This is a genomic window from Rhodovulum tesquicola, assembly GCF_024128855.1.
In the GTDB taxonomy this organism is placed as follows: domain Bacteria; phylum Pseudomonadota; class Alphaproteobacteria; order Rhodobacterales; family Rhodobacteraceae; genus Rhodovulum; species Rhodovulum tesquicola.
The window spans coordinates 1-56,300 of the sequence record NZ_JAMYDV010000003.1 but is presented as its reverse complement, the minus strand read 5'-3'; the positions used below and the strand labels follow the sequence as shown (position 1 = coordinate 56,300).

Genomic DNA, 56,300 nt, shown 5'->3' with positions numbered 1-56,300 from the left:
CGCCTCGAACCGGTTCTACGGCCCGACGCCCTTGCGCACCGGCATCGAACGCTCGCGCAACCTGATGACCGTGCGTCTGGCCAGGGAGATCGGCATGGACACGGTCGCGACCTATGCCGAACGCTTCGGCGTCTATGACCGGCTGGAACCCTTCCTCGCCAATTCGCTGGGCAGCCAGGAAACCACGCTTTACCGGATGGTGGCGGCCTATGCGATGTTCGCCAATGGCGGCGAGCGGGTCGAACCCACGCTGGTCGACCGGGTGCAGGATCGCTGGGGCAAGACCATCTACCGCCACGACACCCGCAGTTGCACCGATTGCGACGACCCGGCCCTTGCGCCGGGCAAGGCGCCGACCATCGTCAGCAACCGCGAGCGGGTGATGAACGCGATCACCGCCTATCAGCTCACCTCGATGATGCAGGGTGTCGTGGAACGCGGCACGGCCGCGGGCCGGATCAATCTGGGCGTGCCGACTGCGGGCAAGACCGGCACGACCAACGACGCGCGCGACGTCTGGTTCGTGGGCTTCACCTCGAACATCGTGGCGGGCTGCTACATGGGCTATGACCGCCCGCGCAGCCTTGGCGCGCGGGCGGCAGGCGGCACGCTTTGCGCGCCGGTCTTCAACGAGTTCATGAAAAAGGCGACGGCGAAATATGGCGGCGGGCCGTTCAAGGTGCCGCCGGGCGGCCGCTTCATCAAGATCGACCGCTATTCCGGCGGCCGCCTGCCCGATGATGCCAGCGGCGAGCATGTGGTGGCCGAGTATTTCCGCATGGGCGAGGAGCCGATCTTCGGCATCGGCGCGATGGTGGATGGCGGCTTCGCGATGGGATCGGACCTGCCGCTTTTCGGCCGCGGCGAGGGCGACGTTGACCCCGCAGGCCCCCCGCGCGAGGTCACGACCTCGACGGGCCGCAAGGCGGTGGTCGGGCCCAAGGCGAATTTCGGCACGATTTCCTCGGGCGGGCTTTACTGAGGGCGGCCCGCTTGCCCGGACGTGCTGGCCGGGCTATGACCCCCATCTGAAACCGTCGGACAAGACCTTGAAGGGGCACGGATGCCATGCGTGCAGAGGCGCAGAATACCGTCGCGGAGATCCGCAAGTCGCTGAAGCTGCTGGCCCAGCGGCTTGACTGGGACACGGCCGAGCACCGGTTGGAAGAATTCGATGCGATGTCCGAGGACCCGGACCTGTGGAACGATCCCGAGCGCGCGCAGAAACTGATGCGCGAGCGTCAGGCGCTTGCAGATGCCATCGAGACCTACAAGGGAATTTCCCGCGAGCTTGACGACAATATCGAGCTGATCGAACTGGGCGAGGCCGAGGACGACAAGGACGTGGTGACCGAGGCCGAGGCGGCGCTGAAGGCGCTGCGCGAGAAGGCCGCCCAGAAAGAGCTGGAGGCGCTGCTCGATGGCGAGGCGGATGCCAACGACACCTTCCTTGAAATCAACGCGGGCGCAGGCGGCACCGAGAGCTGCGACTGGGCGAACATGCTGGCGCGGATGTATGTCCGTTGGGCCGAGGCGCATGGCTACAAGGTCGAGTTGCAGGCCGAGAACCCGGGCGAAGAGGCGGGTATCAAGTCCGCGACCTACAAGATTTCGGGTCACAACGCCTATGGCTGGCTGAAATCGGAATCGGGCGTTCACCGGCTGGTGCGCATCTCGCCCTATGACAGCGCGGCGCGGCGGCACACCTCGTTCAGCTCGGTCTGGGTCTATCCGGTGGTCGACGACAATATCGAGATCGAGGTGAACCCGGCCGATATCCGGGTCGATACCTACCGATCGTCGGGGGCGGGCGGTCAGCACGTCAACACCACCGACTCGGCGGTGCGGATGACTCATATCCCCACCGGCATCGTTGTGACGAGTTCCGAGAAATCCCAGCACCAGAACCGCGACATCGCCATGAAGGCGTTGAAATCGCGGCTGTACCAAATGGAACTGGACCGCCGGAACGCCGAGATCACCGCCCAGCACGAGGCCAAGGGCGAGGCCGGCTGGGGCAACCAGATCCGGTCCTATGTCCTGCAGCCCTACCAGATGGTCAAGGACCTGCGCACCGGGGTCGAGACCTCGGACACCGCGGGCGTGCTGGACGGCGATCTGGACCAGTTCATGGCGGCGACGCTGGCCCTCAAGGTCGCGGGCAAGAGCCGCGCCGAGGCCCAGGCCGAAGGCTGAGCCCGAGCGGCCTCAGCGCAGATCCTCGGGCGCGCGTCCGGGGTGCGAGCGATAGGCGGGAAGGGTCCAGCCGAAGGCAAGCGCGCCGCCGCGAACGCAAAGCGCCAGCAGGAAGGCGCCACCCGCCGCCATCGGCAACCCGATGTCCAGCGCACGCAGCGCCACATAGGCCAGCGCGCCGGTCAGCGCGGCCGCGACATAGATTTCCTGTCGCATCAGCACCGAAGGTTCGCGGGCCAGTACATCCCGCAGGATGCCGCCGAAGGTTCCGGTCAGCATTCCCATGGCGATGGCAACCGTCGCCGATCCGGTGACAAGAAGCCCCTTGTAGGCGCCGAAGACGCCATAGGCGGCAAGCGCGACCGCGTCGAGCCACAGCAGCAGGCGATAACGCGATTCCAGCAGATGCGCGGTGAAGTTGACCAGAACGGCGGTCGCGGCGCAGACGACAAGGTAGAGATGCTGTTGCACCCAGAAGACCGGCACGCCCAGAACCAGATCGCGCAAGGTGCCCCCGCCGATGCCGGTGACCGCGCCCAGAAACAGGAAGCCGATGATATCAAGCTGCTTGCGCGAGGCCGCCAGCGCACCGGTTGCGGCGAAAAGTGCAACGCCTGCGTAATCCAGGATGTCGACCGGATTCATGGATGGGTCTCCCTGTTCTTGGGGCTGTCCGATGGTCGGGAGCCTGCGGGACCGAGGCAACGGCCGGCCTTGTCCGCTTCGCGAAAACCGGGCCGGGGCGCGCGGGGCCTCTGACGCGGGCAATCCCACCGGTCACGCAAAAGGGCCCCCTGCCGTTGCCGGCGCGGGGCCCTTCCTCCTCCTCCCTGAGGATCGTCGGGCTCAGCCCTTGGGCTGGCCGGTCTCGCTGGGTGCGCGCGCAACCGCCGCGCCGTCGCCCAGAACATGCGTGGCCTTCGCCCCGCCGCCGCGCTGGCCGACATTGAGCGGGTCGTCCTGACGCTGGACCGAGCCCTCGAAATGCGCGCCGCTCTCGATCGCGATGGTCTTGTGGATGATGTCGCCCTCGACCCGCGCGGTCGAGGTCAGCCGCACCTTCAGACCGCGCACCCGGCCGATCACCCGGCCGTTGATGACCACGTCATCGGCCATCACCTCGCCCCGGATCGTGGCATTTTCGCCCACGGTCAGCAGATGCGCATGGATGTCGCCGTCGATCGTTCCTTCGACCTGAATGTCGCCCGACGTCTTGAGATTGCCCGTCACCACGAGGTCCGAGGACAGCATCGAAGCGGGCGGCTTGGCCTTGGGCGCGGCCGGAACGGGGCTGTCGGAACCGGGGCGCGGGAACCCGGGCTCGGGCAGCTTCGATTTTTCCGGTTCGCCGGCCTTCGGGCCGGGCTCGTTGATCCTGCTTTTAGAAAACATCTCTGGCTGCCTTGATGTAGGTCATGGGGTTGACGGGCTTCCCGTCGACGCGCACCTCATAGTGCAGATGCGTCCCTGTCGACTGTCCGGTACTTCCCATATCACCTATCAGGTCCCCGCGCGAGACCCTTTGACCCTCGTTGACCCGTATCTTGGACATGTGGGCGTAGCGGGTTTCCAGCCCGAAATCGTGCCGGATCGTCACCAGGCGGCCATAACCCGACTGCCATCCCGCCTTGACGACGACGCCATCGGCGGTGGCGTGGATCGGCGTGCCGTGCGAGGACGCGAAATCCACGCCCTCATGCATGCTGCGTGCGCCCGTGATCGGGTGGCGCCGCTCGCCGAACGGGCTGGTGAAGCGGTAGGCGGATTTCACAGGCTGGGCAAAGGGCAGCTTCTCGGCGGCGATGCGGTAGAGGTTCAGTTCGTCCATCTTGTGGAGCAGGGACTGGGCGCGCAGCTCGTCGGCGGAGGGCGTATAATCGCCCTTGGTCGAGGCAGAGATCTGCACCAGCGGACCGCCCACCCCGCCATAGCCCTGGCGCACCCGGTCGATCAGCCGATCGGGCGAGAGGCCCGCGGATTTGAACATCTTTTCAAGCGGAACGACCGAAACGGTCAGCGCTTCTTCCAGCGAGGAGAAGATCTGGTCGTTCCGTTCCGCGACCAGGTCATGCTCGTAGGCCAGCGCCTCGGCCAGTTCCAGCGCGGCAGAGGCGTTGGCGGCGGCGGTGTCGCGCGCGCCTGCGGTTTCTTCCAGCGCGCCGGTCAGGAAGGCAAGGATCTCCTGCACATCTGCTGCGCGCGGACCCTCGGCCATCTCTCCGCCGGGCTCGCCGGCAAGCGTGGCGGCCAGTTCCCGGGTGCGGGCGCGGGCGGCGTCGCGCTCGGCCGCGGTCTTGCGCAGGCCCTTTTGCAGCACGTCCATGCCGGTTTCCAGCTCGCGGTTGCGTTCTTCCGAGGACAGCAACTCGGATTGCATCCGCGACACCTCGCCCATGGCCATCTCGAAGCGTTCGCGCGCGGCGGCGGCTTCGCTGGCGGCCTGGTCGCGCTCGGCCGCCAGCGCGTTGATCCGCTCGTCATAAAGGGCCTGCTCGCGCTTGGCCTGGTCGCGCAGGTTGCCCGCGCCGACCTGGTCCATCAGCACGATCGCCGTGGACAGCATCGCCCAGGCCATCACGGTGGCCCCGCCCGCCAGACCCAGAAGCTGGGTCCTCGGTGAGAGACGCAGGAAACGCGTGCTGTGGTCGGTGCGCAGAAAGAGTCTCTGTTCGGGAAGATAGCGCCCAAGCGCCATGTCGATGCGGTGGAGGAAACGCCCCGTCAATGCCTGCACCTCAGCTGCTTATCTTGCTTAGTCGGGAGCAGCGGAACGGCTCCGGACGCCCCGTCACTAACCACAGCATCGCTCTGCCGCAAATTTTTTCTGCTTTTTCTCAAGGGGTCGGCGGCATTCTGGCGGGAATCCGCCGATTTCCGCATCCGATCCGCGGAACACCGCCGGTCGTGTTCCACCGCTGGCATGGCGTCGGCTGCGGATACCGTCGGGTTGGCCAGCGCGCGCGCTCAGAGGGCGCGCACCGCCTCCAGAACCTCTTCGGCATGGCCCGGCACCTTCACCTTGTGCCAGGCCCGCGCGACCGTGCCCGACCCGTCGATCAGGAAGGTGGATCGTTCGATGCCGAAGTATTTCTTGCCATACATCGACTTCTCGACCCAGACGCCGTAGCGCTCGCAGACATCGCTGCCTTCGTCGGAAAGAAGCGGCACGCTGAGTTCGTGCTTGCAGCGGAACTTGCCGTGTTTTTCGACGCTGTCCTTGGAAATGCCGAAGACCCTTGCACCCGCCGCCTCGAACTCGGCCAGCAGTCCCGAGAAGGCGATGGCTTCCTTCGTGCATCCCGACGTGTCATCCTTGGGATAGAAATAGAGAACCACGGGGGCAGGGCGCAGCGCCGAAAGCGTGACATCCGCGCCCCCGTCCTGAGGCAGGGTGAAATCGGGCGCGGTCTGGCCGGAGTCGATCATGGGTCTGTCGGTCCTTCGGGTTCGCGGCCCTTCGGTCGAGGGCCTTCGGGTTGGCGGGCAGGCGCCTTGGGTATAGCGCAACGCGTCAGACAATAGGCGCTGCGCGCAGGCAGGCAAGCGGGAGATCCTTCGCCGCGCAGATGCGGGGCGGGCTGTCGGGATGAGCGGTAAAGAGCCGGAGACCAGCACCGAAGCGCGTGTGATCGAGCCGCACCAGCGGTTCGGCATCTGGTTGCTGTTGAGTCTCGGGATGCTGATGGGTCTGGGCGGGCTGGCCGGACTGGCGCTGACCGGGCGCATGGTCGATCTGCCCGGCTGGGCCACGGCACGGATCGAGGCGCGGCTGAACAGCCAGTTCGCGCCCGCCGAGATGCGGATCGGCGGGGTGGGGGTGATGTTCTCGCGCAAGGCGGTCCCTTCGGTGCGGTTCCGCGATGTCGTGGTGCTCGACGGGGCGGGGCGGGATGTCGCCGCGCTGCCGGTGATCAGGGCGACGATCTCTGCGGCGGGGCTGGCCTCGGGACGGCTCGAACTGACGCATGTGGCGCTTGACGGGGCGGAGCTGACGCTGCGGCGTGCGCCCAATGGTCGGCTCGACCTGGCGCTGGGGCGCACGGGCGCACCGGTCAGCGCCGCGGCGAGCCTGGGAGAACTGCTCGACGAGATCGACCGCGGACTCTCGGCGCCGGGGCTTGTTGCAATCGAGGCGGTCAGTGTCGAGGGGCTGGGCCTGACCTTCGAGGACGCCCGCGCAGGTCGGACATGGATTGTCGAGAACGGGCTGATGACGCTTGACCAGGATGCGGACGAGGTCGCGATCCGGGCCTTCTTCTCGCTCCGGGGGCAGGCCGAGTTACCCGCCGAACTGGCCTTCGATTTCGTCTCTCGCAAGGGAAGCCCCGCCACGAGCTTCGCAGCGACCTTCTCGGACGTGCCCTCAGCCGATATCGCGACGCAATCGCCCGCCCTGGCCGCGCTGGCGGTGATCGACGCGCCGATTTCCGGCGCAATCCGCACCGAGGTCTTTGCCGATGGCAGTCTCGGCCCCCTGGCCGCGGCGCTTGAGATCGGCGCGGGCGCGCTGCGGCCCGCGGGGGGCGCGCCGCCCATCGGCTTTGCCTCGGGGCGGTCGGCCTTTACCTACGACCCCGAGGCGGGACGTCTGAATTTCGACCGCATCGCGGTCGATACCGCGATCCTGCGGCTGAGTGCCGAGGGCCATGCCTATCTGCGCGACATGGAGGGTGGCTGGCCCGAGACGCTGGTTGCCCAGCTCGCCTTTCGCGAGGTCGCGCTTGACCCTGATGGGGTGTTCGAGACGCCCGCGATCCTGACCGGTGGCGCGCTGGACCTCCAGCTTCGGCTTTTCCCGTTCGCTGCGACGCTGGGTCAGGTCGTGCTGCTGGACGAGGGGCGCAGCTATCGCGGCCGGGGCCGCGTGCGCGCGCTGCCCGAGGGCTGGGATGTCGCGGTGGATGTCACCATCCCCGAGATCGACCGTCAGCGGCTCCTGTCGCTCTGGCCGCTGAATCTGGCGCCGAACACGAGGGGCTGGATCGAGGCCAATGTTCTGGCTGGCATTGTCCATGACGGTCGCGCCGCGCTGCGCCGCCCGCCCGCTGGGCCTTTGCGTGTGTCGCTGACCCATGCCATCCGCGATGCAGAGGTGCAGGTTCTGGACGGGTTTCCCCCGATCCGGCAGGGTATCGGCCATGTCGTGATCGACAGCGACCGATTTGCCTTGTCGGTCGAGCGTGGCAGCGTTGCGACGCCCGAGGGCGAGGTGGACGTCGCGGGTTCGACCTTTCAGGTGCCCGACATGACCGCCGATGTGCCGCGGGCCGAGATCGTTCTGCGCACCCGCTCGACCATTCCCGCCGCGCTGTCGCTGATCGACCAGCCGCCGCTAGGCATCGCCAGCGCAGCCGGGATCGCGCCCGATCTTGCCACGGGCGAGGCGCTGATCGAGACCCGTCTAGACATGCCGGTGGCCGAGGGGCTGGCGGTCGAGGATATCGGCTGGCGTCTAGCGGGCGATCTGCGTGCGGTCGCCGCTGACGATCTGGTGCCCGGACGACGGTTCGAGGCCGACGCGCTGCGGCTGGAGGCCAGCCCGGCGATGATGGCGATCTCGGGCGCGGGGGCCCTGGACGGGGTGCCGCTGCGCGCGGCCTGGACGATGCCGGGCGGGCCGGGGAATGGCGGGGCATCGCGGGTCGAGGGCACGCTGGATCTGTCGGCCATCACAAACGCGACTTTCGGGATCGGCTTGCCCGAGGGAAGCCTTTCGGGGGTTGGGCGGGCAAGCTTCTCGCTCGATCTCGATCCCGATGCGGCGCCGCGGTTCACGCTGGACTCCGACCTTGTGGGGCTGCGGCTTGCCGTCCCGGAACTGGGTTGGTCCAAACCGGCGGGCAGCGCGGGGCGGCTGGACCTGGCCGGGCGGCTGGGCGAGGCGCCCGCAATCGATAGGCTGCTGCTCGAGGCGCCGGGGCTGTCGGTAACGGGGTCCATCGCGCTGAATGGCGAAGGCGGGCTGGAGGCCGCGCGGCTGTCGCGGGTGCGGCTGGGCGGCTGGTTCGATGCGCCTGTCGTGCTAAGCGGCCGGGGCGCGGGCCGTCCGCCTGCCATCGCGATCACGGGCGGCAGGGTCGATTTGCGCGCGCTGCCCTCGGGTGGAGGCCCGGCAGGGCGGCGGGGCAGCGGTGCGGTCGAGGTGGCGCTGGACCGCCTGATCGTCAGCGACGGCATTGTGCTGACCGGGCTGCGCGGGCGGCTGTCGGGGCAGGGCGGGCTGAACGGCCAGCTGTCCGGAACGGTCGAGGGCGGCGGCCCGGTCGTCGCGACGCTGGTGCCCGCCGAGGGCGGCACCGCGGTCCGGGTGCGGTCGGACGATGCGGGCGCGGCGCTGCGGGGTGCGGGCATCTACAGGCGCGCGCATGGCGGCAGGCTCGATCTGGTCTTGCAGCCGCGGGGAGATGAGGGGCATTACTCTGGACAGCTTAGGATCGACGGCCTGCGCGTGCGCGGCACGCCGGTTCTGGCGGAATTGCTGTCGGCGATCTCGGTCGTGGGGCTGGTCGAGTTGCTGAATGGCGATGGGTTGATGTTCTCGACTGTCGAGGCGCAGTTCCGGCTGATGCCGGGTGCGGTGGAAATCCGCCGGGCCAGCGCGGTCGGTCCGTCACTGGGCATCTCGATGGCCGGGGTCTATGGCACGCGCGAGGGGCGCATCGACATGCAGGGCGTGATCTCGCCGGTCTACATGCTGAATTCCATCGGCTCGGTGCTGACCCGCCGCGGCGAGGGGTTGTTCGGCTTCAACTATCGCCTTTCGGGGGCGGCCGAGGCCCCGACGGTGCGCGTCAACCCGCTGTCGATCCTGACCCCGGGGATGTTCCGCGAGATATTCCGCAGTCCGCCGCCGCGCGCCCGGCAGGAGGCGGGGCAATGAAGCTGTCGGATTTCGATTTCGACCTGCCCGAGGCGCTGATCGCGACCCGGCCCGCGCGGCCGCGATCCTCTGCGTGTCTGCTGGTGGCCGAGGGCGACAGGCTGCGCGATCTGCATGTGCGCGACCTGCCCGACCTGTTGCAGCCCGGCGATCGGCTGGTGCTGAACGATACCCGCGTGATCCCCGCCCGGTTGACCGGGTTGCGCCGGCGCGAGACGGCGCAGGGGCCGGTCGAGGCGCGCATCGAGGTGACGCTGATGGAGCCCGCGCCCGGCGGGTACTGGCGGGCGATGGCGCGACCGTTGAAGAAGCTGAAACCGGGCGACAGGGTGATCTTTTCGGACCGCCTGAGCGCGCTGGTGGTCGCGAAGGGCGACGAGGACGCGGTGCTGGACTTCGACCTTGCGGGCGAGGCCTTCGACGCGGCACTGGCCGAGGCGGGCGCCATGCCCCTGCCGCCCTACATCGCCGCGAAGCGCCCCGCCGACGCGCAGGACCGCGAGGATTACCAGACCGTCTGGGCCGCCCGTCCCGGCGCCGTGGCTGCCCCCACCGCATCGCTGCATTTCGACCAGCCGCTGCTGGCCGCGCTGGCCGCGAGGGGCGTGGCGTTTACCCATGTGACGCTGCATGTCGGCGCGGGCACCTTCCTGCCGGTCAAGACCGATGATGTCTCGGCGCACCGGATGCATGCCGAATGGGGCGAGGTGACCGAAGCGGCGGCCGCCGAGATCAACGCCACCCGCGCGGCGGGCGGACGGATCATTCCCGTGGGCACCACCGCGCTGCGGCTGATCGAAAGCGCCGCGGACGAGGCGGGCCGTCTGCACCCCTGGGTGGGCGAGACCGATATCTTCATCCGGCCGGGCTACCGGTTTCGGATCGCGGATGCGCTGATGACCAACTTTCACCTGCCGCGCTCGACGCTGATGATGCTGGTCTCGGCGCTGATGGGAACGGACCGGATCCGGCAGATCTACACCCATGCGGTGAATTCGGGTTACCGCTTCTTCTCCTACGGCGATGCCTCGCTCTTGATCCCGGGGCCGCAAGCGGTCAGGCAGGGGTCGCAGACGGGCATCTGAGTCGCGTCGAACTCCCCTAGTCACGGGCCAGTCACGCGAAAGGACGGTGCGCATGTTTCAGGTCTTGGCCAGTTCCTGGGCGCTGCTTCTGGGCATGCTGCTGCTGATGGTCGGCAACGGCATCCAGGGCACGCTTCTGGGCATCCGCGGCGGGATCGAGGGGTTTTCCACCTTCGAGATGTCGATCGTGATGTCGGCCTATTTCGTGGGTTTCCTGGGCGGCTCGCGACTGGCGCCGGGGCTGATCCGGCGGGTCGGCCATATCCGGGTCTTCGCGGCGCTCGCCTCGCTGATCTCGGCCATCCTGATCCTTTACCCGGCGCTGGCCGATCCCATCGCCTGGACCATCGGCCGGGTGCTGATCGGGTTCTGCTTCTCGGCGGTCTATGTCACTGCGGAAAGCTGGCTGAACAACGCCGCCACGAACGAGACCCGCGGCAAGTCGCTGTCGCTTTACATGATCACCCAGATGGCGGGCATCGTCAGTGCGCAGGGGCTGATCCTGACCGCGGATCCGGCGGGGTTCATCCTGTTCATCATCCCCTCGGTGCTGGTGTCGATCTCGTTCGCGCCGATCCTGCTGTCGGTCAGTCCCACCCCAGCCTTCGAGACCGCCAAGCCGATGTCGCTGCGCAGGCTGGTGCAGATCTCGCCCACCGGGGCGGTCGGCATCTTCCTGATGGGGGGCGTCTATTCGGCGCTGTTCGGGATGGCCTCGGTCTATGGCACCAGCGCGGGGTTGAGCGTGGCCGAGATCTCGGGATTCATCGCCACGATCTATATCGGGGGGCTTCTGCTGCAATACCCGATCGGCTGGCTGTCGGACCGGATGGACCGGCGCACGCTGATCCTGGGCTCGGCGGCGATCGGCGGCGTGGCGGCGGGTGTCGCGATGGCGCTGGGGGGCAGCTTCGCCGCGCTCCTGGTGGCGGCCTTCGTGATCGGAGGGATGTCGAACCCGCTTTATGCGCTGCTGATCGCCTATACCAACGACTATCTGGAACGCGACGACATGGCCGCGGCCTCGGGGGGGTTGCTGTTCATCAACGGGGTAGGCGCGATCATCGGGCCGTTGCTGACCGGCTGGATGATGGGGCTGATCGGGCCGCAGGGCTTTTTCCTGTTCATCACGGTGCTGATGCTGTCGCTGGCGGTCTTCACCGGCTTCCGGATGACCCAGCGCGCGCCCGTTCCCGTGGACGAGACGGGGTCTTATGCGCCGGTTCTGCCAACCGCATCGCCGGTCGCCGTCGAGGTCGCGGGCGAGGTTGCCATGGAGGCCCAGCAGGACGAGTCTCAGGCGCGCGGCGATGAGCCCGCGGGACGGCCCTGACGGCTTGCGTGCAGGGTCTTAATCTGAAACGATCCCTTGACCGCAAGGGCAGGCACGAAGGGCAGCAGGAGTAGTGGAATGGCGCGCCGCGAGGAGATCATCGAGTTCTGGCTGAACGAGGTCGGCCCCGATGGCTGGTACAAGGCCGATCCGGAGGTCGATGCGGCGATCACCGGACGGTTCAAGCCCGACTGGGAGGCCGCCCATGCGGGCGCTCTGCATGACTGGCCGACCAACCCCTCCGGGGCGCTGGCCTTCCTGATCCTGACCGACCAGTTCCCGCGCAACATGTTCCGGGGCGACTGGCGCGCCTTCGCCACGGACGCACTGGCCCGGGCGGCGTCGAAACAGGCGATCGACCTGAATTTCGACACCCGCTGCCCCGAGCCCGAGCGGCAGTTCTTCTACATGCCGCTGATGCATTCGGAATGCCTGATGGATCAGGACCGCTGCGTGCGGATGATGCTGACGCGGATGCCCCAGACCGGCGCAGATAACCTGTTGCATGCCAAGGCGCATCGTGAACTGATCCGCAAGTTCGGCCGCTTTCCCTTCCGCAACGAGGCGCTGCATCGCGGTTCCTCCCCCGAGGAAATCGCCTTCCTTGACGGCGGCGGCTATGCCGCCTGCGTGGAGCAGTTGCGCGGCGCCGGCTGAGGGCGGGCAGGGCGGGACCGTCGGACAGGGGGGAAGGGATGACCGCGCGGAATTTCGACATGATCGTGATCGGCGCGGGGCCGGGGGGCTATGTCGCCGCGATCCGTGGTGCGCAACTGGGCCTGAACGTCTGCGTGGTCGAACGCGAACATCTGGGCGGCATCTGCCTGAACTGGGGCTGCATCCCGACAAAGGCGATGCTGCGCTCGGCCGAGGTCTTTCACCTGATGCACCGGGCCAAGGAATTCGGGCTGACGGCCGATGGCATCGGCTATGATCTTGATGCGGTGGTGAGGCGCTCGCGCGGGGTGGCAAAGCAGTTGGCCTCGGGCGTCGGCCACCTGCTGAAGAAGAACAAGGTCACAGTGGTGATGGGCGAGGCGACGCTGCCCGGACCGGGCAGGGTGTCCGTCACGACCGACAAGGGCAGCGAGGATCTGGCCGCGCCCGCCATCGTGCTGGCCACCGGCGCGCGGGCGCGCGAACTGCCGGGGCTGGAGGCGGATGGCAAACGGGTCTGGAGCTACCGCCACGCGCTGGTGCCGCCGCATATGCCGAGGAAGCTGCTGGTCATCGGCTCGGGTGCAATCGGCATCGAATTCGCCAGTTTCTTCAACACGCTGGGCGCCGAGACGACCGTGGTCGAGGTGATGGAGCGTATCCTGCCGGTCGAGGATGCCGAGATCTCGGGTTTTGCCAAGAGGCAGTTCCAGAAGCAGGGGATGACGATCCTCGAAGGCGCCAGCGTCCGCCAACTCGACCGCGAGGCCGACAGCGTGACCGCCCATGTCGAACAGGGCGGCAAGACCGAGAAGATCGAGGTCGACACGGTGATCTCGGCGGTCGGTATCGTCGGCAATGTCGAGGGGTTGGGGCTGGAGGAATTGGGGGTCACGGTCGACCGCACCCATGTCGTGACCGACGAATACTGTCGCACCGGCGTCGAGGGGCTTTATGCGATCGGCGACGTGGCCGGCCCGCCCTGGCTTGCGCACAAGGCCAGCCATGAGGGCGTGATGGTGGCGGAACTGATCGCGGGCGGTCACCCGCACCCGATCCGGCCGGGCTCGATCGCGGGCTGCACCTATTGCCACCCGCAGGTGGCCAGCGTCGGGCTGACCGAGGCGCGGGCAAAGGAAAAGGGCTACGAGGTCCGCGTGGGCCGCTTCCCCTTCATCGGCAATGGCAAGGCGATCGCGCTGGGCGAGCCCGAGGGGCTGGTCAAGACCGTCTTTGACGCGAAGACCGGCGAGCTTCTGGGCGCGCATATGGTGGGCGCCGAGGTGACCGAACTGATCCAGGGCTATGTCGTGGCGCGCGGTCTGGAAAGCACCGAGGCCGAGCTGATGCAGACGGTCTTTCCGCATCCGACTCTGTCCGAGATGATGCACGAGTCCGTGCTGGATGCCTGGGGCCGCGCGATACATTTCTGACCCACCCGCCGCGGAAAAAACGCGAGGGTCTCCGCTACGGCCCGCCGAAGCCATATTCGGAGCCCGGATGGATGGCCGACGGCGATCTGTATTCGACCGCTGCACGGCGGGCGTCTGGCCATGGGTCGTCATGGTGGTCCGGCCGAGTTGCGCCGAAAGCGGCGGGGACGCGCGCGGGGGCGTCAATCGGCCTTGCGGAACGCCGTGGGCGTGATCCCGGTTCGGGACTGGAAGGCGCGGGTGAAATAGGCTGGCGAGGCATAGCCCAGCGCAGACGCGATCTCCTTGATGGGGGCGCGGGTGTCGGCCAGAAGGCGGCGTGCCTCGCCGATCTTGCGCTCGGCCAGCAGGTCCGAGGCGCTGCGCCCGCAGGTCTGGTTGCAGGTCCGCGTCAGATGCGTCGACGTCACGCCCAGGTCGGCGGCATAGCCCGCGACCGATTTGGCCGTGCGGAAGTCCTTTTCGACCAGCGCGGCAAAGCCCGCAACCAGCCGCCTCGCCGAGACGGGCACGGATGTCACATCCTCGGCCAGTTCGATCTGACGCTCCAGCCAGACCGAGATCAGCCCGGCATAATGCCGGATCGCCCGCCGCGCGCCCGGGCGCTTTTGTGTCAACTCCCGGTCCAGGCCGTCCAGAAGCCCCGTGATCTCGACCTGCACCTGGCCGTCGCGGATGCGCAGATGGTGGGGCGTGTCGGGCAGATCCAGATCGGCCATTCCCGGGAACATCACCGCCGAGCCATAGACCTGGCCCGTCATCTCGAATCCGTGCATCGTGCGCGGCGGGATGAAGATCGCGTTATGCGGGCCGTAGCCGCGGGTAACGCCAGCCACCGTGATCCGGCCCTGGCCCTTGGTGATCCACAGAAGCTGCGGCGCGGAATAGCTGCGCATCGCCTCTGCCCGCCAGCGGCTGCCCTGTGTCAGGCGCGAGAACGGCACGATCCGGATGTCGGGAAACAGGCTCATGGCGACAACTTCGCTGAGGAGGGCGCGGCAAAAAGGGGCGCCTGGACGGAAGGGGCAGGTTCGAATCAGGCAAAGATTGACCGATTCGTGCCGCAGGGTAAAGCGAAAGAGGTTGGATTCGTCTCCGTTTCCGCCGGGCCTCTGTCAGGTGGCGGCGATCCGTCGCCATGCGCCCAGCTTGGAGCGGAACCAGGTGCGCTGGCGTTTTGCATATTGCCGCGAGGCGATCTTGGCGGCTGCAATGGCGTCTTCCAGCGCCATCTCGCCGCGCAGATGGGCGACGAGTTCCGGCGCGCCGATGGCCCGTGCCGACAGCAGCCGCGTATCCCAGCGCGGCAGGTTCGTGCGCACCTCGTCCAGCGCGCCGCCGGCGATCATCGCGTCGAAACGGGTGTCGATCCGGGCGTTCAGCCAGTCCTTGCGGGCGTCGATGACCAGCGGCTGGGCGGCGGCCAGCGGCAGAAGCGGCGGTGGCGTGGCATCCTGCCACTCCGCCAGCCCCCGGCCAGTGGCGTGCAGCACCTCCCAGGCGCGCTGTATGCGGACGGGGTTCTGCCGGTCGATCCGCGCGGCCGTCGTGGCGTCCAGTTCGGCCAGCAGTCCCGCGGCATCGCCTGCGGCGATCCGCGCATCGGCCTCGGCCCTTATCGCGGGCGGGGTGGCCGGGATCTCGGCCAGCCCCTCGGTCAGCGCGGTGAAGTAAAGCCCGGTGCCGCCAACGATGATCGGCCGGTCGGGACCCGCAAGGATCGGGGCCAGTTCGCGCAGCCAGTGGCCCACGGAGTAATCCGAATTCCAGCCGACATGGCCATAAAGCACATGCGGCGCGCGGTTTTCCTCGTCGGACGTGGGCCGGGCAGTCAGCACGCGCCAACCTTCGAACACCTGCAACGCATCGGCATTCACGATCACGCCGCCCTGTCCCTCTGCGATTGCCAGCGCCAGCGCCGACTTGCCGCTGGCGGTGGGTCCGGCGATCAGCACCGGGCGGGCAGGATCGAGTTCGGGCAGTTCCATGCGGGCAGGGGCCTCGTTCTGCGTTGAACCTGTCAGCCTTTTCCGACATTTTGCGCCCGACACAAGAGAACGGGCAGAGGCAGACCCTATGAACGACACCGGCGCCACGCAAGCGAAGCCCAAATACAGGCGGGTGATGCTGAAAATCTCGGGCGAGGCGCTGATGGGCGACCAGGTCTACGGGCTGCACCCGCCAACCGTGGAACGCATCGCCCGAGAGGTGAAATCGGTCCGCGACCTCGGCGTCGAGATCTGCATGGTGATCGGCGGCGGCAACATCTTTCGCGGGCTTCAGGGGAGCGCGCAGGGGATGGAGCGCACGACCGCCGATTACATGGGGATGCTGGCCACCGTGATGAACGCGCTTGCGATGCAGTCCGCTCTGGAAGGGATGGGCGTCTTCTGCCGGGTCATCAGCGCGATCCGGATGGACGAGGTTTGCGAGCCCTATATCCGCCGCCGTGCCGTGCGCCATCTGGAGAAGGGGCGGGTCTGCATCTTTGCCGCCGGAACCGGCAACCCTTACTTCACGACGGATACCGCCGCAACGCTGCGCGCGAACGAGATGGCCTGCGAGGCGATCTTCAAGGGCACCAAGGTCGATGGCGTCTATGACAAGGACCCGATGAAGGCTGCCGACGCCGTGCGCTATGACGACATCACCTATGATGACGTTCTCGTGAAGAATCTCAAGGTCATGGACGCCTCGGCGATCGCGCTGGCGCGCGACAACGACCTGCCGATCATCGTCTTCAGCCTGGACGAACCCGGCGGTTTCCGCGGCATCCTTGCCGGGGAAGGCACCTATACAATCGTCCACGGTTAGCGTTATAGCAACCTGTATCCGCGACAAGGACCCCAAGCAGAAGAGTTCAGACCGATGGCCGACGACGAGCTGGAAATCGACCTTGACGACCTTCAGCGCCGGATGGACGGCGCGATGGCCGCACTCAGGCATGAATTCGCCTCGCTGCGCACGGGGCGCGCATCGGCCTCGATGGTCGAGCCGATTCAGGTCGATGCCTATGGCGCGCTGACGCCGATCAACCAGGTGGCGACGGTGAACGTGCCGGAACCCCGTATGGTGACCATCAATGTCTGGGACAAGGCGCTGGTGAACAAGGTCGAGAAGGCAATCATGGAATCGGGACTGGGGATCAATCCGCAGAAGAACGGCACCATCATCATGCTGCCGATTCCCGAACTGAACGAGGAACGCCGCCGCGAACTGACCCGTGTGGCAGCCCAATATGCCGAACATGCTCGTGTGGCGGTGCGCAATGTGCGCCGCGACGGCATGGAACAGATCAAGAAAGCAAAGAACGCGGGGATGAGCGAGGACGATCAGAAGATCTGGCATGACGAAATCCAGGATCTGACCGACAGGCACATTGCCCTGATCGACAAGGCGCTCGAAAGCAAGCAGCAGGAAATCATGCAGGTCTGAGACCTGGCGGGTCGGAGAGGGGGCGGCGTGGCCGTGAAGGACAACCAGCATACCGGCCCGGCCCATGTGGCGGTGATCATGGACGGCAACGGCCGCTGGGCGCAAATGCGCGGTCGCCCGCGCCTTTTCGGTCATCAGGCGGGCGCGCGGCGTGTGCGCGAGATCCTCGAGGCATGTCCGGAACTCGGCATCCGCTACCTCACCATCTTCGCCTTCTCGACCGAGAACTGGAAACGCACTCAGGCCGAGGTGACCGGGCTGATGACGCTGTTCCGCCGCTACATCCAGAAGGAGGCGCAGTCGCTTCTGGACAATGGCGTGCGGGTGCGCTTCATCGGCGACCGCGACCGGCTGGAGCCCAAGCTCGTGCGCATGATGCGCGGGCTGGAACAACTGACCGAGGGCAACGACCTCGTGCATCTGACCGTTGCGATCAACTATGGCGGTCGGGACGAGGTGGCGCGGGCCACCCGGCGGCTGGCGCGCGAGGTGGCGGCGGGGCGTCTGGACCCCGAGGATGTGGATGCCGAGACGCTGCCGCGCTTTCTCGACACGTGCCTTCTGCCCGATCCCGACCTGGTGATCCGCACTTCCGGCGAAGCACGGATATCGAATTTCCTGCTCTGGCAGTCGGCCTATGCGGAATACGAATTCACGCCGGTCCTGTGGCCCGATTTCACGGCCGCCCATTTTGCCGAGATCGTCGGGAATTACAGCACCCGTGAACGGCGGTTCGGGGCGGTCAGCGCCTGATGGCGGTTCGGGGCTCGTGGGAGGATCTGTCGGCTCGACTGATCTCGGGCGCGGCGATGGCCGTGGTCGGTGTTGTGCTGATCGCGCTGGGCGGAATCTGGTTCGCCATGCTCGCGGCAGCGGTCTCGGGCCTGATGGTGTGGGAACTTGGCCGCATGATCGCCCCGCAGGACCGGCGCGGGCCGGTGGCGCTGGGGCTGTTGTCGGGCGCCGCCGTGTTAGCCGCCTGGGCCTTGCCGGGGATCTACGCGCTGCCGCTGCTGGCCGCACCTGCGCTGGTCGGTGCCGGGCAGATGCCGCGCGACCGGGTGATCTATGGCGCCTATGCGCTGGCGATCCTTGTGGCGGGCTATGGGCTGGCCAGTTTCCGGGGCGATTACGGCATGGTCTGGCTGATATGGCTGGTGCTGGTGGTGATCGCGACCGATGTGGCGGGCTATTTCGCGGGCCGGTTCATCGGCGGGCCGAAATTCTGGCCGCGCGTCAGCCCGAAAAAGACCTGGTCGGGCACCGTGGCAGGCTGGGTCTCGGCCGCGCTGATCGGGGCGATCTTCCTGACCTTCACCAATGCGGGACGCGATCTGCCCTGGATATCGGTGGCGCTGTCCTTTGCCAGCCAGATGGGCGATGTCGCCGAAAGCGCGCTCAAACGCCGCATGGGGGTCAAGGACAGTTCTTCGCTCTTGCCCGGCCATGGCGGTCTGTTGGACAGGTTCGACGGCCTTCTGGGCGCGGCGCTGCTGATGCTGCTGGTGGCCCAGATCGTTTATGTTCCCGAAGTGAGGTTCTGAAAAAGGCATGGCACGGCGGATCACGATTTTCGGCGCCACCGGCTCGATCGGCGAGAACACGGTCGACCTGCTGACCCGGCAGGGTGGGGCGGCGGAATATGACGTGGTTGCGCTGACCGGCGGGCGCAACGTTGCGCGGTTGGCCGAACAGGCGCGCGCGCTTCGGGCCGATATCGCAGTGACCGCGCATGAGGATTGCTATGACGATCTGAAGGCCGCGCTGGCAGGCTCGGGGGTCGAGGCCGCGGCCGGGCCGCAGGCGCTGGCCGAGGCTGCGGACCGTCCCGCCGACTGGATCATGTCGGCCATCGTGGGCGCTGCGGGTCTGGTGCCGGGGATGCGGGCGCTGCGCCATGGCACGACGCTGGCGCTGGCCAACAAGGAAAGCCTGGTGACCGCCGGGCCGCTGCTGCTGGCGACGGCGGCGCAGCATGGCGCGCGCATCCTGCCGGTGGACAGCGAACATTCGGCGATCTTCCAGGCCCTTGTCGGCGAGGAGATCGAGGCGGTCGAGCGCATCGTCATCACCGCGTCTGGCGGGGCGTTCCGCGACTGGCCGATCGAGGCGCTGAAGAACGCCACCCCCGAACAGGCGTCGTCGCATCCCAACTGGGCGATGGGGCAACGGATCACGGTCGACAGCGCATCCATGTTCAACAAGGCACTGGAACTTATTGAAACAAAAGAATATTTTGGGATAGATCCCGACAGGATCGAGGCCGTCGTCCATCCCGAGTCGCTGATCCATGCGCTGGTCGGATTCCGTGACGGCGCGATCATGGCCCATGTCGGCCCACCCGACATGCGGCACGCCATCGGCTATGCGCTGAACTGGCCGGACCGGCGCGACCTGCCGGTGGCGCGGCTCGATCTGGTGCAGATCGGCCAGCTCAATTTCCGCCCCGCCTGCGAAGCCCGCTGGCCCGCGCTGCGGCTTGCGCGCGAGGTGATGCGGGCGGGCGGGCTGACCGGGGCCGCCTTCAACGCCGCCAAGGAGGCGGCGCTGGACGCCTTCCTCGCCCGGCAGATCGGGTTCACCCAGATGGCCGAGGTGGTCGAGGCGGTGCTGGCCCGGCTGTCCGGCGACAGCCTTCTGACAAATTCGCCCGAAAGCCTTGAGAAAGTGCTGGAAACGGACCATCTGGCACGGCAGGCGGCGGCGGAGATCGTCCGCGGTCTGGAACACTAGATCAGTCACAAGCCAGGACCCTGAGCATTTGGATCTCCTTTCGCTGATTCCCTCCGCGGGGAACCTCGTCTTCACGGTCGGCGCCTTCGTTCTGGCGCTGTCGATCATCGTCACCGTTCACGAATACGGCCACTACATCGTCGGCCGCTGGTCGGGCATCAAGGCAGAGGTGTTCTCGATCGGGTTCGGGCCGGTTCTGGTTTCGCGCACCGACCGCCATGGGACGCAATGGCAGATCGCAGCCCTTCCGCTGGGCGGCTATGTGCGATTCATGGGGGATGCCAGCGCCTCGTCTGCGCGGCCCTCGCCCGAGGTTGCGGGCATGGATCAGGATACGCGGCGCCACACGATGCATGGCGCGCCGCTCTGGGCGCGGACGGCGACGGTGGCGGCGGGGCCCCTGTTCAACTTCGCGCTCGCGATCCTGGTCTTCGCAGCCCTGTCGCTGGTGCGCGGAGTCGCTCTCGAGCCGCCCACCGTGGGGTCGCTGGCCGACCTGCCGCAAGGCATGGCCGAGCGGTCTGCGCTGGCGCCCGGCGACACGATCCTGGCGCTGAACGGCATGCCGACGCCCGATTACACGCGTTTCTACGAGGTTGTGGCGACGCTGCCGACCGATGCCGCGCCCGTCTATACCGTGCGCCGCGACGGGGTCGAACGCGACGTGACCGGCCCGTATCCCTTCCCGCCGATCGTGGGCACGGTCCAGCCCCGGACCGCGGCCGCCGAGGCGGGGCTGAGACCCGGCGATGTTGTGCTGGCCATTCAGGGTGAGCCGATCAACGCGTTCCGCGAGTTGCAGGCGCGCGTGGCCGAGACCGGCGGGCAGCCAGTCACGGTCAGCATCTGGCGTGCGGGCGAGACGATGGAGTTCGACCTGACGCCCAAATCGATGGACCTGCCGATGTCCGACGGCAGTTTCCAGACGCGCTGGCTGATCGGGATGACCGGCGCGCTGGCCTTCGAAAGCGCCACCCGCATGCCCGGGCCGGTCGAGGCGCTGGGCGAAGGGGTGGGCCAGTTGGGCTTCATCCTTCAGTCGAGCCTGTCGGCGCTTTATCACATGGTCACGGGCGCGATCAGCTCGTGCAACCTGTCGGGGCCGATCGGCATCGCCGAAAGCTCGGGCGCAGCGGCCAGCCAGGGGCTTGAAACATTCATCTGGTTCATCGCTGTGCTGTCGGCGGCGGTGGGACTTCTGAACCTGTTCCCGATCCCGGTCCTCGATGGCGGGCATCTGGTGTTCTACCTCTACGAAGGGATCACCGGCCGGCCGCCGAGCGACCGGGCGATGCGCTTCCTGACGGCGGTCGGCCTGGCGATGCTGCTGGGACTCATGGCCTTTGCCCTGACAAACGACCTGGTCTGCCCCTGATGCTTTCGCGCCCCTGAATTGGACCCGGCCCTCTTGCTGCCACAATGCGCGGTCAGGATGAGCGCAGGTTCGCAACTCGGGGCAGACGGACGGATTCGGCATGGGCCAGGCCATCGAAACCCTTCGCGACGGCTTGCGCGGGCTGTCGCTGTTGATGCAGTTGAACGGGGACAGGCTGCTCTTTCCCTTTGCAATAGCACTTGCGCTCATGCTGGGCGGCTGGCTCACGGGGCTCTGAGCGCTGCGCGGCAGGGGCGTTCCGAGATCCTTTCATCGGCCGTTGCCCGGCTGAGGGATGAGGGCAACGCGCGCCGTTTTCCCGGTCCTGACCTTTTGACATCCTCCGGCGTTCCCGGTAGCTAAAGTCACAGAAAAAACACGTCAGGGCGGGACGGCGACATGTCAATTTCTGCACGCGGGAACCTCGGCCGGCGCGGTCGGGCTCATCTACTGGCGGCGACGGTGCTGCTGGGCAGCGCGGGGGCCGTGGCGCTTGTGCCGCAGGCGGTGCAGGCGCAGACCTACCGCTTCTCGTCGGTCGAGGTGAACGGCAACCAGCGCATCGATGCCGCGACGATCCTTTCCTATGCCGGGATCGCCCGGGGCGAAGCGGTGTCGGCGGCGCGGCTGAACGATGCCTATCAAGCGATTTCGGGCAGCGGACTGTTCGAGGCGGTCGAGCTTTCGCCCCGCGGCAACACGCTGGTGATCAATGTCACCGAATATCCCACGATCAACCGCATCGCGTTCGAGGGCAACGCCCGGATCAAGGATGATGACCTCGCCTCGATCGTCCGTTCGCAATCGCGCCGGGTCTACTCGCCCAGCATGGCCGAGACCGATGCCGCCGCCATCGTAACGGCCTATGAACAACAGGGCCGACTGGCCGCCAGCGTCACGCCCAAGATCATCCGCCGGTCCGAAAATCGTGTTGACCTGGTCTTCGAGATCGTCGAGGGCGCCGTGGTCGAGATCGAGCGCATCTCGTTCGTCGGCAACCGGGCATATTCGGAAAGCCGCCTCCGGCGGGCACTGGGGACCAAGCAGGCAGGCATCCTGCGCCGGATCATTCGGTCAGACACTTTCATCGCCGACCGGATCGAGTTCGACAAGCAGGTGCTGAGCGACTTCTACACCTCGCGCGGTTTTGTCGATTTCCAGGTGCTGTCGGTTGCGCCGGAACTGACGCGCAATCGCGACGGCTATCTTCTGACCTTCACCATCCGCGAGGGCCAGCAGTTCCGCTTCGGGCGGGTAACGACGGTGTCCGATCTTGCCGAGGTCGATGCGGACGAGTTCCAGCGCGCGGCAAACATCAAGCCGGGACAGGTCTACAGCCCGCTTGCCGTCGAGAATACCATCGCAAGGATGGAACGTCTGGCGACCCGCAAGGGGCTGAATTTCATCCGGGTCGAACCTCGCGTCGTGCGCAATGATCGCGATCTGACCCTGGACATCGAGTTTGCCGTCACGCGCGGACCGCGGATGTTCGTCGAACGCATCGACATCGAGGGCAACGCCACCACGCTCGACCGGGTGGTGCGCCACCAGTTCCGCACCGTCGAGGGCGATCCGTTCAATCCGCGTGAAATCCGCGAGGCTGCCGACCGAATCCGCGCACTGGGCTTCTTCTCGCGCAGCGATGTCACCGCGCGCGAGGGCAGTGCACCCGACCAGATGGTGGTGAATGTCGATGTCGAGGAACAGCCCACAGGCTCGCTCGCGTTCGGGCTCAGCTATTCCGAGGTCAACGGCGCGGGCGCCGCGATCACGTTCACCGAATCGAATTTCCTTGGCCGCGGGCAGCTTCTGAGCTTTCGCATAGACACCGGAACCGACAATTCCACATCGCGCTTCGTCTTCGCCGAACCCGCCTTTCTCGGTCGGGATGTACGCTTCGGCTTCTCGGCGGTCTATGCCGAGACCGACGGTCGCTACAACGCCGAATACGACACGAGGCTGATCGAGATTTCGCCGTCGCTGCAATTCCCGCTCTCGGAAAGCAGCCGGCTGCAAGTGCGCTATACCGCGGGTGAAGGGAACATCCGCAACTATGCGGGCGATTCGGCGATCATCCAGGCCGATGCGGATCGCGGTGCCCTCACCTATTCCAAGATCGGCTATACCTACAGCTACGACTCTCGCCGGACAGGGCTCGACCCGAATTCCGGCATCCGGCTGGAGTTCAGTCAGGATTACGCAGGTCTTGGCGGCGATCTGGAATATATCGAGACCACCGCGCTGGTCGGGGCGCAGACCATGGTCTGGAACGAGGAAATCACGCTGCGGGCCGAGCTTGAGGGCGGCGTTCTGTCGATGCTGGGCAACGAGGACAGTCGGCTTCTGGATCGCTATTTCCTGAACGGCAAGATCCGCGGCTTCGAGGGCAACGGGATCGGCCCGCGCGACCCGGGCGCAGATGGTATCCTCAAATCCGGCGACGAGGCGCTTGGCGGGAACATGTTCGTCGTGGCCCGCTTCGAGGCGGAGTTCCCGCTGGGCCTGCCAGAGGAATACGGGATCACCGGCGGCCTGTTTGCCGATGTGGGCTCGGTCTGGAATCTCGACAGTCCGGGCGGAGTCGATGACGGTTTCAGCCTGCGCTCGGCGGTCGGTGTCTCGATCTTCTGGGACACACCGATCGGGCCCTTGCGATTCAACTTCTCCGAGGCAGTGAAGAAGAAGGACTATGACCGGACCCAGAATTTCGACCTGACAATCTCGACCCGGTTCTAGGCACATGCAAGGGACGCGCGCGGCGGTTCTGGCCGTCCTGCTGGCGGCTCTGGCGGCGATGTCAGCCCCGGCACAGGAGGTGCCCTTCCTGCGCAGCCCCGTGCTGACCCTGGATCAGGAGCGGTTGTTCGTCGACAGCCAGACCGGCCGCGCCTTGACCGAAGCGCTTGAGGACGCAAGCGCGGCGCTTGCCGCGGAGAACCGTCAGATCGAGGCCGAACTGATCGCCGAAGAGCGCGACCTGACCGAACGTCGCGCGGCCCTGCCGCCCGAAGAGTTCCGCGCGATGGCCGAAGCCTTCGACGAAAAGGTGGTCGAGACCCGCCGCGTGCAGGATGCCAAGGCGCGCGCCCTTGCCCAGCGCCGGGAGGCGGGTCAGCAGGCGTTCTACCGACAGGTGCTGCCGCTGGTTGCAGAGATCGTGCGCGAGAGGGGCGGGGTCGTGGTGCTGGAACGGGACGCGGTGATCCTGTCCGCCGAACAGGTTGACATCACCGACGAGGCCATCGCGGCAATAGACGCCCGCCTTGTGCCCGAGGCGTTGGACCCATCCGGAGCAGGCCCCGAAACCGGCGGTGAGGCATCGGCCGAGTAGCCCGGCTTGCCGCGGACGAGGGGAGTTGCTAGGGCTGCCGGATGCCGGGCCGCGCGCCCGGGCCGAGTGCAAGGAGTATGTTCAGATGACCAGTGCCCCCGCGACCGAGGTCGTGACCGAAGCCGACATCGAGCTGATCCAGCGGGTCATTCCGCATCGTTACCCTTTCCTGCTGGTCGACCGCGTGACGCGGATCGTGCCCCATGAAAGCGCGGTGGGCATCAAGAACGTGACCTTCAACGAGCCACATTTCCAGGGCCATTTCCCCGGCACCCCGGTCATGCCGGGTGTGACCATCATCGAGGCCATGGCCCAGACCGCGGCGGTCATGGCGGGCCTGTCGCTGGGCAAGGTCGACAGCCAGCTTCTGGTCTATTTCATGGCCATCGACAGCGCCAAGTTCCGCCGCAAGGTGGGGCCCGGCGACGTGCTGGAGTTGCACATCACCGTCAAGCGAAGCGGAAAGAAGGTCTGGAAATTCGCGGGCGTCGCGATGGTGGGCGACGAGGTCGCCGCCGAGGCCGAATTCACCGCGATGATGGACCTGCCGCAGGAGTAGGAATATGGCCATCGACCCGACCGCCCGCATTCACCCGTCCGCCATCGTCGAAGACGGCGCCCAGATTGGCCCGGGCTGCGTCATCGGCCCGTTCTCGGTGATCGGGCCCAAGGTGCGTCTGGGGGCAGGGGTCGAGATCAAGAGCCACGCCATCGTCACCGGCCTGACCGAGATCGGCGAGGGCACGGTGATCTTCCCCTTCGCCAATATCGGCGACATCCCGCAGGACCTGAAATACCGCGGCGAGGACACCCGCCTGATCGTCGGCGCGCGCAACCGCATCCGCGAGGGCGTCACGATGAACACCGGCACCGAGGGCGGCGGCGGCATTACCCGGGTCGGTGACGATTGCCTGTTCATGATGGGCGCCCATGTCGCCCATGACGCGCAGGTGGGCGACCGGGTCATCATGGTCAACAACTCGGCGCTGGCCGGGCATTGCGTCATTGGCGACGACGTGATCATCGGCGGGCTGTCGGGCATCCATCAATTCGTGCGGGTCGGCCGCGGCGCGATCATCGGCGCGGTGACGATGGTGACGAATGATGTCATTCCCTATGGTCTGGTGCAGGGGCCGCGCGGCGTGCTGGACGGGCTGAACCTTGTCGGGCTTAAACGCCGCGGTGTCGCGCGCGAGGATATCTCGGCGCTGCGCGCGGCCTTTCAGGCGCTGGCGCAGGGCGAGGGCGCGTTCATGGATCGCGCTCGCCGCATCCATGCGGAAACCGACAGCCCCCATGTCCGCGAGATGGTCGAGTTCGTGCTGGCCGATACCGACCGCTCCTTCCTGACCCCGCGCTGATGGTAGGCGCGACCGCCCTCATCGCCGGACGCGGCGCGCTGCCCGCCCATCTGGCCCGCGCGCTGGCAGCCTCGGGCAAGCCCTTTCTGATCGCCGAGGTCGAGGGGTTCGCGATGGAAAACCCCGGCGGGCTTCCGGTCACGCGCTTCGCGCTTGAACGGCTGGCGCTCCTGTTCGACCATCTGCACGAGAACGGCGTGACCCGCGTGGTGATGGCCGGCGCCGTGACCCGGCCGCGGCTTGACCCCGAACGCATCGACCCGCGCACCGCGCAATTGCTGCCCCGGATCGTCCCCGCGCTGGCGCAGGGCGACGACGCGACCCTGCGCGCGGTGATCGCGCTGTTCGAGGAGGAAGGCTTTGCCGTGCTGGGCGCCGAGGCCGTGGCGCCCGACCTGCTGCCGCCGCCCGGCGTGCTGACGCGCGCGCAACCCTCGCCGGCCGACGAACGCGATGCCGCCCGCGCCGCGCAGATCGTTGCGGCGCTGGGGGCGGCGGATGTGGGGCAGGGAGCGGTGGTGGCACAGGGGCTCTGCCTTGCGGTCGAGGCGCTGCCCGGCACCGACGCGATGCTGGCCTGGGTGGCCGAGGTCGCAGGCGCCTGCCGCCCCGATCCGAAGGGCGCCATGGGCGTGGTCTGCAAGGCCCCGAAGCCGGGACAGGATCGCCGTGTGGACCTGCCTGCCATCGGCCCCGCCACGGTCGAGGCCGCCGCGCGCGCGGGCCTTGCCGGGATCGTTGTCGAGGCGGGGGGCGTTCTGCTGCTCGACCCCGCCGAAACCGTCGCCCGCGCCGATCGGGCCGGGCTGTTCCTCTGGGTCCGGACCCCGTGAGCCGCCCGCCGCGGTTCTTCCTGATCGCGGGCGAGCCTTCGGGCGATGCGCTTGGCGCGGCGCTGATGGCGGGGCTCAAGTCCCTGGCGCCGGGGGTCGCGTTCCACGGCGTCGGCGGCCCGCTGATGCAGGCAGAGGGGCTGACCAGCCTCTTTCCGATGGACGAGCTGTCGGTCATGGGCATCGCCGAGGTGCTGCCGCGCTATTTCGCGCTGAAACGCCGGATCGCCCAATCCGCCGACGCGGTGCTGCGTCTGCAACCGGATGCGCTGATCACCATCGACAGCCCGGATTTTTCCCTGCGCGTCGCCGCCCGCGTGAAAGCCGGGGGCCGCATCCGCACCGTGCATTACGTCGCCCCCACCGTCTGGGCCTGGCGGCCGAAACGCGCGGCCCGAATGGCGCGGGTGATAGACCAGGTGCTTGCGCTGTTCCCGTTCGAGCCGCCCTTCATGCAGGCCGAAGGCATGCGTTGCGATTTCGTCGGCCACCCGGTCGTCGCCCAGCCGCACGCCACGCCCGCAGAGGCCGCTGCCTTTCGCGCCGCTCATGGCATCGCGCCCGATGCGCAGCTTGTCCTTGCCCTGCCCGGATCGCGCCGGGGCGAGGTTGCGCGGCTTGCCCCGGTCTTCGGAGCCGCGCTCGCCCCCGTTCTGGCCCGCCACCCGGCGCTGCGCGTCGTGGTGCCCGCCGCCACCCCGGTCGCCGAGGCGGTCCAGCACCTGATCCGCGACTGGCCCGGCACGCCGCTGGTGCTGGACCCCCGCCGCGCCGCGCCCTCGGACAAGCGCGCCGCGTTTGCCGCGGCCGACCTGGCGCTGGCCGCGTCGGGCACGGTCTCGCTGGAACTGGCCGCGAATTGCGTGCCCATGGTGATCGCCTATGACATGAACTGGCTCAGTCGGCAGATCATCGGCCGGATGCTGCGGCTCGACACGGTGACGCTGGTCAATATCGTTTCCGAAACCCGCGCCGTGCCCGAATTCCTGGGCGCCGCCTGCAAGCCCGAGCCGATTGCCGCCGCGCTCCTGCGGCTTCTCGACGATCCCGAGGCCCGCGCCGCGCAACTGTCGGCCGCGCGCCTGACCATGACCCGGCTTGGGCAGGGTGGCGAGGCCCCCGGCCTGCGCGCCGCCCGCGCCGTCCTTGACGGGCTTGGCTGAGCCCTGGTGTTCTTCTTGGCAAAAATACCCATGTTCCCGCCGCCTGCCATCCCGCGGGGCGCCGGGGCAAGGGATCAGCCGCCCGCCCGGATCCAGCCCCCGCCCAGAACGCGCGTGCCCTCGGTCTCGTAGAAGACACAGGCCTGGCCCGGGCTCACGCCTTCCTCCGGGGTCAGCAACTCGACCACCGCCTCACGCTCGGAAACCGGCCGCAGGATCGCCTCGCGCGGCGGCCGGGTTGAGCGGACGCGCACCAGGACCGGCCATTCGGCCATTGTCCCGATCGGCGCATCGCCCAGCCAGTTCACCTCGCCGAGATGCACCAGCCGCGTGGCCAGCATCTCTTTCGGCCCGACGATCACCTGCCGAGCGTCCACGTCCAGCCGCACCACGAAAAGCGGCTCGGCCAGCCCGCCGATCCCCAGCCCCCGGCGCTGGCCGATGGTGTAGTGGATCACGCCCTCATGCACCCCCAGCACGCGGCCATCGGCATGCACGATCTCGCCCGGCTCGGCCGCGCCCGGGCGCAGCTTCTCGATGACCGAGGCATAATTGCCCTCGGGGACGAAACAGATGTCCTGGCTGTCGGGCTTGTCGGCCACGGGCAGCCCGTATTTCGCCGCCAACGCCCGGGTCGCGGCCTTGTCGGGCAGGCCCCCCAGCGGAAAGCGCAGGAAATCGAGCTGCTCGCGGGTCGTCGAGAACAGGAAATAGGACTGGTCGCGGGCAGGATCGGCCGCACGGTGCAGTTCCGGCCCCTGCGCGCCCTCCATCCGCCGGATGTAATGCCCGGTCGCCATGCAGTCGGCATCAAGTTCCCTTGCCGTTTCCAGCAGGTCGCGGAACTTGACCCTTTCGTTGCAGCGGATGCAGGGCACGGGCGTCGCGCCCGCCAGATAGGCGTCCGCAAATTCCTCGATCACGGCCTCACGAAAGGCGTTTTCGTAGTCCAGGACATAATGGGGGAATCCCACCTGCTCGGCCACCCGTCGGGCGTCGTGGATGTCCCGCCCGGCGCAGCACGCGCCCTTTTTCGCCAGCGCGGCGCCGTGGTCGTAAAGCTGAAGCGTGATGCCCACCACGTCATAGCCTTCTTCGGCAAGCTGAGCGGCGACAACCGAACTGTCGACGCCGCCCGACATGGCGACGAGCACGCGGGTTTCCGCCTCGGGCTTGGCAAAGCCCAGCGAATTCAGCGGGCGAGTCGCGCTGTCAAGCGGCATGGGAGCACTCCTGGGCAACATTCGCAGGGAATATAGGAAAATGCGACATACTCTCAACCCCTGGCTTCACCCCCCCTTAAGCATGGCGGGCCAGTTTCGGGGCAGCCGCAAGAGGGACGATAGCCGATGTTTCTGAAACGCATCGACGGGCCGCGGACCGTCACGCTGCCCGATGGAACGACCATGACGCGGGCCGACCTGCCGCCGGTGGATACGCGCCGCTGGGTCGCCAGCCGCAAGGCTGCCGTGGTCAAGGCCGTCGCCGCCGGGCTGATTTCGGAGACCGAGGCGCTGGAGCGCTATTCGCTGTCGGAGGAAGAATTGGACAGCTGGCGTCGTGCGGTGCGCGAACACGGGCTGAGGGCTTTGAAGGTTACGGCGTTGAAGGAGTTCAGACAACCCTGACGCGAAATTAACTGGACAACTTAAAATTGTAAATGCTAGAGTCAAGCTTAAGGTAAGGTGAAGTTAACCAAATCTCGTCAGGGTTCGCAAAACGTTCGACGACTTAACGGAGACCCCAGCCATGCGCGTGCTTCTGGTGGAAGACGACCCGACAACGGCGAAAAGCATCGAGCTGATGCTAACCCACGCCAATCTGAACGTCTATACGACTGATCTTGGTGAGGAAGGCATCGATCTTGCAAAGCTCTACGATTACGACCTGATCCTGCTCGATCTGAACCTGCCGGACATGAACGGCCACGAGGTTCTGCGCCAGTTGCGCCTTGCGCGCATCGACACGCCGATCCTGATTCTGTCTGGCGCGGCGGATACCGAGAACAAGATCAAGGGATTTGGCTTCGGTGCCGACGACTACATGACCAAGCCGTTCCACCGCGAGGAACTGGTCGCACGCATCCACGCGATCATCCGCCGGTCCAAGGGGCATGCCCAGTCGGTCATCCGCACCGGACGCATCGAGGTGAATCTCGACGCCAAGACGGTCGATGTCGAGGGCAAACCCGTGCATCTGACCGGCAAGGAATACCAGATGCTGGAACTGCTCTCGCTGAGAAAGGGCACGACGCTGACCAAGGAGATGTTCCTCAACCATCTCTATGGCGGCATGGACGAGCCCGAGTTGAAGATCATCGACGTCTTCATCTGCAAGCTGCGCAAGAAGCTGGCCCAGGCCACGGGCGGCGACACCTATATCGAAACGGTCTGGGGCCGGGGCTATGTGCTGCGTGATCCCGAACCGGTGCGCGACCTGCCACGCTCCATCGCCCTTGGCGCGTGACGTCCACGCGGCCCACGCGGCCGCTGGAAATCCCCGCGCGGCGTCCCTATCACTGAGGCCGGGGATCTGTGGGGGCGCGGATGACGGCCGAAACACCTGTCGAAAAGCTGACCGAAAAGGCTGCGCGGGCTGAACTTGCCCGTCTGGCGCGGCAGATCGCGCGGGCCGATGCGGCCTATCATAGGCATGACGCGCCCGAAATCTCGGATGCGGCCTATGACGCGCTGAAACGGCGCAATGCCGAGATCGAGGCGCGCTTTCCGGCATTGATCCGCCCGGACAGCCCCTCGGGGCGGGTGGGGGCCGCGCCCGCCGAGGGTTTCGCCAAGGTCCGGCACAAACGCCGGATGCTGTCACTGGAAAACGCCTTTGCGCCCGACGAGATCGCCGAGTTCGACGCTCGCATCCGCCGCTATCTGGGCCTCGCCCCCGACGGGCCGCTGATCTACACGGCCGAGCCCAAGATCGACGGGCTCTCGCTCAGCCTGCGCTACGAGGGCGGCCGACTCGTGCAGGCCGCCACCCGCGGCGATGGCGAGACCGGCGAGAACGTCACCGCGAACGCCCGCACGCTCGCCGATATCCCCGAAACGCTGGCCGGCGCGCCTGACATCCTCGAGGTGCGGGGCGAGGTCTATATGACGCATTCCGATTTCGAGGCGCTGAATGCGCGGCAGGCCGAGGCCGGGCAGAAGACATTCGCCAACCCGCGCAACGCCGCGGCCGGATCCTTGCGCCAGCTTGATCCGGCGATCACGGCATCGCGCCCGTTGCGGTTCTTTGCCTATGGCTGGGGGGCGGTCAGCGCGCCGCTGGCCGATACCCAGAAGGGCGCGATTGCCCGGCTGGCGGATTTCGGCTTTCCGGTCAATCCCTTGACCGCGCTTTGCGACGGGCCCGACGCGCTGATGGCGCATTATTCCGCGATCGAACAGCGCCGCGCGACGCTGGGCTATGACATCGACGGCGTGGTGTACAAGGTCAACGATCTCGCGCTTCAGGACCGGCTGGGCTTTCGCTCGACCACGCCGCGCTGGGCCATCGCGCACAAGTTCCCCGCCGAACTTGCCTGGACGCGGCTGGAGCGGATCGAGATCCAGGTCGGCCGCACCGGCGCGCTGTCGCCGGTGGCGCGGCTGATGCCGGTCACCGTGGGCGGCGTCGTCGTCTCGAACGCGACGCTGCATAACGAGGATTACATCGCCGGGCGCGATTCCCGGGGCATGGCGATCCGCGACGGCAAGGATTTCCGCGAGGGCGATTGGGTGCAGGTCTATCGCGCGGGCGACGTGATCCCCAAGCTGGCGGATGTGGACCTGTCCAGGCGACCCCCGGACGCCGCGCCCTACGCCTTTCCGACCACCTGCCCCGAATGCGGCTCGGACGCGATTCGCGAAGAAGGCGATTCGGTCCGCCGCTGCACCGGCGGGCTGATATGCCCGGCGCAGGCGGTCGAGCGGCTCAAGCATTTCGTCTCCCGCAACGCCTTCGACATCGAGGGGCTGGGCGCGAAACAGGTCGAGATGTTCTATCGCGACGAGGTGCTTCCGATCCGCGAACCCGCCGACATCTTCACGCTGGCCGAGCGCGACCGCGCGAACATCCCCAAGCTGAGGAACCGCGAGGGCTGGGGCGAGAAATCCGTCACCAATCTTTTCGCCGCCATCGAGGCGCGGCGCGTGATCCCGCTGAACCGGCTGATCTTTGCGCTGGGCATCCGCCATGTCGGCAAGGTGAACGCCGATCTTCTGGCCCGCAACTACCTGACATGGCAGGCGTTCGAGGCGGCGATGACAAACGCCAGCTTGGGCGAGGGTCCCGAATGGGACCAGCTTCTGTCCATCGACGGGGTGGGGCAGGTGCTGGCGACCTCTCTGGTCACGGCCTTTCACCAGCCCGCCGAGCGCGCCTCGATCGACCGGCTGGTGGCACATCTGAGCGTGGACCCGGCCCAGCCGCACGGGCAGGTCGACAGCCCCGTGGCCGGCAAGACCGTGGTCTTTACCGGCACGCTGGAACGGATGACCCGGGCCGAGGCCAAGGCGCGGGCCGAGGCGCTGGGGGCCAAGGTCGCGGGCTCGGTGTCGAAGAAGACCGATCTGGTGGTGGCGGGTCCGGGGGCGGGGTCCAAGGCCAAGCAGGCCGCCGATCTGGGGATCGAGACCATCGACGAACAAGGCTGGCTCGACCTCATCGGGGGCGCATGAGCGGGCGGCCCGATATCCTGTTTCCGCTGTTTGCCGGGCTCGAGGGGCTGGACGGGGTCGGGCCAAAAACCGCGAAATTGCTGGCCCAGCTCGATATCGAAAAGCCGCGCGATCTGATCTTCACGCTGCCCCATTCGGGCGTGGACCGGCGGCGGCGGGCAAGCCTGCGGCAGGTGGCCCAGGGCGAGGTGGCCACCGTCGAGATCGAGGTATTGCGCCACGAACCGCCGCGCACAAGGGGCCGGCCCTGGCGGGTGCAGGTGCAGGACGCCGAAACCGCCTTCACGCTGGTCTTCTTTCATGCCCGGGGCGATTACCTGCGCAAGCTGCTTCCCGAAGGCGCGCGGCGGGTGATTTCCGGCAAGGTCGAGCATTTCGACGGGATGATCCAGGTGGTCCATCCCGATCATGTGCTGCCGCCCGACCAGGCCGAGACGATCCCCGATTACGAGGTGGTCTATCCGCTGACCGCGGGGCTGGGCCTGAAACAGATGACCCGCGCGGTGCAATCTGCGCTCGACCGGCTGCCCGATTGTCCCGAATGGATCGACCCGGCTCTGCGGGCGCGCGAGGGGTGGCCGGGCTGGGCCGCCGCGCTGCGCATGGCCCATGCGCCGCTTGGCCCGCGCGAGATGGCTGCGACCGCGCCGCCACGCCAGCGGCTGGCCTATGACGAGCTGTTCGCGCATCAATTGACGCTGGCGCTGGCGCGGGCATCCGTCCGGCGCGGCAAGGGGCGGGTGACGGCGGGCGACGGGCGGCTGCGCGCGCGGGTGCTGGCGGCGCTGCCCTATCGGCCGACCGCGGCACAGACCCGCGCGATCGACGAGATCGCGGCCGACATGGCGCAGCCCAGCCGGATGAACCGGCTCTTGCAGGGCGATGTCGGCGCGGGCAAGACGCTGGTCGCCTTCATGGCGCTGCTGGTCGCGGTCGAGGCGGGCGGGCAGGGGGTTATGATGGCCCCGACCGAAATCCTGGCCCGCCAGCATCTGGAGAACCTGCGCCCGCTGGCCGAACAGGCGGGTGTGGTGCTGGAAATCCTGACCGGCCGCGACAAGGGCGCCGAGCGGCGGGCCAAGCTGGCCGCCCTTGCCACGGGCGACATTCAGGTGCTGGTCGGCACGCATGCGCTGTTCCAGAAGGATGTGGCGCTGCGCGACCTGCGTCTGGCCATCGTGGACGAACAGCACCGGTTTGGCGTGTCGCAGCGGATGGAACTGTCGGCCAAGGGGCAGGCGGCGGATGTGCTGGTGATGACGGCGACACCCATTCCGCGCAGCCTTGCGCTGGCCACCCATGGCGACATGGACGTGTCGGTTCTAGACGAGAAACCGCCGGGCCGGATGCCGGTCAGGACGGCGCTGGTCTCGGCCGGGCGGATCGACGAGGTGGTGGACCATCTGCGCCGCGCCATCGCCGAGGGGCGGCAGGCCTATTGGGTCTGCCCGCTGGTCGAGGGCTCGGAACTGGTGGACCTGACCGCGGCCGAGGACCGCTTTCAGAGCCTGCGCGCCGCGCTGGGCGAGGGTGTCGTGGGGCTGGTGCATGGCCAGATGCCCGCGCCCGAAAAGGATGCGGCCATGGCGCGGTTTCAGGCGGGCGAAACGGCGGTGCTGGTCGCGACCACGGTGATCGAGGTGGGGGTGGACGTGCCCAATGCCTCGATCATGGTGATCGAGCGGGCCGAGGGTTTCGGGCTGGCGCAGTTGCACCAGTTGCGCGGGCGGGTCGGGCGGGGTGCTGCGGCCTCGACCTGTCTTTTGATGTATCAGCCGCCCCTGACCGAAAGCGGGCGGCGGCGGCTGGAGATCCTGCGCGAGACCGAGGACGGCTTTCGCATCGCCGAGGAGGATCTGGCGATGCGTGGCGCGGGCGATCTGATCGGCACTGCGCAATCGGGCCTGCCGCGGTTCCGTATCGCCGATCTGGAACGGCAATCGGCGCTGATGGCGCTGGCGCAAAGCGATGCGCGCAAGCTCCTGGCCGACGATCCGGGGCTGGAAAGCGAGCGGGGCAAGGCCGCCCGCGTGCTGCTCTGGCTGATGGAGCAGGACAGGGCGATTCGGCTGATAAAGGTGGGCTGAGGGCGCTACGTTCCTCTGCGTTCGCAAAAGTTCTTAAAAAGTTCTTTACGCAAAACCGAAAGTATGAGAACAATTAGGCAACAAGTTACTCGACAGGAGGTTGCCCCGATGCTGACCGAACTGCTCGCCACCCTTGAGCGCAGCCGCGCCACCCTCTGGCAGGATGCGATTGGCGCCGCCGCGCTGATGGTGGCCTTGTTCGCGGGGCTGCACCTGCCCGCGCTTTTCTGACGGTTCACTGCCCGCTGTCTGTGCCTGCGCCTCTCCCCAAGGGGTCGGGAGCCTGCGTCTCGCTGCACGGACGCACACCTCGCCGCCGCCTCCCGCACCGGAGCGCGGCGGTTTTTTTGTCGGATCAGGCGCAGGCCGCGGCCTCGGCGGCGTCAAAGGCTTCGAGCGTCGCCTCCAGCGCCAGCAGGATCGAGGCGTGGCGATTGCGATATTCGCGCGCGGGGGCCAGCACCTCCAGCCCGTCAAAGGGCGGGTCGGGCGGCGGGCCGTTTTCCTTGAGCATGGCCTTGAGCTGGTCGCGGGCGCGCTGCACCTCGTCCCGGCTGCGCCCGAGGATGGCGGCCCCGACGACCGCCGCCGCCGCCTGGCCCAGCGCACAGGCCTTGACGTCTTGGCCAAAGCGCGTGATCCGCCCCTCCGCGATGTCCAGGTCCACGCTGACCGTCGAGCCGCAAAGCGGCGAGCGCTTGCGCGCGCTGGCCATCGGCCCATCGAGCCGCCCCAGATGCGGAATGTCGACCGCCAGCGCAAGGATGCGCTGGGAGTAGAGCTTGACGAGATCGGTCTCGGCGGTCATGGCGTTCCCTTCTGCCCGCATCGCGCATAGATAAACCCGGCGCGCGCGTTTTCAAAGGAGTTCGGCCATGGCCTTCGATCCTGCAAGCCTGAAATTCGATGCGGCAGGCCTGATCCCGGCGATTGCCCAGGATACGGGCGGGGCGGTGCTGATGATGGCCTGGATGAACGCAGACGCGGTTGCCCGCACGCTGGAAACCGGGCGCGTCACCTATTGGTCGCGCTCGCGTCAGGCCTTCTGGGTCAAGGGCGAGAGCAGCGGCCATGTCCAGCGGCTGATCGAGATGCGCGTCGATTGCGACCGCGACTGCCTTCTGCTGGTGGTCGAGCAGGAGGGTCCTGCCTGTCACACCAACCGGCGAAGCTGTTTCTACACCGCGATCCGCGAAGGCGAGGAAGTGGAGATCATGGCGCCCGTGGCAGGCTGAGGCGCCATGGGTATTTGTGCCAAGAAGAAGCAGCGGGCGCGTCAAAGCCCGACAAGTCGGCGGATGTCCTCGGGCGTCGCGCCGTCGGCGCGGTAGCGCGCGAGTGCGCGGGCATCGTCGCGCTTGGCCAGCCGCTTGCCCGCCTCGTCCACGATCAGGCGGTGATGGTGGTATCCTGGCGAGGGCAGGACCAGAAGGCACTGGAGCAGAACGTGGATCGGCGTAGCCTCGAACAGGTCTTCGCCGCGCACGACCTCGCTGACCTGCTGGAAGGCGTCATCCACAACCACGGCAAGGTGATAGGAGGTGCCAAGATCGCGCCGCGCCAGAACCACGTCGCCAACCGTTTCGATCAGCGCATCGCGCACCAGCGCGTGGCGCCCGGCATGGGACGGCCCGGTTTCGGTGAAGGCCGGGAGAGCGTCCAACCGGGACAGCGCCGCCTGCATGTTCAGCCGGATCGCGTCATCGGGACCGGCCTGATCCATCGGGCGGGTGCGGCAGGTGCCGGGATAAACCGGCCCGTCGGGGCCGATCACCGGGGCGTGCGGGGCGGACAGCGCGGCGCGGATATCGGCGCGGCGGCAGCGGCAGGGATAGGTCAGCCCCATCGCGGCCAGCCGGTCGAGCGCGGCTGCATGGGCGGGCAGGCGGGCGGACTGGCGCAAGACCGGGTGCGGCCAGTCGATGCCGAGCCAGGCGAGATCGTCGAAGATCAGCGCCTCCCATTCCAGGCCGCAGCGGGCGCTGTCGATATCCTCGATCCTGAGCAGCATGGTGCCGCCCGCGGCGCGGGCGCGGTCAAAGGCGGTCAGCGCGGAAAAGGCGTGGCCAAGATGCAGGGGCCCGGTGGGCGAGGGCGCGAAGCGGGTGCGCGCTTCAGCCATGGGAAAGCCAGGCGGTCCAGTCGGCCTTGGCGCGGTCGGTATAGGCCTTGTAGCGATCGCGCCGGCCGCGGCGCCCGGCCCTGAGCCCCTCGACCGGCGGGAACAGGCCGAAATTGACGTTCATCGGCTGGAAGGTCCGGGCATCCGCGCCGCCGGTGATATGGGCGACCAGCGCGCCGGTGGCGGTGGTCGCGGGCACGGGCGGCAGGCTGCGGCCCGTGAGTTCCGCCGCGGCAAGGCGACCCGCGAAAAGGCCCATCGCGGCCGATTCCACATAGCCCTCGACCCCGGTGATCTGCCCGGCAAAGCGGATATGCGGGCGCGATTTCAGCCGCAACCCGGCGTCAAGCAGCATGGGCGCGTTGAGGAAGGTGTTGCGGTGGATTCCGCCAAGACGCGCAAACATGGCGTTTTCGAGTCCGGGAATCATACGGAAAACAGATGTTTGCGCGCCGTATTTCATCTTGGTCTGGAAGCCGACGATATTGTAGAGCGTGCCCAGTGCATTGTCGCGGCGCAATTGAACGACGGCATGGGGCTTGATGTCCGGCGCATGCGGGTTGGTCAGCCCCACCGGCTTCATCGGCCCGTGGCGCAGCGTTTCGCGCCCGCGCTCGGCCATCACCTCGATCGGCAGGCAGCCGTCGAAATAGCCTGCGGTCTCGCCCTCGTGGAACTCGGTCTTTTCGGCGGCGAGCAGTGCGTCGATGAAGGCCTCGTACTGGTCGCGATCCATCGGGCAGTTCAGGTAGGCGGTGCGTTCTTCCTCGGTCTGGCCCTTGTCGTAGCGCGACTGGAACCATGCCTTGGACAGGTCCACGCTGTCGGCATGGATGATGGGCGCAATGGCGTCGAAAAAGGCCAGCGCCTCGGCACCGGTTTCGGCGCGGATCGCCTGTCCCAGCGCGTCCGAGGTCAGCGGACCGGTCGCGACGATCCAATGGCCATCTGTGGGAAGCGACATAATTTCAGATCGTTCAACGACGATCTTCGGGTGGTCAAGCAGGCGCGCGGTCACCGCCTCGGCAAAACGGTCGCGGTCCACGGCCAGCGCGCCGCCCGCGGGCAGGCGGTTGTCGTCGGCCATCGCCATGATCAGCCCGCCCGCCGCGCGCATTTCCCAATGCAGAAGGCCCACGGCGTTCTGTTCGTCATCGTCCGAACGGAACGAGTTGGAACACACCATCTCGGCCAGCCGGTCGGTGCGGTGGGCAAAGGTGCCGGTCCGGGGTCGCATCTCGTGGATCACCACGTTAAGCCCGGCCTGCGCGGCCTGCCAGGCGGCCTCGGCACCCGCCATGCCGCCGCCAATGATGTGAAGGGGGTCTGCCATGGCCCCGATCTAGCGGCGCGGGCGGCCCTTGGAAAGAGGGAAGCCCGCCCCGGGGATCAGGCCGAGCGGCGGATCAAAGCGGGCGGATATGAAATTACCTTGTCGCTTGCCTGGATTTCGGCGAGGGCGGCGCGTGTGGCGGCCAGTTCAAGCCGCGTGCGTGACAGTTCTTCTTCGGGATCGTCGGCCCCGACGCCGCCGCGCATGGCACGGCAGGTCGGAAGATCTGCGGTCAGCGCGATCATCACCAGCGCGCCGACCATCGCAACCTCTATCCAGAGCGTGTGTTGCGCGACCGGCAGCACGAAAAGCCCCGAATGAGAAACCAGCGCCGTGCAGACCGTGTAAAGCGCAAGGATCAGCGCCGCGGGCCGGACGACCCGACCGACGAAGAGGGCAACCCCCGTGAGCCAGACCACGGTAATGGTAGCCCATGAACCGACAGTGGCGGTTCCCGCCCGGGGAACAAGATCGGCGCCCTCGGGCATGACGATGATCCCGGTGGCATGGGCGATGAAATAGGAAGCGACCAACATGCGCGCGGCGGCAAGCGCGCGGCATGTGGCGACCTGAACGAGGGGCGTTTTGCCAGTCATGGCGGCAGCTCTCCCTTCGGCGTCAATCCGGTCCCCGGGGCCGGGTTTCACAGTGTTTCGAGCAGGACAGAGAATTCCGGCTTCTTCTTGACGAAATCCTGACGGCGACCGGACGGATTTGCCGAAAGCGGAGGATAACCCGGTCTATCGGAATCCGTGGTAAACAGAGGCTGAATCGCGGCCGAAACAGGACGCGATCTGTCGCGCACGGTGCCTGCATGTCCGGAAGCGGACGGGGTCATGCGAGCGGGGGGTAGATGGAGCGGGTGAAGGGAATCGAACCCTCGTCGTAAGCTTGGGAAGCTTCTGCTCTACCATTGAGCTACACCCGCCCGGGCCCGTGTGAGGTAGCCAAAGGTCCGGCCTGCGTCAAGCCCTGCCGACGGTGTCCGCGGCCCGAAGCTTGGTCAGCCCCCGGAGTATGAACGCGAGATCAGCCGCGTCTGCGCCGCCGCCGTCCGCCGCCCTCCGGGCCGACGTTGAACTCGACTTCGGGCAGGGGCGCGACGCGCGCAAGTTCGGGAAAGGGATCGGTGGCATGGGGCAGGGCGTTCGCGGCCACGAAATGCTCCTGGAAGCGGGGCTCGACCGCGGTCTCGACCTTCTCGATCCGTCGCACATTGGCCTCGATCAGCCGCCGCGCGGCGCGCGAGCACAGCGCGATCCGCGCCCCCGTTCCCGCCGCGTTCCCGGCCGAGCGCACCTTGTCGAGCGCCACATCGGGGATCATGCCCAGAACCATCGCATGCAGCGGGCTGACATGGGCGCCAAAGGCCCCGGCCAGCACGACGCGATCCACCCGATCGACCCCGATCCGGTCCATCAACAGCCGCGCGCCCGCGTAAAGCGCCGATTTCGCAAGTTGAATCGCCCGCACATCGCCCTGCGTGACCGCGATCAGCGGCCCGCCCGCCGCGCGCCCGTCATGCAGCACATAGGCATGTGTCCGCCCCTCTGGGGTGATCCGGGCGCAACCCGTCGCCTCGGCCGAGCCGATCAGGCCCGAGCCGTCCAGAAGCCCTGCCATCCGCATTTCGGCCACCGCCTCGATGATGCCCGAGCCGCAGATGCCGGTCACACCGGTCGCGCCCGTGGCCTCGGCAAAGCCCGGCGCGTCGGACCACAGATCGCAGCCGATCACCCGGAAGCGCGGCGCGCCGGTGGCGGGGTCGATCCGCACCCGCTCGATCGCGCCCGGCGCGGCGCGCTGGCCCGCGCTGATCTCGGCCCCCTCGAAGGCCGGGCCGGTGGGGGACGAGCAGGCCAGCACCCGGGCGCGATTTCCAAGGATGATCTCGGCATTGGTGCCGACATCGACGATCAGCACCAGGTCGTCGGATCGCTCGGGCGCCTCGGACAGCGCCACGGCCGCCGCATCCGCGCCCACATGGCCCGCGATCAGCGGCAGCACATAGGCGCGCGCGGCGGGATTGATCGAGACCAGCCCCAGATCGGCCGCGGCGATGTCCAGCGCGTCGGAGCTGGCCAGCGCAAAGGGCGCCTGGCCCAGTTCCACCGGGTCGATGCCCAGCGCAAGATGGTGCATCACCGGGTTGCAGACCAGCGTGGCCTCGACGATGTGGCGGGGATCGACGCCGGCCTCGGCCGCCAGCCCGCCGGCCAGATCGTTCAGCGCCACGCGCACCGCCGCCGTCATCGCGGCCGCGCCGCCGGGGTTCAGCATCGCGTGCGAGACCCGGCTCATCAGGTCCTCGCCAAAGCGGATCTGGGGGTTCATCGCGCCCGCCGAGGCGCGCACCTCTCCGGTGGTCAGATCGGTCAGATGCGCCGCGATGGTGGTCGAGCCCAGGTCGATCGCCAGCCCGTAAAGCGGCCCCTCGAAGAAGCCGGGCCAAAGGTCGAGAATGCGCGAGGCCGCATCGTCGCGATCCCGGTGCAGCGCGACGGTGACCTGCCAGCCGCCCTTGCGCAGCGCCGCTTGCAGCCGGGCCAGCACCGGCAGGGAGGGGCGCGCGGGCGGCAGCCCCCATTGCGCGGCGAGCGCGGCGTTCAGCCGTTCCAGATCGCCCGAGGGCGCGTGCAGATCGGGCGAGGCGACCTCGACCAGAAAGAGCCGTGTGGCCGGGTCCATCTCGACCGCGCGCGCCTCGGCGGCCTTGCGCACGACCTGGCGGTGAAGCTGGCTTTCGGGCGGCACGTCGATCACGACATCGCCCATGATCCGCGCCTGGCACCCCAGCCGCCGCCCCGGTTTCAGCCCGCGCTTTTCGTCATAGCGCGTCTCGACCGCGTTGACCGGCGACAGCGCGTCCTCTGCGACGGTGACGCCGTGCTTGGGAAAGGTGCCGTAAAGGGGGGCACATTGGCATTTCGAGCAGATGCCGCGCCCGCCGCAGACCGAGTCCAGGTCGACGCCCAGGGTCCGGGCGGCCTCCAGCACTGTGGTTCCGGCGGGCACGCGGCCGCGCTTGCCCGAGGGGGTGAAGATCGCCAGCGGTTCGCGGTCGTCCATTCGCCCCCCTTGCGTTTGCCTATCTGCCGATGCGCTGGAACGCGCCACGCACATCGTCGGACCCGGCGCCGGTCCAGCCCGCGATGACGCGCGTCAGGTGATCGGTGATGCGCACCTTCTGGGTCTGGCCCTGGCTTTCGGCCTGAAGCGCCTGTTGTCCGGTATAGGCCACCAGATCGGCCCGGATCGGTTCGGGTCCGGCGAGAACCTGCCCGGTCCGGGCATCGCTGACCTGCGCGACGAACGAGATGTTGTGCACCCCCGTGCGCTGCAGCCGTTGCCGGGCAATGTCGGAAAGGGCATGGAACTGGCTGACATTGATCGTCAGCCTCACCGTGCGCGGTCCGCGCAGTCCCGAGGTGGCGCGCCGGGCGGCGGTCTTGAAGATTGCGGCGACTTGCGCGCGGCGGTCGCCCGGGGGGTCGCCGCGCCAGACGATATCGGCCTCGGGCTGGTAGACATTGGCCTCGGACACGGTCAGGCTGTCGGGCAGGCGGATATCGAATTGCGTCACCCGCCAGCCGCGCGAAACAGCGGGCGAGATCGCGTCGCTGTAATCGGTCGTCCATGTCCCGGCGCAGCCGGACAGAAGGCCGGTCAGAAGCCCCCCCGTGAAAACCCGTCTGGTGAAGATCATCGCCGTCATTCCTTCGATTGCCTGCGGGCGCAGCCCCGGAGGGGTGCGCTTCTGCCGCTAAGCTATAGCCCGCGAAAGACGAATGCGGGCTTAACGGGGCGGGGCAGGGCCGTTCAGCCCCGCCGCCTGCGTCGGCCGCCGCGGCCTGCGCCCGCCTCGGCTGCGGCCTGCGAGGCCTCGGCAAAGGGCGTTCCCTCGGCGACCTGGTCCAGCACGCGGGAAAAGCGGATCCACTCGCCGCCATTCGGGTCGTGGTTCATCAGGAAATTCGCGGCGCGCACCGCCTCCATCTCGACCGGCCGGACCGGGTTAATGATCGCCGATGTCATCCCCGCCCCGATCGCCATGGGCAGGAAGGCGGCGTTGATGCCGTGCCGGTGCGGCAGTCCGAACGAGATGTTCGACGCCCCGCAGGTGGTGTTCACGCCGAGTTCGTCGCGCAAACGGCGCACCAGCGCAAAGACCTGCTGGCCCGCCGATGCCATCGCGCCCACCGGCATCACCAGCGGATCGACCACGATATCGCAGGCCGGGATGCCGAAATCGGCGGCGCGCTGGACGATCTTCCTTGCCACGGCGAAGCGCACGTCCGGATCCTCGGAAATGCCGGTATCGTCGTTCGAGATCGCCACCACGGGGACGTTGTATTTCCGGACCAGCGGCAGCACGCGCTCCAGCCGTTCCTCCTCGCCCGTCACCGAATTGAGCAGCGGCCGCCCCTCGGCCGCGGCAAGGCCAGCCTCCAGCGCGCCGGGCACCGAACTGTCGATGCAGAGCGGCACATCGACCAGCCCCTGCACCAGTTCGACCATGCGGCGCATCAGCGGCGGTTCGGTCTGGTTCGGGTCAGGGTTCGAGTTGTAGACGACGCCCGCATTCACATCGAGCACCATCGCCCCGCAGGCGACCTGTTCCAGCGCGTCGCGTTCGACGGTCGAGAAATCGCCCGCCTCAAGCTCGGCGGCCAGTTTCTTGCGGCCGGTGGGGTTGATGCGCTCGCCGATCACGCAAAAGGGCTCGTCGAAGCCGATGATGACGGTGCGGGATTTCGACTCGAGGACGGTGCGGGTCATGGGGGGCCTCATCTCTGCGGCATGGGGGCAAGGCCGCGCTCGGCCAGCCAGGCGGCATTGGTCGCGATCCCGCCCAGCGGGAAGAAATGAACCCCCGCGATGGGGAAATCCCCGGGGCGACGGGCGGCGGCGGCGGCGAGGTCGGTCAGGAACGCGTCCGGCGTGAAGGGCAGAACCAGCTTGGAGACATCGCGCGCGCGCCGTTGCAGCACCTTGAGCGAGGGGCCGACGCCGCAGGCCACGGCGAATTTCACCAGCGTTTGCAGCTTGGCAGGCCCCGCCACGCCCAGATGGATCGGCAGGGCGATGCCCTCGGCGCGCAGCCGGTCGGCCCAGGCGATCACCGGCGCCGCCTCGAAGGCGAATTGCGTCACGATCCCCATGGCCGCATCGGTGCGTTCGGAAAACGCCTGTTTCCAGGCCAGCGCCTCGGCCACCAGCCGGTCGGACCCGTCGGGGTCGATATCGCGCGAGCCTTCGGGATGTCCCGCGACATGCAGGCGGTTAAAGCCCTCGCGGTCGAACAGCCGGGTTTCCAGAAGCTGAATCGACGAGTGGAACTCACCCAGCGGGTTTGCGCGGCCGCCCGCGATCACCAGCGCCTCGCGCACGCCCGCCTCGCCCCGATAGCGCGCCAGAAGATCCGCAAGGGCGGCACGGTCGGGGATCGAGCGGGCGGGGATGTGCGGCATCGGCTCGAAGCCCCAGGTCCGCAGCCGCGCCGCCGCGCCGATCATGTCGGCGATCTCGGTGCCGTCCAGATGCGCGATATAGACCCGGGTGCCCCTGGGCAGGAGCTTGCGGAATTCCGGCAGCGCGGCCAGCGTCCGCGGCATCACCTCGATAGAGTAGCCGCGCAGGAACGCTGCTAGCGTTCCAGCCGCTGGCCGGGCGGTTTCCTGTCTGCCGAACTGAAATAGTCCCATTGCCGTCTCCCACAGCCTGTTCACGCCCGTTCCCATCCCCCGGCCTCGATCAGCGCGCCAAGCCGCGCGGCGTCGTAGGCCGCCTCGATCCGCGCCGCTTCGGCCGCGGCCAGCATGGCGGGATCGCCCTCTTGCGGGGTCGGACCCGCGCGCCGCCACTCGGCGAGGTAGGCGTCGCTGTCGCGCGCGCCCACCTTCATGGCGCAGCGGTCGATGGCCTGTTCGAAGCGAGGGGTCAGAACGCGCTTTTCGGCCCTGCGCCCCTTGCCCACGATCACCTGGGCCGGGATGTCGCGCCAGTAGAGGATGGTCAGTTCCGGCATCCGATTCCCTTTCCTGCCTGCTCCGCTTGTAATCCGGCAAATTGCCGCGGCGGGGCCGGATTTCGACATGATGGACCCGGCTTGCGACCTGCGCGGGTGTCATGCGCGGCGCGCGCGTCAGGTGAAGACCGCGAAACAATCGGGCGGCTGGTCGGGAATGATTGCCGACACAGGCGAGAATTAACCGCCTTGCGCGGAAATCTTGGCCATTCAGAGGCAATTGCGGCACATCCGGGGCATCGCGGCGCCCGTGGGGGTGCGCCGCGTGAACCGCCTCACCGGTGGGGGCGAGGCGGTTCCCGGGAGTGGCCGGTCTTGCATTTGGGGATGCGAGACCGGCCCAGGCGGGCGGGTCCGGTGGGTTGGGGTCCGGATGGTGAGGCCGAGCATGGTGCGGGCCGGGAGGTTGGACGTATGCGCAAGCGAACAAGCGCCGTGGCGGCTGCGGCTTTTCTGTGGCTGGTGGCGGGCACGAGCCTGTCCACGCCGTGGTCCCGGGGCGACGCGGCGATGTCCGGATCCGGGGCGGCCCCCATGCCGGTAGCCACGCCCGAAATGCCCGGGCACGAGGCGGCTCCGGTGCCGGGATTTCTTTACGCAAGGGTCTTTGCGGCGGCGCAGCGTCTCTGCCTGCGCCCTGAGGGCGGCCTTTGCCTGCCTGCATCCGGCGGGCAATGCTTCGCGGTGTCCCGCGAAGCCGGTATTGCGGCAGGCGGCGCAAGCTGTCCGCAGGGAACGGAAGGCGCCGCCGGCGAGCGGCAGGTCGAGCACGCTCAGGCGCTGGCCCCGGACGCGGGAACGGAATGGCCGGGTGATCCGCTTGTGGGCGGGCGCGGTCTGCCGGACTGGATCATTGTTGCGGCGGGGGGCGGATCCCGGCCATGGGCGGGCATGCCCACAGTCTCTGCGCGGGAACCGCGGGAATGGAGTCGTCCGGCGATGCCGATCTTGATGCCCAGGACAACGCCCGGACCGGATCTGAAACCAAGGGTGCAGGAACCGGTTGAAACCGGGGCGCCGTCCGCGGTGCCGCTTCCGCCGGGCCTTCCGCTGCTGCTGGCTGGGGTGGCCATGCTCGGACTGGCGCGCCGCGCGCGTCCCCCAGTACGGGGCAGATCGCCCGGTTGAAACCGTTGCAAGCTCGCCGCGCCCGGGCTAGCTTGGGACCAACTCGATCTGGAGGGCGATCCGATGACGCCCAGGCGTCCGAACGGTGCGGGCGCGTTCCCCAAGGCTGTGGCGACCCCCGCGCCTGCTCAACCGGATCCGGCTTCGCTTTATGCGGCGCTGGATCTCGGTACAAACAGTTGCCGCATGCTGATTGCCCAGCCCAAGGGCAGCCAGTTCCATGTGGTCGACAGCTTCTCGAAATCGGTCCAGCTGGGCACCGGTCTGGAGTCGTCTGGCCGGCTGAGTCGATCCTCGATGGCGCGCACGGTGCAAGCGCTGCGTATCTGCAAGGGCAAGCTGGAAAAACACCAGGTGGCACGCATGCGGCTGGTCGCGACAGAGGCCTGCCGACGGGCAACGAACGCGCGCGAATTCATAAGTTTCGTGCGCCACGAGACCGGGCTTGAGCTAGAGATCATCGAGCCAGAGGAAGAGGCGCGTCTTGCCGTCGTTTCCTGCGCGCCCCTCGTTTCGACCAGAACCGAACAGTTACTTGTGGTCGATATCGGCGGGGGCTCCACGGAACTGGTGTGGATCGACCTTTCGGCGGTGCCGCGGCATGACCGGCCGCGCGCGATCATGCGGCTGCATGGCGGGTTTCATCCGGCCGACAACCCGTTCCCGGCCGCGCGCGTGGTCGACTGGATCTCGGTGCCGCTTGGGGTGGCCACGCTCAAGGAACAGTTCGACGATGTCGAGGACGACCACGCGCGTTTCGCGCTGATGAGCTGGTTCTTCGAGGAAAACCTGGCCGATTTCTCGCCCTATGCCGCCGAGCAGGCGAAGGAGGGGTTCCAGATCATCGGCACCTCCGGCACCGTGACGACCGTGGCCGCCAGCCATCTGGGGCTGAAGCGTTATGACCGGACCAAGGTCGATGGTTTGCGCATGACCTCCGCGCAGATCGACCAGGTGATCCGCACCTATCTCTATCTCGGGCCGGAGGGTCGGCGGACGGATCCGCGGATCGGGCGCGACCGGCATGCGCTGATCATGTCGGGGGCGGCGATCCTGCAGGCTTTGATGCGGCTCTGGCCGACCGACCGGCTGTCGGTCGCGGACCGGGGCTTGCGCGAGGGGCTCTTGTACGCGCAGATGTCGGCCGATGGCGTGCTGGAGGACGGCCCGTTCTGAGGCGCGCGACCCGGACCGGGGCGTCGGGCGGCCAGTGGCGGCATCGGGTATTTTTGCCAAGAAGAAGACAGGGGGCGCGCGGGCGGCCGAGATGACGGAAAAGCGGGGATCGAGCGGGCGCGGGCAGCGCGATTTGAAGGTGCGGGTGAAGTCGGCCAAGGGGCGGCGGCTGTCCTCGACGCGCTGGTTGGAGCGACAGTTGAACGACCCTTATGTCAAGCGCGCCAAGGCCGAGGGCTATCGCGGGCGCGCGGCGTTCAAGATCCTCGAACTGGATGACCGCTTCCGCTTCCTTGTGCCGGGGGCGCGGGTGGTCGATCTGGGCTGCGCGCCGGGCGGCTGGTGTCAGGTGGCGGTCAAGCGGGTGAACGCGCTGGGCGAGCAATCCGGCAAACCGGTGGGCCGCGTGCTGGGGATCGACCTGCAGGAGGTGGAGCCGATGCCGGGGGCCGAGATCCACCAACTGGATTTTCTGGAGGATGGGGCCGACGACAAGGTGAAGGGCTGGCTGGGCGGCAAGGCCGACGTGGTGATGAGCGACATGGCGGCGGCGAGTTCCGGGCACAAGCAGACGGATCACCTGCGGATCGTCGCGCTGTGCGAGGCGGCGGCGCAACTGGCCTTCGACGTTCTGGAAGAGGGCGGCAGCTTTGTCGCCAAGGTTCTGGCCGGCGGCGCCGAGGGCGAGTTGCAGAAGATCCTCAAGCAGCGCTTCGAGAAGGTCGCGAATGTCAAGCCGCCGGCCAGCCGGTCGGACAGTTCCGAGAAATTCGTCGTGGCGATGGGGTTTCGCGGGTAGGGCGTCCGACCGTCAGGTGAACTTGCGGAAGAAGCCGGTGCGGTTGAACATCTCGTCCAGCGCCTCCATCCGGGCGCGGGTGTCGGGCCAGCGGCGTTCCTGCACTGCCGCGATTACGGTTTCCACCATCAACAGCGTCGTGACTGAGGAATCCCACGCCGATGGCACCACCGTGCGGCTGACCAGCACCGCGCGCGCCAGCCTTTGCACGGGCGAGCGCCACTGGTCGGTGAAGAGCACGATCTCGGCCCCCCGCTCGGCAGCCATCTCGGCCAGCCTGAGCGTCGCGTTCTCGTAGCGGCGGACATCGAAGATCACCAGCACGTCGCCCGGCGCGAGGTCGAGCAGCGAATGGGCCCAGGCGTTCTGTTCCCCCTGGAACGGTACGACGCCGGGGCGGACCATCTGAAGATGCAGCGCGAGATATTCGGCCAGCGTCCGGGTGATCCGTCCGCCCACGACATGGATACGCCGGGCCGGATCCGCGATCAGGTCGCAGACCGCGTCGAATTGGGCGGGGTCAACCTGGCCCAGGCTGTGGCGGATATTTCCGATCACGGCCTCGGTGAAGCGGTTCAGGATATGCGCTCCGGGCGCGCCCTCGGCCCAGGTCTCGCGCCGGGCAACGGGACCCGAGATCTTGGCCTCGAGCTCGGCGCGCAGCGCGGCCTGGAACTCGGCATAGCCCTTGAACCCCAGTTTCTGCACCATGCGCGCCACGGTCGGCGTCGAGACCTCGGCCGCCAGGGCGACCTGGGTGATCGAGCCAAGCCCCGAAACCGGGTAGGCCTCGAGGATCGAATCCGCAAGCTGCCGCTCGGCGCGGGTCAGATCGTCGAGCCGGGCGTGCAGCCGTTCGGCGATGGTCTGCTGGGGATCGGACATCGAGCCTGGCCTCCATCTGCACAATATAGCGTCAGGTGGATCGCCTCTGAAGAGAAAGTTTCAGGAAAGGAATTGACAGCTTCGGGGGTGGTGAAGAAACCTGTTCACATGCGACAGGGAGTCAGCATGATCGAGGCAAGGGAAGGGGCGCCGGACTACCGGCCGCAGGTCGAGAACGCGGCCGGAAATGCGCCCGTGGTGCTTGTCTGCGAGCACGCCTCGAACGCGATCCCGGCGCGGTTCGGCGGGCTGGGGCTTGCCCCGGGTGACGAGTGGAGCCACGCAGCCTGGGATCCGGGCGCGCTGGGCGTGGCGCGGGCGATGGCGTCGGTTCTGGACGCGCCACTGGTGGCCGCTACCGTCTCGCGGCTGGTGCATGATTGCAACCGGCCTGCGGGAGCGCCGGAGGCGATGCCGGTGAAGACCGAGGAGATCGCCATTCCCGGCAATGCGGACCTGTCCGCGTCCGACCGGGACGACCGCGCGCGGCTGGTCCATGCGCCCTTTCATGCGCTCCTTTCCGCCACCATCGCCGCCCGGCCTGTGCCGCCCGCGCTGGTCACCGTGCACAGTTTCACGCCGGTCTGGCATGGGCTGCCGCGGGCTGTCGAGATCGGCATCCTGCATGACAGCGATGCGCGACTGGCCGAGGCGATGCTGGCGCTTGCGCCCTTTCATACCGGGCATGTGGTGGCCCGGAACGAACCCTATGGACCGGTTGACGGCGTGACCCATACACTCAGGCTGCACGGGGTCGGCAGGGGGCTGGTCAATGTCATGCTGGAAATTCGCAACGACCTGATCGCCGATGACGCGGCACAGGTGAGGATGGGAACCCTGCTGGCGGGGCTTCTGTCCGAGGCGCTGGTCGCCATGGGGCAGGGGGCAGCGCCATGACCGCCCTGATGCGCGCCTATGTCCGGATCGTCGACGGGGTGAACTATCACATCGGCCGCGTGGTGATGTACGGTATCTTCGTTATGATGGGGATCCTCTTGTGGTCCTCGATCTCCAAGACCTTCTTCCTGCCCTCGCCCTGGACGCTGGAAATGGCCCAGTTCTCGCTGGTGGCCTATTACATGCTGGGCGGCGGCTATGCGATGCAGCTGGGTGCCAATGTCCGGATGGATCTGTTCTACGGCCGCTGGTCGGTGACGACGCGGGCCTGGGTGGACAGCGTGACCGTGCTGTTCCTGATCTTCTTCCTGGGTCTGCTGATCTATGGCGGCATCGACAGCCTGCTTTACAGCCTGCAATACAACGAACGCAGCCCGACCGCCTGGCGCCCGCTGCTCTGGCCGATAAAGACGGTGATGTGCGTGGGCCTGGGGCTGATGCTTCTGCAGGCGGTTTCTGAACTGATCAAGGACATCGCGCATCTTCGGGACATCGAGATCTGAGCCATGTCCTATGAACTGATCGCCCTCCTGATGTTCGCCTCGATGATGATGATGCTGTTCACGGGCCAGCGCGTCTTTGGCGCGATCGGGGCGGTGGCGGGGATCGCGGCGCTGGCACTGTGGGGAACGGGGGGCTCGGTCATCCCGTTCTCGGCGGCGGTCAAGTTGATGAACTGGTACCCGCTGCTGACGCTGCCGATGTTCATCTTCATGGGCTATGTGCTGTCCGAAAGCCGGATCGCGGACGATCTTTACCGGATGTTCCATGTCTGGATGGGGCCGGTGCCGGGGGGGCTGGCCATCGGGACCATCGCGCTGATGGTGCTGATATCCGCGATGAACGGGTTGTCGGTGGCGGGCATGGCGATCGGGGCGACCATCGCGCTGCCCGAATTGCTGAAACGCGGCTACGACAAGAAGATGGTGACCGGCGTGATCCAGGCCGGATCCTCGCTGGGCATCCTCGTGCCGCCCTCGGTGGTGCTGGTGCTTTATGCCATGATCGCGCGCCAGCCGGTGGGGCAGCTTTGGCTCGCCGGCATGATCCCCGGCCTGATGATGGCGGCGATGTTCATCGTCTATATCTACCTGCGCTGCCGCATGAACCCTGCGCTCGGCCCCGCACTGGCCCCCGAGGAGCGGGCCGAGATCGGTTTCGCCGAGAAGATGCGGCTGTTGCGTGCCGGGCTTCTGCCCGTCGGCATCTTCGCCGCGATGATGGTGCCCTTCGTCAATGGCTGGACCTCGCTGGTCGAAAGCTCGGCCATCGGCGCCATCGCCGCCTTCCTGGCCGCGCTGGCCAAGCGCCGTATGACGCATGAGGTGTTCGAGAACTCCGTGCGACAGACCCTGGCGATTTCCTGCATGTTCATGTGGATCATCCTGGCCGCGATGGCCTTCGGCGCGGTGTTCGACGGGCTGGGCGCGGTGCGTGCGATCGACAACCTGTTCACCGAGCAACTGCACCTGTCGCCTTGGACGATCCTGATCCTGATGCAGTTGAGCTTTCTCATCATGGGCACGTTCCTCGACGATACCGCGATGCTGGTGATCGTCGCGCCGCTTTATGTGCCGCTGGTCAAGGCACTGGGCTTCGATCTGATCTGGTACGGGGTGCTCTACACCATCACCACGCAGATCGCCTACATGACGCCGCCTTTCGGCTACAACCTCTTCCTGATGAAGGCGATGGCGCCCAAGGAGGTCGGGCTGGGCGATATCTACCGGTCCATCGTGCCCTTTGTCGGGGTGATGCTGCTCGCACTGGGGATCATCATGGCCTTCCCGGGCATCGCGCTGTGGCTACCGCATTATGTCTACGGCCTCTAACCAGAGCCCCGCAAAGGGGACGCAAAACCGGGGGGCACCCCGCCAACAAGGAGAGAAAGACATGACCACGAGACGCAAGTTCCTCACCACCGCGGGCGTTGGTGCCGCGGCAAGCCTGGCCGCGCCCGCCGTCCATGCGCAATCGACGATCCGCTGGCGGATGCAGACCTATGCGGGCGGCGCGCTGGCCGAGCATGTGGTCAAGCCCGCCATCGACAGCTTCAACAAGATCGCCGGCGACGAGATGCAGATCGAGCTTTACTATGCCGATCAGCTTGTGCCCACGGGGGAACTCTTTCGCGCGATGCAGCGCGGCACCATAGACGCGGTGCAGTCCGACGACGACTCGATGGCCTCGCCGACCGAGGTGACGGTGTTCGGCGGCTATTTCCCCTTCGCGTCCCGCTATTCGCTGGATGTGCCGGTGCTGTTCAACCAGTACGGCCTGAACGAGATCTGGGCCGAGGAATATGCCAAGGTCGGAGTCAAGCATATCAGTGCGGGCGCCTGGGATCCCTGTCATTTCGCCACCAAGGATCCGATCAACAGCCTGGCCGATCTGCGCGGCAAGCGCGTCTTCACCTTCCCCACGGCGGGCCGGTTCCTCGCGCAGTTCGGCGTCGTCCCCGTGACCCTGCCCTGGGAGGATATCGAGGTCGCGGTGCAGACGGGCGAGCTTGACGGCATCGCTTGGTCGGGCATCACCGAGGATTACACGGTGGGCTGGGCCGAAGTGACCAACTATTTTCTGACCAACAACATCTCGGGCGCCTGGATCGGCCATTTCTTCGCCAATCAGGATCGCTGGAACGAGGTGCCGGAGCGGCTTCAGGAACTGATGAAGGTCTGTTTCGAACAGTCCCATTACTATCGTCAATGGTGGTACTGGGGCGGCGAGGCGGCGCTGCGCGTGCATGGCGACAAGTTGCAACTGACCTCGATTCCCGACGAGGAATGGGATCAGGTCGAGGCGGCCGCACAGGCGTTCTGGGACGAGATCGCAGCCGAATCCGAGACCAAGGCGAAGGTTGTCGAGATCTTCAAGCAATACAATTCCGACATGCAGAAGGCCGGGCGGCCCTACCGCTACGGCTGAACCCCGCCGCTGACCCGTGGGACGCCCCGCCCGGGGCGTCCGCTTTCCCTGTGCGCAACCGACAGAGGCCCGAATGCCCGGCTCCCTGACCCTCGACACCCTCGCCATGCTGGTCGATGCGGGCGAGATCGACACCGTCACCCTGGCCCAGATCGACATGCAGGGCCGGTTGATGGGCAAACGCTTTCACGCCCGCCATTTCCTGGAGCATGGCGTGCATGAGACCCATTCCTGCAACTACCTGCTGACGGTGGATCAGGAGATGGAGCCGGTGCCGGGCTTCAAGTCCGCAAGCTGGGAACAGGGCTACGGCGACTACATGATGCGCCCCGACCTCGCCACGCTGCGACTGGCGCCCTGGGCGCCGGGATCGGCGCTGGTGATCTGCGACACGATGGATCATCTGGGCCATCGCGACATTTCCGTCGCCCCCCGCGCGATCCTCAAGGCCCAGATCGACCGGCTGGTCGAACGCGGCATGGCGGCGATGATGGCATCAGAACTGGAATTCTACGTTTTCCGCGAAAGCTTCGATCAGGTGCATGACGGCGGCTATCGTGCGCTGACGCCCACCAGCCCCTATAACGAGGATTACCATCTTCTGACCACCGCCCGCGAGGAAGGGTTGATGCGGGCTGTCAGGAACGGCCTCTACGATTCTGGAATCGCAGTGGAAAACTCCAAGGGCGAGGCCTGGGCCGGGCAGCACGAGATCAATGTGCGCTATGCCGATGCGCTGACCGCCGCCGACACGCACACGATCACCAAGCATGTGGTCAAGGAGATAGCGCTGGCCCAGGGCCATGCCGTGACCTTCATGGCGAAATATGCCGATGCGCCGGCGGGGTCGTCCTGCCATGTCCACCAGTCGCTGTGGTCGCTCGAGGGGGCGCCGCTATTCCTCGAACCCGACGAGCCCTATGGCATGTCGGCGATGATGCGCGCCTATGTGGCCGGGCTGTTGAAATACGCCAGTGACTTCACGCTGTTCCTGGCTCCCAACATCAACAGCTACAAACGTTACGTCGCGGGCACCTTTGCGCCGACCAAGGCGGTCTGGTCGCGCGACAACCGCACCGCGGGCTACCGGCTGGTGGGCGAGGGCACCAAGGGCGTGCGGATCGAGAACCGGGTGGGGGGCGCGGACCTGAACCCCTATCTCGCCTATGCCGTCCAGATCGCGGCGGGGATGGCGGGGATCGACGAGGGGCTGGAACTGGAACCGGAATTCCGGGGCGACGCCTACACCACCGAGGGCGTGCGCGAGATCCCCAAGACCCTGCGCGAGGCCCTTGCGGCCGCCGACGAATCCGCCATGCTCCGCGCGGCTCTGGGCGACGAGGTGGTGGACCACTACGTCCACGCCGCCCGCTGGGAGCAGACACAATACGACCGCCGCGTGACCGACTGGGAACTGCGCCGCGGTTTCGAAAGGGCCTGACCCCATGACCGAGACGTTGAAATGCCTCTCTCCCGTCGACGGGAGCGTCTATGCCGAACGTGCGCTGATGCCGCTGGACGAGGCGCGCGCCGCCGTCGCCCGCGCCCGCGCCGCGCAACCCGCCTGGGCCGCGCGGCCCCTCGCCGAACGTGTGGAAATCGTGCGCCGGGCCGTCGCGCTGATCGGCGAGACCAATGACGAGATCGTGCCGGAACTGGCCTGGCAGATGGGCCGTCCGGTGCGCTATGGCGGCGAGTTCCGCGGTTTCCAGGAACGCGCGCACTACATGGCCGACATCGCCGCTGAGGCGCTGGCCGATATCCGCATCGAGGACAGCGCGGCGTTTTCCCGCTATATCCGGCGGGTGCCGCATGGGCTGGTGCTGGTCGTGGCGCCCTGGAACTACCCCTACATGACCGCGATCAACACCATCGCGCCCGCGCTGATCGCGGGCAACGCGGTGATGCTGAAACATGCCAGCCAGACGCCGCTGGTGGGCGAACGGATCATCTGCGCGCTGCGCGATGCGGGCGTGCCCGACGACGTGGCGCAGAACGTCTTCCTCAGCCACGACACCACCTCCGCGCTGATCGCTGCGGGCGCCTTCCAGTTCGTCAACTTCACCGGCTCGGTCGGCGGCGGAAAGGCGATTGAGCGCGCCGCGGCGGGCACCTTCACGGGCCTCGGGCTGGAGCTTGGCGGCAAGGACCCGGGCTATGTCATGGAGGATGCCGATCTGGACGCCGCCGCCGACGGGCTGATGGATGGGGCGATGTTCAACTCCGGCCAGTGCTGCTGCGGGATCGAGCGGATCTATGTCCACGCCTCGGTCTACGAGCCCTTCGTCGAGAAATGCGTCGAGATCGTCAGCAAGGCCCGGCTGGGCAATCCGCTCGACCCCGACACCACGATGGGGCCGATGGCGCAGGTCCGCTTCGCCGATCTGGTCCGCGCCCAGACCGAAGAGGCCATCGCCGCGGGCGCCCGTCCGCTGATCGACCGGGCGCTTTTCCCGAGCGATGGCGGGGCCTACCTGATGCCGCAGATCCTGGTGGACGTGGACCATTCCATGCGCGTCATGCGCGAGGAAAGTTTCGGCCCCGTGGTCGGCATCATGCGTGTGAAGGACGACGCGGAAGCCATTGCGATGATGAACGATTCCGAGTTCGGCCTGACAGCATCGCTCTGGACGCGCGATGCGGATCGCGCGGCCCGCGTGGGCGACGCGATCGAGACCGGCACGGTGTTCATGAACCGCTGCGACTACCTCGACCCGGCGCTCTGCTGGACCGGGTGCAAGAACACCGGCCGCGGCGCGGGGCTGTCGGTGCTGGGCTACCACGCGCTGACCCGTCCGAAATCCTACCACCTCAAGAAAGCCTGACCCATGAGCCTGACCGCCAACTGGTCCTACCCCACCGCGATCCGCTTCGGGGCGGGGCGCATCGCCGAACTGCCCGAGGCCTGCATCGCGGCGGGCATCCGCAAGCCGCTTCTGGTGACCGACCGTGGGCTGGCCGCGCTGCCGATCACGGGGCGGGCGCTCGACATTCTCGACGCCGCGGGGCTGGGCCGGGGGATCTTTTCGGACGTGGACCCGAACCCGACCGAAAAGAACATGGAGGCGGGCGTGGCGGCCTTTCGCGAGGGCGGCCATGACGGGGTGATCGCGTTCGGTGGCGGCTCGGGGCTCGATCTCGGCAAATGCGTGGCCTTCATGGCGGGCCAGTCGCGGCCCGTCTGGGATTTCGAGGATGTCGGCGACTGGTGGACGCGCGCCGATGCGGACGCCATCGCGCCCGTGGTCGCGGTGCCGACGACCGCTGGGACCGGGTCCGAGGTGGGGCGGGCGGGCGTGCTGACCAACAGCGCGACGCATGAGAAGAAGATCATCTTCCATCCGAAGATGCTGCCCGCCGTAACCATATGCGACCCGGAACTGACCGTCGGCATGCCGCGCGCGATTACCGCCGGGACGGGGATGGATGCCTTTGCCCATTGCCTCGAGGCCTATTGCTCGCCCTTCTTCCATCCGATGAGCCAGGGCATCGCGCTGGAAGGGATGCGGCTGGTCAAGGAGTATCTTCCGCGCGCCTTTCGCGACGGCACGGACCTTGAGGCCCGCGCGCAGATGATGGCGGCAGCCGCCATGGGGGCTGTGGCGTTCCAGAAGGGGCTGGGTGCCATCCATGCGCTGTCCCACCCGATCGGCGCGCATTACGGCACGCATCACGGCACGACGAATGCGGTGGTGATGCAGCCCGTCCTGCGCTTCAACCGCCCGGCGGTCGAGGAACGGCTTGGTCTTGCTGCGGCCTATCTGGGCATTCCGGGGGGCTTTGACGGGTTCCACGACTTCATCGGCGCGCTGAATGCCGAGCTTGGCATTCCGGCGAGCCTGACCGCTCTGGGGGTCACGGATCCGGATCTCGACGTGCTGGTCGCCTCGGCTCTGGCCGACCCTTCGGTAGGCGGCAACCCGGTCGAGATGAACGCGGCGAACACGCGCGCACTGTTCGAAGCCTGTCTCTGAATTTTCCGGTCGGGTATCTTGCGGTTATTGGGGCGAGGATGAACCGATCCGGTTCAGTGTCGGTTGGCAATTGTTCCTGGTCCTCGCCCACCGCTAGCTCGGTCAAGCTTTGAGCTGTGCCGTTCCTTGGCGGGACACAGGGACTGGTATCACCAAGAATGAAGAGAGCCGCGCCTTAACAAGTGCCTGAGCTATTGATTTTATCCAGAACTTCCGGCGTGACCTTTGACAATCCCCTCGGGAAACTCCCTCGAAACCGTAAACGGTGTTTTGCCCCCACCTTCCTGTGATTTTTCCGTTCTGCGAGTCCGTCTCTGTTGGCTAACAGGGGTGGAGTTTCTCCATGGAGACTATGACGGAGTTTCTCAGTTCACTTGGCGTGGTGATCTACGAGGACGGGCGGCGGCGCTGGCCGGATGAGGTGAAGGCGCGGGTTGTGGCGGAGACGCTGCTGC

At 67.3% G+C, this 56,300-nt stretch carries 52 protein-coding genes and 1 tRNA gene (1 of these 53 running past the window's edge); 35 read left to right on the top strand and 18 right to left on the bottom strand.

What is annotated here, in order from left to right:
* On the top strand, positions 1-982 hold the 3' end of the coding sequence (locus NHN26_RS04360; RefSeq protein WP_253088298.1) for a penicillin-binding protein 1A. 1,550 nt of this gene lie to the left of the window's left edge; 982 of the gene's 2,532 nt are visible here — the last part of the coding sequence; its start codon lies beyond the left edge, outside the window; the stop codon is at positions 980-982.
* Positions 983-1,068: 86 nt separating this feature from the next.
* On the top strand, positions 1,069-2,196 hold the full coding sequence (prfB, locus tag NHN26_RS04355) for a peptide chain release factor 2 (RefSeq protein WP_253088297.1): 1,128 nt from the start codon (positions 1,069-1,071) through the stop codon (positions 2,194-2,196).
* Between the two features lie 12 nt (positions 2,197-2,208).
* Here the strand turns inward: prfB and NHN26_RS04350 are convergent, their stop codons facing one another.
* The 4 genes from NHN26_RS04350 to NHN26_RS04335 form a co-directional block, all read right to left on the bottom strand.
* Entirely contained in the window at positions 2,209-2,841 is a 633-nt protein-coding gene (locus NHN26_RS04350; RefSeq protein ID WP_253088296.1) for a trimeric intracellular cation channel family protein, read from the bottom strand.
* 201 nt (positions 2,842-3,042) lie between these two features.
* The gene (locus tag NHN26_RS04345) at positions 3,043-3,588 is read right to left on the bottom strand and encodes a bactofilin family protein (RefSeq protein WP_253088295.1); all 546 of its coding nucleotides are present in this window, start codon (positions 3,586-3,588) and stop codon (positions 3,043-3,045) included.
* On the bottom strand, positions 3,578-4,921 hold the full coding sequence (locus NHN26_RS04340; protein ID WP_290442814.1) for a DUF5930 domain-containing protein: 1,344 nt from the start codon (positions 4,919-4,921) through the stop codon (positions 3,578-3,580). The genes NHN26_RS04345 and NHN26_RS04340 overlap by 11 nt, the downstream gene beginning before the upstream one ends.
* Before the next feature lie 239 nt (positions 4,922-5,160).
* On the bottom strand, positions 5,161-5,622 hold the full coding sequence (locus NHN26_RS04335; RefSeq protein WP_253088293.1) for a peroxiredoxin: 462 nt from the start codon (positions 5,620-5,622) through the stop codon (positions 5,161-5,163).
* 160 nt (positions 5,623-5,782) lie between these two features.
* Between NHN26_RS04335 and NHN26_RS04330 the strand changes: the two genes are divergently transcribed.
* The 5 genes from NHN26_RS04330 (at position 5,783) to lpdA (ending at position 13,584) form a co-directional block, all read left to right on the top strand.
* The gene (locus NHN26_RS04330; RefSeq protein WP_253088292.1) at positions 5,783-9,076 is read left to right on the top strand and encodes a DUF3971 domain-containing protein; all 3,294 of its coding nucleotides are present in this window, start codon (positions 5,783-5,785) and stop codon (positions 9,074-9,076) included.
* Positions 9,073-10,161 (top strand): tRNA preQ1(34) S-adenosylmethionine ribosyltransferase-isomerase QueA, encoded by a 1,089-nt coding sequence (queA, locus tag NHN26_RS04325; RefSeq protein WP_253088291.1) that lies wholly within the window; start codon positions 9,073-9,075, stop codon positions 10,159-10,161. The genes NHN26_RS04330 and queA overlap by 4 nt, the downstream gene beginning before the upstream one ends.
* Before the next feature lie 52 nt (positions 10,162-10,213).
* Entirely contained in the window at positions 10,214-11,494 is a 1,281-nt protein-coding gene (locus NHN26_RS04320) for an MFS transporter (protein ID WP_253088290.1), read from the top strand.
* A 78-nt stretch (positions 11,495-11,572) separates the two neighbouring features.
* Complete coding sequence (locus NHN26_RS04315; protein WP_253088289.1) at positions 11,573-12,151, top strand: DUF924 family protein; 579 nt, start codon at positions 11,573-11,575, stop codon at positions 12,149-12,151.
* Positions 12,152-12,189: 38 nt separating this feature from the next.
* The gene (gene lpdA, locus NHN26_RS04310; protein WP_253088288.1) at positions 12,190-13,584 is read left to right on the top strand and encodes a dihydrolipoyl dehydrogenase; all 1,395 of its coding nucleotides are present in this window, start codon (positions 12,190-12,192) and stop codon (positions 13,582-13,584) included.
* 182 nt (positions 13,585-13,766) lie between these two features.
* Here the strand turns inward: lpdA and NHN26_RS04305 are convergent, their stop codons facing one another.
* The gene (locus NHN26_RS04305) at positions 13,767-14,555 is read right to left on the bottom strand and encodes an AraC family transcriptional regulator (protein WP_253088287.1); all 789 of its coding nucleotides are present in this window, start codon (positions 14,553-14,555) and stop codon (positions 13,767-13,769) included.
* 144 nt (positions 14,556-14,699) lie between these two features.
* Positions 14,700-15,572, bottom strand: coding sequence for a tRNA (adenosine(37)-N6)-dimethylallyltransferase MiaA (miaA, locus tag NHN26_RS04300; RefSeq protein ID WP_253088286.1), 873 nt, complete (start codon positions 15,570-15,572; stop codon positions 14,700-14,702).
* An 88-nt stretch (positions 15,573-15,660) separates the two neighbouring features.
* Between miaA and pyrH the strand changes: the two genes are divergently transcribed.
* The 13 genes from pyrH (at position 15,661) to lpxB (ending at position 27,815) form a co-directional block, all read left to right on the top strand.
* Entirely contained in the window at positions 15,661-16,398 is a 738-nt protein-coding gene (gene pyrH, locus NHN26_RS04295) for a UMP kinase (protein ID WP_253088285.1), read from the top strand.
* Positions 16,399-16,452: 54 nt separating this feature from the next.
* The gene (gene frr / locus NHN26_RS04290) at positions 16,453-17,019 is read left to right on the top strand and encodes a ribosome recycling factor (protein ID WP_253088284.1); all 567 of its coding nucleotides are present in this window, start codon (positions 16,453-16,455) and stop codon (positions 17,017-17,019) included.
* Positions 17,020-17,046: 27 nt separating this feature from the next.
* A complete protein-coding gene (gene uppS, locus NHN26_RS04285) occupies positions 17,047-17,772 on the top strand; it encodes a polyprenyl diphosphate synthase (RefSeq protein WP_354595921.1) in 726 nt (241 codons plus the stop codon).
* Positions 17,772-18,563, top strand: a complete 792-nt coding sequence (locus NHN26_RS04280; RefSeq protein ID WP_253088283.1) for a phosphatidate cytidylyltransferase — start codon at positions 17,772-17,774, stop codon at positions 18,561-18,563. Before uppS ends, NHN26_RS04280 begins: the two co-directional genes overlap by 1 nt.
* Positions 18,564-18,570: 7 nt before the next feature.
* Entirely contained in the window at positions 18,571-19,752 is a 1,182-nt protein-coding gene (gene dxr, locus NHN26_RS04275) for a 1-deoxy-D-xylulose-5-phosphate reductoisomerase (RefSeq protein ID WP_253088282.1), read from the top strand.
* Between the two features lie 28 nt (positions 19,753-19,780).
* Positions 19,781-21,127: an RIP metalloprotease RseP gene (gene rseP / locus NHN26_RS04270; protein ID WP_253088281.1), complete on the top strand. Its 1,347-nt coding sequence runs from the start codon at positions 19,781-19,783 to the stop codon at positions 21,125-21,127.
* Positions 21,128-21,227: 100 nt separating this feature from the next.
* Positions 21,228-21,365, top strand: a complete 138-nt coding sequence (locus NHN26_RS04265; RefSeq protein WP_253088280.1) for a hypothetical protein — start codon at positions 21,228-21,230, stop codon at positions 21,363-21,365.
* A gap of 161 nt (positions 21,366-21,526) precedes the next feature.
* On the top strand, positions 21,527-23,863 hold the full coding sequence (bamA, locus tag NHN26_RS04260) for an outer membrane protein assembly factor BamA (protein WP_253088279.1): 2,337 nt from the start codon (positions 21,527-21,529) through the stop codon (positions 23,861-23,863).
* Between the two features lie 4 nt (positions 23,864-23,867).
* Positions 23,868-24,458 (top strand): OmpH/Skp family outer membrane protein, encoded by a 591-nt coding sequence (locus NHN26_RS04255; RefSeq protein ID WP_253088278.1) that lies wholly within the window; start codon positions 23,868-23,870, stop codon positions 24,456-24,458.
* 85 nt (positions 24,459-24,543) lie between these two features.
* Positions 24,544-25,017 carry a 3-hydroxyacyl-ACP dehydratase FabZ gene (gene fabZ, locus NHN26_RS04250; RefSeq protein WP_253088277.1) on the top strand — a complete coding sequence of 158 codons (474 nt, stop codon included), beginning with the start codon at positions 24,544-24,546 and terminating at the stop codon, positions 25,015-25,017.
* Positions 25,018-25,021: 4 nt separating this feature from the next.
* A complete protein-coding gene (gene lpxA / locus NHN26_RS04245) occupies positions 25,022-25,819 on the top strand; it encodes an acyl-ACP--UDP-N-acetylglucosamine O-acyltransferase (protein ID WP_253088276.1) in 798 nt (265 codons plus the stop codon).
* Complete coding sequence (locus NHN26_RS04240) at positions 25,816-26,652, top strand: LpxI family protein (protein WP_253088450.1); 837 nt, start codon at positions 25,816-25,818, stop codon at positions 26,650-26,652. The genes lpxA and NHN26_RS04240 overlap by 4 nt, the downstream gene beginning before the upstream one ends.
* Positions 26,649-27,815: a lipid-A-disaccharide synthase gene (gene lpxB / locus NHN26_RS04235; protein WP_354595920.1), complete on the top strand. Its 1,167-nt coding sequence runs from the start codon at positions 26,649-26,651 to the stop codon at positions 27,813-27,815. Before NHN26_RS04240 ends, lpxB begins: the two co-directional genes overlap by 4 nt.
* Before the next feature lie 74 nt (positions 27,816-27,889).
* Here lpxB and mnmA read toward each other — a convergent pair whose 3' ends face one another.
* Positions 27,890-29,038: a tRNA 2-thiouridine(34) synthase MnmA gene (gene mnmA, locus NHN26_RS04230; RefSeq protein ID WP_253088275.1), complete on the bottom strand. Its 1,149-nt coding sequence runs from the start codon at positions 29,036-29,038 to the stop codon at positions 27,890-27,892.
* A gap of 126 nt (positions 29,039-29,164) precedes the next feature.
* Between mnmA and sciP the strand changes: the two genes are divergently transcribed.
* From sciP to NHN26_RS17465, 5 genes are all read left to right on the top strand, one after another.
* Complete coding sequence (sciP, locus tag NHN26_RS04225) at positions 29,165-29,443, top strand: CtrA inhibitor SciP (RefSeq protein WP_253088274.1); 279 nt, start codon at positions 29,165-29,167, stop codon at positions 29,441-29,443.
* Positions 29,444-29,564: 121 nt separating this feature from the next.
* The gene (ctrA, locus tag NHN26_RS04220) at positions 29,565-30,281 is read left to right on the top strand and encodes a response regulator transcription factor CtrA (RefSeq protein ID WP_253088273.1); all 717 of its coding nucleotides are present in this window, start codon (positions 29,565-29,567) and stop codon (positions 30,279-30,281) included.
* An 80-nt stretch (positions 30,282-30,361) separates the two neighbouring features.
* Entirely contained in the window at positions 30,362-32,488 is a 2,127-nt protein-coding gene (gene ligA / locus NHN26_RS04215) for an NAD-dependent DNA ligase LigA (RefSeq protein WP_253088272.1), read from the top strand.
* Positions 32,485-34,575, top strand: a complete 2,091-nt coding sequence (gene recG, locus NHN26_RS04210) for an ATP-dependent DNA helicase RecG (protein WP_253088271.1) — start codon at positions 32,485-32,487, stop codon at positions 34,573-34,575. The genes ligA and recG overlap by 4 nt, the downstream gene beginning before the upstream one ends.
* A gap of 108 nt (positions 34,576-34,683) precedes the next feature.
* Positions 34,684-34,806, top strand: coding sequence for a hypothetical protein (locus tag NHN26_RS17465; protein WP_287185495.1), 123 nt, complete (start codon positions 34,684-34,686; stop codon positions 34,804-34,806).
* 124 nt (positions 34,807-34,930) lie between these two features.
* Here the strand turns inward: NHN26_RS17465 and NHN26_RS04205 are convergent, their stop codons facing one another.
* Positions 34,931-35,383: an iron-sulfur cluster assembly scaffold protein gene (locus NHN26_RS04205; RefSeq protein WP_253088270.1), complete on the bottom strand. Its 453-nt coding sequence runs from the start codon at positions 35,381-35,383 to the stop codon at positions 34,931-34,933.
* 67 nt (positions 35,384-35,450) lie between these two features.
* On the opposite strand from NHN26_RS04205, the gene hisI reads away from it, so the two are divergent.
* A complete protein-coding gene (gene hisI / locus NHN26_RS04200) occupies positions 35,451-35,810 on the top strand; it encodes a phosphoribosyl-AMP cyclohydrolase (RefSeq protein ID WP_253088269.1) in 360 nt (119 codons plus the stop codon).
* Between the two features lie 41 nt (positions 35,811-35,851).
* Here the strand turns inward: hisI and gluQRS are convergent, their stop codons facing one another.
* The 9 genes from gluQRS to NHN26_RS04155 form a co-directional block, all read right to left on the bottom strand.
* Positions 35,852-36,697 (bottom strand): tRNA glutamyl-Q(34) synthetase GluQRS, encoded by an 846-nt coding sequence (gluQRS, locus tag NHN26_RS04195; protein WP_253088268.1) that lies wholly within the window; start codon positions 36,695-36,697, stop codon positions 35,852-35,854.
* Positions 36,690-38,030, bottom strand: coding sequence for a methylenetetrahydrofolate--tRNA-(uracil(54)-C(5))-methyltransferase (FADH(2)-oxidizing) TrmFO (gene trmFO, locus NHN26_RS04190; protein ID WP_253088267.1), 1,341 nt, complete (start codon positions 38,028-38,030; stop codon positions 36,690-36,692). Before trmFO ends, gluQRS begins: the two co-directional genes overlap by 8 nt.
* 56 nt (positions 38,031-38,086) lie before the next feature.
* Positions 38,087-38,626, bottom strand: coding sequence for a hypothetical protein (locus NHN26_RS04185; RefSeq protein ID WP_253088266.1), 540 nt, complete (start codon positions 38,624-38,626; stop codon positions 38,087-38,089).
* A gap of 258 nt (positions 38,627-38,884) precedes the next feature.
* Positions 38,885-38,958, bottom strand: a tRNA-Gly gene (locus NHN26_RS04180).
* A gap of 101 nt (positions 38,959-39,059) precedes the next feature.
* Positions 39,060-41,099 carry an ASKHA domain-containing protein gene (locus NHN26_RS04175; RefSeq protein WP_253088265.1) on the bottom strand — a complete coding sequence of 680 codons (2,040 nt, stop codon included), beginning with the start codon at positions 41,097-41,099 and terminating at the stop codon, positions 39,060-39,062.
* Positions 41,100-41,118: 19 nt separating this feature from the next.
* The gene (locus tag NHN26_RS04170) at positions 41,119-41,736 is read right to left on the bottom strand and encodes a DUF6778 family protein (RefSeq protein WP_253088264.1); all 618 of its coding nucleotides are present in this window, start codon (positions 41,734-41,736) and stop codon (positions 41,119-41,121) included.
* A gap of 113 nt (positions 41,737-41,849) precedes the next feature.
* Complete coding sequence (locus tag NHN26_RS04165) at positions 41,850-42,809, bottom strand: methyltetrahydrofolate cobalamin methyltransferase (RefSeq protein WP_253088263.1); 960 nt, start codon at positions 42,807-42,809, stop codon at positions 41,850-41,852.
* Positions 42,810-42,817: 8 nt separating this feature from the next.
* Positions 42,818-43,735 carry a methylenetetrahydrofolate reductase gene (locus tag NHN26_RS04160; protein WP_253088262.1) on the bottom strand — a complete coding sequence of 306 codons (918 nt, stop codon included), beginning with the start codon at positions 43,733-43,735 and terminating at the stop codon, positions 42,818-42,820.
* A gap of 20 nt (positions 43,736-43,755) precedes the next feature.
* Complete coding sequence (locus NHN26_RS04155; RefSeq protein ID WP_253088261.1) at positions 43,756-44,058, bottom strand: virulence factor; 303 nt, start codon at positions 44,056-44,058, stop codon at positions 43,756-43,758.
* A 1,191-nt stretch (positions 44,059-45,249) separates the two neighbouring features.
* Between NHN26_RS04155 and NHN26_RS04150 the strand changes: the two genes are divergently transcribed.
* Entirely contained in the window at positions 45,250-46,362 is a 1,113-nt protein-coding gene (locus NHN26_RS04150) for a Ppx/GppA phosphatase family protein (RefSeq protein ID WP_253088260.1), read from the top strand.
* 91 nt (positions 46,363-46,453) lie between these two features.
* Positions 46,454-47,161, top strand: a complete 708-nt coding sequence (locus NHN26_RS04145) for an RlmE family RNA methyltransferase (RefSeq protein ID WP_253088259.1) — start codon at positions 46,454-46,456, stop codon at positions 47,159-47,161.
* A 12-nt stretch (positions 47,162-47,173) separates the two neighbouring features.
* Here NHN26_RS04145 and NHN26_RS04140 read toward each other — a convergent pair whose 3' ends face one another.
* Entirely contained in the window at positions 47,174-48,046 is an 873-nt protein-coding gene (locus tag NHN26_RS04140; protein ID WP_253088258.1) for a MurR/RpiR family transcriptional regulator, read from the bottom strand.
* Between the two features lie 126 nt (positions 48,047-48,172).
* Between NHN26_RS04140 and NHN26_RS04135 the strand changes: the two genes are divergently transcribed.
* The 7 genes from NHN26_RS04135 (at position 48,173) to NHN26_RS04105 (ending at position 55,845) form a co-directional block, all read left to right on the top strand.
* Positions 48,173-48,943 (top strand): N-formylglutamate amidohydrolase, encoded by a 771-nt coding sequence (locus NHN26_RS04135; RefSeq protein WP_253088257.1) that lies wholly within the window; start codon positions 48,173-48,175, stop codon positions 48,941-48,943.
* Positions 48,940-49,446 (top strand): TRAP transporter small permease subunit, encoded by a 507-nt coding sequence (locus tag NHN26_RS04130; protein ID WP_253088256.1) that lies wholly within the window; start codon positions 48,940-48,942, stop codon positions 49,444-49,446. Before NHN26_RS04135 ends, NHN26_RS04130 begins: the two co-directional genes overlap by 4 nt.
* 3 nt (positions 49,447-49,449) lie before the next feature.
* A complete protein-coding gene (locus tag NHN26_RS04125; protein WP_253088255.1) occupies positions 49,450-50,775 on the top strand; it encodes a TRAP transporter large permease in 1,326 nt (441 codons plus the stop codon).
* A 61-nt stretch (positions 50,776-50,836) separates the two neighbouring features.
* On the top strand, positions 50,837-51,871 hold the full coding sequence (locus NHN26_RS04120) for a TRAP transporter substrate-binding protein (RefSeq protein ID WP_253088254.1): 1,035 nt from the start codon (positions 50,837-50,839) through the stop codon (positions 51,869-51,871).
* Positions 51,872-51,944: 73 nt separating this feature from the next.
* Complete coding sequence (locus NHN26_RS04115) at positions 51,945-53,312, top strand: glutamine synthetase family protein (RefSeq protein ID WP_253088253.1); 1,368 nt, start codon at positions 51,945-51,947, stop codon at positions 53,310-53,312.
* A gap of 4 nt (positions 53,313-53,316) precedes the next feature.
* Positions 53,317-54,696, top strand: a complete 1,380-nt coding sequence (locus NHN26_RS04110) for an aldehyde dehydrogenase family protein (protein ID WP_253088252.1) — start codon at positions 53,317-53,319, stop codon at positions 54,694-54,696.
* Positions 54,697-54,699: 3 nt separating this feature from the next.
* Positions 54,700-55,845: an iron-containing alcohol dehydrogenase gene (locus NHN26_RS04105; RefSeq protein ID WP_253088251.1), complete on the top strand. Its 1,146-nt coding sequence runs from the start codon at positions 54,700-54,702 to the stop codon at positions 55,843-55,845.
* The last annotated feature ends 455 nt before the right edge of the window (positions 55,846-56,300 follow it).

What these genes read in the sequence shown, in the direction of transcription:
- prfB (WP_253088297.1), top strand. Translation starts at nt 1,069, where the DNA reads ATGCGTGCAGAGGCGCAGAATACCGTCGCGGAGATCCGCAAGTCGCTG.
- NHN26_RS04350 (WP_253088296.1), bottom strand. Translation starts at nt 2,841, where the DNA reads ATGAATCCGGTCGACATCCTGGATTACGCAGGCGTTGCACTTTTCGCC.
- NHN26_RS04345 (WP_253088295.1), bottom strand. Translation starts at nt 3,588, where the DNA reads ATGTTTTCTAAAAGCAGGATCAACGAGCCCGGCCCGAAGGCCGGCGAA.
- NHN26_RS04335 (WP_253088293.1), bottom strand. Translation starts at nt 5,622, where the DNA reads ATGATCGACTCCGGCCAGACCGCGCCCGATTTCACCCTGCCTCAGGAC.
- NHN26_RS04330 (WP_253088292.1), top strand. Translation starts at nt 5,783, where the DNA reads ATGAGCGGTAAAGAGCCGGAGACCAGCACCGAAGCGCGTGTGATCGAG.
- queA (WP_253088291.1), top strand. Translation starts at nt 9,073, where the DNA reads ATGAAGCTGTCGGATTTCGATTTCGACCTGCCCGAGGCGCTGATCGCG.
- NHN26_RS04320 (WP_253088290.1), top strand. Translation starts at nt 10,214, where the DNA reads ATGTTTCAGGTCTTGGCCAGTTCCTGGGCGCTGCTTCTGGGCATGCTG.
- NHN26_RS04315 (WP_253088289.1), top strand. Translation starts at nt 11,573, where the DNA reads ATGGCGCGCCGCGAGGAGATCATCGAGTTCTGGCTGAACGAGGTCGGC.
- lpdA (WP_253088288.1), top strand. Translation starts at nt 12,190, where the DNA reads ATGACCGCGCGGAATTTCGACATGATCGTGATCGGCGCGGGGCCGGGG.
- NHN26_RS04305 (WP_253088287.1), bottom strand. Translation starts at nt 14,555, where the DNA reads ATGAGCCTGTTTCCCGACATCCGGATCGTGCCGTTCTCGCGCCTGACA.
- miaA (WP_253088286.1), bottom strand. Translation starts at nt 15,572, where the DNA reads ATGGAACTGCCCGAACTCGATCCTGCCCGCCCGGTGCTGATCGCCGGA.
- pyrH (WP_253088285.1), top strand. Translation starts at nt 15,661, where the DNA reads ATGAACGACACCGGCGCCACGCAAGCGAAGCCCAAATACAGGCGGGTG.
- frr (WP_253088284.1), top strand. Translation starts at nt 16,453, where the DNA reads ATGGCCGACGACGAGCTGGAAATCGACCTTGACGACCTTCAGCGCCGG.
- NHN26_RS04280 (WP_253088283.1), top strand. Translation starts at nt 17,772, where the DNA reads ATGGCGGTTCGGGGCTCGTGGGAGGATCTGTCGGCTCGACTGATCTCG.
- dxr (WP_253088282.1), top strand. Translation starts at nt 18,571, where the DNA reads ATGGCACGGCGGATCACGATTTTCGGCGCCACCGGCTCGATCGGCGAG.
- NHN26_RS04265 (WP_253088280.1), top strand. Translation starts at nt 21,228, where the DNA reads ATGGGCCAGGCCATCGAAACCCTTCGCGACGGCTTGCGCGGGCTGTCG.
- bamA (WP_253088279.1), top strand. Translation starts at nt 21,527, where the DNA reads ATGTCAATTTCTGCACGCGGGAACCTCGGCCGGCGCGGTCGGGCTCAT.
- NHN26_RS04255 (WP_253088278.1), top strand. Translation starts at nt 23,868, where the DNA reads ATGCAAGGGACGCGCGCGGCGGTTCTGGCCGTCCTGCTGGCGGCTCTG.
- fabZ (WP_253088277.1), top strand. Translation starts at nt 24,544, where the DNA reads ATGACCAGTGCCCCCGCGACCGAGGTCGTGACCGAAGCCGACATCGAG.
- lpxA (WP_253088276.1), top strand. Translation starts at nt 25,022, where the DNA reads ATGGCCATCGACCCGACCGCCCGCATTCACCCGTCCGCCATCGTCGAA.
- mnmA (WP_253088275.1), bottom strand. Translation starts at nt 29,038, where the DNA reads ATGCCGCTTGACAGCGCGACTCGCCCGCTGAATTCGCTGGGCTTTGCC.
- sciP (WP_253088274.1), top strand. Translation starts at nt 29,165, where the DNA reads ATGTTTCTGAAACGCATCGACGGGCCGCGGACCGTCACGCTGCCCGAT.
- ctrA (WP_253088273.1), top strand. Translation starts at nt 29,565, where the DNA reads ATGCGCGTGCTTCTGGTGGAAGACGACCCGACAACGGCGAAAAGCATC.
- ligA (WP_253088272.1), top strand. Translation starts at nt 30,362, where the DNA reads ATGACGGCCGAAACACCTGTCGAAAAGCTGACCGAAAAGGCTGCGCGG.
- recG (WP_253088271.1), top strand. Translation starts at nt 32,485, where the DNA reads ATGAGCGGGCGGCCCGATATCCTGTTTCCGCTGTTTGCCGGGCTCGAG.
- NHN26_RS17465 (WP_287185495.1), top strand. Translation starts at nt 34,684, where the DNA reads ATGCTGACCGAACTGCTCGCCACCCTTGAGCGCAGCCGCGCCACCCTC.
- NHN26_RS04205 (WP_253088270.1), bottom strand. Translation starts at nt 35,383, where the DNA reads ATGACCGCCGAGACCGATCTCGTCAAGCTCTACTCCCAGCGCATCCTT.
- hisI (WP_253088269.1), top strand. Translation starts at nt 35,451, where the DNA reads ATGGCCTTCGATCCTGCAAGCCTGAAATTCGATGCGGCAGGCCTGATC.
- gluQRS (WP_253088268.1), bottom strand. Translation starts at nt 36,697, where the DNA reads ATGGCTGAAGCGCGCACCCGCTTCGCGCCCTCGCCCACCGGGCCCCTG.
- trmFO (WP_253088267.1), bottom strand. Translation starts at nt 38,030, where the DNA reads ATGGCAGACCCCCTTCACATCATTGGCGGCGGCATGGCGGGTGCCGAG.
- NHN26_RS04185 (WP_253088266.1), bottom strand. Translation starts at nt 38,626, where the DNA reads ATGACTGGCAAAACGCCCCTCGTTCAGGTCGCCACATGCCGCGCGCTT.
- NHN26_RS04175 (WP_253088265.1), bottom strand. Translation starts at nt 41,099, where the DNA reads ATGGACGACCGCGAACCGCTGGCGATCTTCACCCCCTCGGGCAAGCGC.
- NHN26_RS04170 (WP_253088264.1), bottom strand. Translation starts at nt 41,736, where the DNA reads ATGATCTTCACCAGACGGGTTTTCACGGGGGGGCTTCTGACCGGCCTT.
- NHN26_RS04165 (WP_253088263.1), bottom strand. Translation starts at nt 42,809, where the DNA reads ATGACCCGCACCGTCCTCGAGTCGAAATCCCGCACCGTCATCATCGGC.
- NHN26_RS04160 (WP_253088262.1), bottom strand. Translation starts at nt 43,735, where the DNA reads ATGGGACTATTTCAGTTCGGCAGACAGGAAACCGCCCGGCCAGCGGCT.
- NHN26_RS04155 (WP_253088261.1), bottom strand. Translation starts at nt 44,058, where the DNA reads ATGCCGGAACTGACCATCCTCTACTGGCGCGACATCCCGGCCCAGGTG.
- NHN26_RS04150 (WP_253088260.1), top strand. Translation starts at nt 45,250, where the DNA reads ATGACGCCCAGGCGTCCGAACGGTGCGGGCGCGTTCCCCAAGGCTGTG.
- NHN26_RS04145 (WP_253088259.1), top strand. Translation starts at nt 46,454, where the DNA reads ATGACGGAAAAGCGGGGATCGAGCGGGCGCGGGCAGCGCGATTTGAAG.
- NHN26_RS04140 (WP_253088258.1), bottom strand. Translation starts at nt 48,046, where the DNA reads ATGTCCGATCCCCAGCAGACCATCGCCGAACGGCTGCACGCCCGGCTC.
- NHN26_RS04135 (WP_253088257.1), top strand. Translation starts at nt 48,173, where the DNA reads ATGATCGAGGCAAGGGAAGGGGCGCCGGACTACCGGCCGCAGGTCGAG.
- NHN26_RS04130 (WP_253088256.1), top strand. Translation starts at nt 48,940, where the DNA reads ATGACCGCCCTGATGCGCGCCTATGTCCGGATCGTCGACGGGGTGAAC.
- NHN26_RS04125 (WP_253088255.1), top strand. Translation starts at nt 49,450, where the DNA reads ATGTCCTATGAACTGATCGCCCTCCTGATGTTCGCCTCGATGATGATG.
- NHN26_RS04120 (WP_253088254.1), top strand. Translation starts at nt 50,837, where the DNA reads ATGACCACGAGACGCAAGTTCCTCACCACCGCGGGCGTTGGTGCCGCG.
- NHN26_RS04115 (WP_253088253.1), top strand. Translation starts at nt 51,945, where the DNA reads ATGCCCGGCTCCCTGACCCTCGACACCCTCGCCATGCTGGTCGATGCG.
- NHN26_RS04110 (WP_253088252.1), top strand. Translation starts at nt 53,317, where the DNA reads ATGACCGAGACGTTGAAATGCCTCTCTCCCGTCGACGGGAGCGTCTAT.
- NHN26_RS04105 (WP_253088251.1), top strand. Translation starts at nt 54,700, where the DNA reads ATGAGCCTGACCGCCAACTGGTCCTACCCCACCGCGATCCGCTTCGGG.